Origin of the sequence: Micromonospora sp. GCM10011542, from assembly GCF_042650685.1 — a bacterium.
In the GTDB taxonomy this organism is placed as follows: domain Bacteria; phylum Actinomycetota; class Actinomycetes; order Mycobacteriales; family Micromonosporaceae; genus Micromonospora.
Window position 1 is genome coordinate 1 of sequence record NZ_JBHSBO010000031.1, and the last position, 57,295, is coordinate 57,295.

The window sequence follows — 57,295 nt, forward strand, 5'->3', positions numbered from 1 at the left end:
TTACCGCGTCCCATCGCAAACCTCCGTGATCAAGGTGTTGCGACGACCAGTTGAATCCGCCCAGGCAACGCCGGTCGCAATGGCGAACAGGAACGACGCGACGATGTCCCCGAGCCAGATCCCCGTGCCGACGGTGTGGCCGACTGCCGAGATGAGCAGCAAGTGGACCGGTCCAAGGAGTGGCCCGAGGTTCAAGATCGTGAGCACCCACAGGGCTCCACGAAGCAGCACCGATCCGACCAACCCGATCAGCAACCAGGTGCCGGCCGACTCGTTTTTGAACACGTTCAGATTCTGCCTCATCCCTTTGCCATGCATGCAGGCAGCCCGCCAGCGCTGGGGGCGCCAGCCACACAGGCCGTGTCCGGCCTGCTCAAGGCCCGTGTAACGCGTCAAGTGAAGCCCCCACGTAACGCATCAACGGAGTCGGAAAGGCCGGCTGCCGCGATGCCTGGTCTCGCCTGATGGTTGACGGAACGGCGTCGGAGGATGCTTGACGCCAGGTCGAGATCGATAGGTTCTGGTGCCTGGGTCGATGGTGGGGCGAGGCTGTCCCTGAGGGACGGTTCGCCTCTCTGGTTTCCGGCCGCCCGATGGCACGATGCGTGCTGTGGGTCGACACTTGCTGGTGACGCCCCTGCACACCGCAGCCGCAGACGGTGGACTCGAGGTCGTAGTGGACGACCGAGTCCTGCACGCTCAGGCCCGGCAGTGTGGGGTCAGTGGGCCGAGTGCCATCGATTCCAGCGGAATAGGATCGAGTCGTGGCATTGGCGGAGACCAGGCTGGTCTTGATTGGGTCACCTGGTGCGGACACGGCTGAGGTGGCCGATCATCTCGCCGCCCGGCTCGGGCTTCCCTCGATCTCCATTCGGGACGCGATTCAGTCAGCGGTGCGGGCGGGATCGGAGCTCGGCGACGATCTGCGTCGGTTCATGAACGCCGAGCAGCTGCCACCGCCCGAGCTCATCGCCGCGATCGTGCAGCGCCGGCTTGGCGAACCCGACGCGGTCGACGGCTTCGTGTACTGGACGGAGTTCCCAACGCTGGCGGTGATGCGGTCGATGGAGACGTTGGGGATTCAAGCGGTCGAGCTTGTCCTGGCCGATGCCGAGGCAACGCGGCGTTTGACTGGACGCCGCACGTGCCGGGGCTGCGGGAAGATCTGGCACATCAAGTCGTTACCGACGCTCGTCGAAGGTGTCTGCGACCGGTGCGGTAGCAAGTTGTTCCATCGTGACGACGACGCCCCTGCCGCCGTCGCCCATCAATTGAGCGTCTACCACAAGCACAGTGCCCCCGTCCTGGCCCATTACCGCGCCGCGGGTCTTTTGATCAGCGTCGACGCCACCCGCCCAACAGAAGAGATCGTGACCGAGCTGACCAGTCGACTTGAGCGGAGTTGAGCACACAAGTGGGTCCAACCGAGCCGGCGAACACCCGTCCGGGCGACTGGTGCCGACAGCATCGGTGACAGCAACGAGAACGGACTCGGGAGGCCGTGGCCAGCGAGCGACGGACAGCTCCCCGAGGACGCAGACGGAGACGGACCCGGGCGGGCAAGGCGCCCAGAACTTGCACGCGACGCGTCAGTGAACCGCCCCGGATCTTGTAGAGACTTCCCCGCTTGGGAAGGATCGAGAGATGGCAGGGACGAAGCCGTATCCGCAGGAGTTGCGTGATCGGGCGGTGCGGATGGTCGCGGAGGTGCGGCCGAACTACGAGTCGGACTGGGCGGCGATCACGGCGGTGGCGGGCCGGCTGGGGATCGGCACGGCCGAGACGTTGCGGAAGTGGGTCCGTCAGGCGCAGGTCGATGACGGGCAGCGGTCGGGGGTGACGTCGGATGAGTCGGCGGAGTTGAGGCGGCTGCGGCGGGAGAACGCCGAGTTGCGGCGGGCGAATGAGATCTTGAAGGCCGCGTCGGCTTTCTTCGCGGCCGAGCTCGACCGTGCGCCGCCAGGGGCATCCGACGGCCCGGTGGCACGGTCGAGCGGTTGATGTGTGACGCCGGCCTGACCGGCGTCGTGCGGGGCAAGAAGATCCGCACCACCACCGCTGATCCTGGACATGAACGGGCCGGCGACTTGCTCAACCGGGACTTCACCGCCGCCCGGCCGAATCGGTGCTGGGTCGCGGACTTCACCCATGTGGCCGCCTGGTCCGGCGTGGTTTACGTGGCGTTCGTCGTCGACGTCTACTCCAGGGCGATCGTGGGTTGGTCCGCGGCGACGAACAAACGAACCCGGCTGGTCCTGGCCGCCCTGGACATGGGGCTGTGGCGCCGTGATCGCGCCGGGCAGCCGGTCGGGGCGGGCCTCGTGCATCACAGCGATGCGGGCAGTACCCGTCGTTCCGGTTCACCACTCACCTGCTCGATGCCGGTATCGACACCTCGATCGGCAGCGTCGGCGATGCCCTGGACAACGCGTTGATGGAGTCCACCATCGGCCTCTACAAGACTGAGCTGATCAAGCCCCAAGGTCCGTGGCGCAGCCTCGCCCAGGTCGAACTGGCCACCGCGGAGTGGGTCGACTGGTACAACAACCAGCGTCTGCACTCCGCCATCGGACACATCCCACCCACCGAATACGAATCGATGTTCTACGCTCAACCCCAGCCCCGCGAGGTGGTTGGAGCCAACAGCTGAGGTCTCCACAGAACCCGGGGCGGTTCAACCGCTGCTAACGAGCGGCCGAGTCTACGACTGGTCGTTCACCGCACTGCCGCACGCCGCCGACAGCCACGGCGGGCATCACTGGCTGCTGATCCGCCGCCATCGCACCACCGGCCTGCTGGCCTACTACCGCTGCTGGTCGCCCGAACCCGTGCCGCTGAATCGTCTGATCACGGTGACTGGTCGCCGCTGGAAGATCGAAGAATCGTTCCAAGCTGCGAAGACCGGCCTCGGCCTGGACCAGCACCAGAACCGCCGCTGGACGTCCTGGCACCGCTGGACCACCCTGGTGATCCTTGCCCACGCCTTCCTCGCCGCGACCGCCAGCCACCGCCGCCGTCACCACCCGGCCGGGCTGATCCCGCTGACCGTCAACGAACTACGCCACCTGTTCAACATCCTGATCATCTAGCCCACCCGCCGTCACAGCGACCCGTTCCTCTGGTCCATCCGCCGACGCCGCCACCAAGCACACGCCATGATTAGCCACTACGCCCGACTAGCCCTCACCGAGCCATGATTACAACCCCCGGCTGGGTACGAGGGTGCGCGCCCGCACTGCATCTCAACTTGTGAAACGATCTGCCGGTGACCGACGCGGCGCGCCGAATCCTTGGAGACACCGACTGGTCGGGTCTGGAGCACGCCCACGGTCCGGCGTATCCGGAGACGCCGATCAAGCTCGCCGCGGCCTGGCGTCAGGCGACCCCGACGCGGTGAGAATCGCCCTCAACACCTTTGGGACGATCCTCGCCCTCCAAGCGCCGAAACGCACGCCATCCACGATGAGAATGGCTCACTTAGGGCTCTTTCTTATCCTCCGTCAGGGACGGCTTGCCGTCATCGCCGCGTTCCGGCCGCACCTGGATGCTCTCGGCCAGATGGCCGGTCTGCGGTAGCCCTGCCCGCCTGCGCTGGCGACGCCTCCGAGCCGCCGCGAAACTGCCTGGTTGGCCCCGGTGCGGCGGTGGCACCAGGAACTTTGGCCGACCCGTGGCCTCGACAAACCAGTTCAATGGCACGAGCACCACATTGGTCAGCAGCATCACCACACCAACAGCCAAAATGTGCCCTGGCCATCTAGCGCTCGTGATTCCTCCAAGCGTCAATGCGATGCCAATGCCACCCAAGGCGAAGCTCCCGGTCATCGCGCCGACGCACAGCAGAGCGCTCGGGTAGGTACGTGGTTTCACGGCGACGACCCACCCGAAATCCATCAGCGGCATTCGGGAGGTGTCTCCCCGCCAAATTCTCCCAGCCAACCTCACGTAGTCGAACAGAACCGCGATGGCCATACTCGCCACCGCGAGTCCTCCCACGAGGTACCGCATCACGTCCGGAGCGTATCTGCGCCGTCCTCCTCCCGCACCGCACGCGCCGACCGGCGCGATGCCCCGCCGGGTCAACCTGAGCATCTATTCCGGCCGTGACAAGACGTTTCGTCTGCAACGGGGTCTTGGATCTAACGGCACCTCTCTGTGTCAAGGCGTTGGCGCTGATCCTCGACGCGGTCGGCATGGCCATCCAGCACCGTCGGCCCGCCCGCGATCAGGTCATTCATCACTCGGATCGACCCAGTACACGTCGTTCGAGTTCGGCCGCGCCCTGCGCTTCTGCGGCGTCCTCGCCTCGATGAGCTCAGTCGCCGACTGCTACGACAACGCCCTCGCCGAGACGTTCTTCGCCACCCTCAAGACCGAGCTGGTCTACACCCATGCATGGCCAAGCCGGCACGAGCTGGGAGTGGAAGTCTTCTCCTACATCGAAGGCTTCTACAACCCTCGCCGACGGCACAGCCGTCTGGGTAACGTCAGCCCCGACACCTACGAGCCCGTCGCTGACGACTGCTGCGGATGGGGTTCGTTGAGCACTTCCGCCGCGGGCCCGTTGTCGAGGCCCATGATCTGCCGGGCACGAGTAGAGAACTCGGTGTCGGCGTAGTTAGGGGCGTAATGGTGGTACGTGCGCGTCAGTCCGGTACGGTCACCCGCTGCTCCGGGGTCGGCTTGCCGGCGCCCGGGAAGTGCACCTCGGTGTCGAAGGCGAGCACCCCGTAGTAACCGCCCGAGGTGTACCCGCTGAATCGGATCGTGTAAGCGTCGCTGCCCGTCGTCGGGGTGACCGCGTGCGGGACCAGCCGGCCGCAGGACGCGGTGTGCCCGGGCCCGTTCCCGCTCGGTGAGGTGGCGGTGAGGGAGTAGTCCTGTTCGCCGGCGTGGCTGACCCGGCAGGTGATGGTCAAGCTCAGCGGCTCACGCGAGTCCGGGGTCCATCGGCCGTCGTCGTAGAAGGGCTCGACGAAGACGTACGGGTTGAGGTGGTAGGCGCCTGTGTCGTTCTTGCGTAGCCGCTGGGTGCAGAAGCGGAAGTTTCCCTTCGTCTTGCCGCTGAGCGAGACGTACACTTGATTGCCGGCCTGAAGGGTGCAGGTCTGCGACAGCAGGGTGTAGCCGCGGGGGAATTCCGGGGCCGGGGTGGCCCTACCGGCGGGGGCCGGGGCGGCGGCCGAGCCGACCCGCGCTGTCGCCGACGTGCGCGGCTTGGGCGTTGGGGAGGCGCTCGCGGGCAGGTTGCTGGGCGTGGGGGTCACCGCCGTGGCGGCACTCGTCGTCGCCGCCGCGGTGGGCGCCGTCGCCACGACGGTGGGCGCCGTCGCCACGACGGTAGGCCCCGGGGTGGCCCAGACGGCTCCGGCAGCACCGGATTCGCCGCAGCCGGCAGCGCCCGTGGCGAGCAGCAGCGGCGCCAGTACGCCGTAGCGGAGGAGCGGACGGCGCCGCTGGACGGGTGCGCTCATCGCTGCAGCGTCGCGGTTGCGTAGCCGTCCGGGTAGAACTGCCAGTAGTCGCGGTACCGGACCGTGAAGGTGGTGGTGCCGCGTGGCAGCGAGTAGGTGAGGGTGTATTTGCCGCTGGCGTCCAGCTTGCTGCGCCAGAACTCCCGCTCGGCCCCGCCGTTGGTCGACGCGGTGATCCACCAGTAGTTGTCGTCACCGATGGGGGAGCTCCAGGTCACGGTGAGCTGCGCGGTCTGCTTGTCCTTGCCGGTCCCGACCTGGGCGGTGACGGCCAGGTCGGTGATCGGCGGCTTCGGCGGGTGCGCCGGCCCGAAGGAGTGCAGCAGCTGCGTTTCCTGGTAGGGGTCGGTCGAGCTGACCGCCCAGGCCCGGGTGCCGTCCCGGTTGACCAGCAGCGTGCCCTCCCAGAGGCTGTCGCCGTTGCGGAAGTCGACGGCGTACGTCGGGACCGTGCTGCCCTTGGCGTAGAGGTAGACGTCGGCGTCACCGGTGCCGGTCGAGGCGCGGCCGATGGCGACGGTGGAGCTGTCCCCGGACCAGGCGGCGTCCTGCGGATAGACGCCGCTGGGATAGACGGTGGCGTCGGCGAGATCCGGCAGCCGGTACGAGTGATGTTCGTACGGGTAGCCGACCGTCTCCACCACCTCGGTGCCGTCGGGGCTCACGGCGTAGTCGATGAGGTTGCTGCCGGTGTTGTCGCGCCGGGCGACGATCGTCGGGCTGTCGCCGGAGACGTCGATGACGTACGTGGTGGCGGGCGAATACCCGGTGTCGCCGGCGACGAGGAGGCCGGGCGCGCCAGGGCTGGCGTCAATGATCGGGTGGTAGTTGGGGCCCCCGGTGTAGACCACCGGCGGGGTGCCGGGCGCGGACCAAATCAGCAGACCGCCGGAGCCAATGCCGGCGTCGATGAACCCGCCGATGACCTTCTCGCCGCTCGGTTCGACCGTGTACAGGTGGGCGCCGGGGGGTGCGGGGTAGCTTGCGATGATGGTGAGCGTGGCGGCGTCCAACGCGATGATCCGGTTGAAGCCCTGGGCCACGTACAGGATGCGTCCGTCGTCGCTGAGGACGAGGTCGGAGATGTCAGCGACGGCGGTGATCCGGGACAGCAGCCGGCCGTCGAGGTCGGTCACCACCAGCGGCAGTCCGCCACCGACCCCCTGGGCGAGGTAGAGGCGGCCGCGCGCCTCGTCGAGCTCGATCGCCCGCAGGTCGTCCACCGGCAGCTGAACGCCGACGCTTCTCAGCGGGGCCGCCGCGGCGGCGGCCGGCGCTGCTCTCAGTAGCTCCCCGGCACTGAGCCCGATGGCCGCGGTTACCCCGGACGCCAGCAGTTGACGACGCCGCATGACACCTCCCCGTCTCGGCCAGCCGCGGTACCGACGGCCGGGCGAGATCCTAGTACCGGGCTCGCCACTGGCGCTGTACCCCACCGCCCGCCCCGCTCTTGATCTAAGTCCCGTCCACCCGCGGTGGACGATGGGGCGCACGAGCCTCCGCACCGCCTCGGCCGCCTGCCAGCTCCGCGGATTTCATCAGCGCGGCTTCGGCACCTGCCGGTTGAAGCGGGGATTGAGGGCCAGGACCAGGGCCTCCTTCGTACCCTCCGGGTTGTCGGTCTCCTGCCAGCGGACCTCGCAGCGACCCAGCCAGCCGGCGATGTCCTGCGCTGTCGCCACCGGGCCCTGCTCGTCGAGGAGCTGGCCGACCCCGGCAGCTGCTGCAGACCCGACACCGCGAGAACTGTCTGCCTGGCATGCGACCGCCAGGTAGCGGGTTGCAGGCGGGCCTGCGCCATGGTGGTCCGGCGAGCGATGGTCAGGTGAGGGTGCGGGCCCCAACCCAGTTGCCACCACGAGTCCTTCAGCAGCACAAAGACCGTCCCAGCCGGCGACAACCAACGCGCCGTTGATTGTGATCTTGATCGTGTAGTAGGTCGGGCGCCGGTCGAGCAGGCATGCCTGCACCCGGGTCAACACTTCGGCATGATCGCTGCCGCGACGGCGCTGCGCCCCTGGCCGCACTTGGGCGATGGTCGAATCGATGCTGCTCACGATTCGTCCCGGCACGCTCAGTACGCCGCCGGGGTCTGGAGCAAACGCTTTCCTCAGCCTACTCCGCCACGCGTACGGCATACCTGAACGGCGCGACCAAACGCCCGGCCGGACGGAGTAGGCGGACGACGGCTCCGAGAGCTCGGCCCTGGCGTGGTCATTTGGCAGAGGTCGGCTGCCGGCCGCGTTCCTGTGAGCGTCTGATCTCCGCCTCAGCTTCGGTCCGGCCGGCCCAGATCTCGCGTTCGATGTCGACGCTTTTGCCCGGCTCCAAGGCCTTGTACACCTCGAAGAAGTGTTGGATCTCCAGCTTGTGGAAGTGTTCCAGATCCGTGATGTCGCCGAGGTACGCAAGGCGGGGGTCAGCCGTGGGCACGCACAGCACCTTCGGGTCGGGCCCCTTCTCGTCCCGCATGCGGAACATGCCGATGGCCCGGCATCGGATGAGGCAGCCGGGAAAGGTCGGTTCCTGTACCAGTACCAGCGCGTCGAGGGGGTCGGTGTCTTCGCCGAGGGTGTCTTCGATGAATCCGTAGTCGGCCGGGTACTGGGTAGCGGTGAAAAGGGTGCGGTCCAGCCGGATCCGACCAGTCTGGCGATCCATCTCGTACTTGTTGCGTTTTCCCTTGGGGATCTCGATGGTGACGTCGAACTCCATGCGATTGCTCCGCTCTTCGGACCTTCAGTTGGTGCCCGGCTATCGGCCTGGTCGGTGAGAACACGGCGATCGCGCTGCCGGCCGAGGGTCAAACATCGACAACGACACGGGCCGGCAGCTGTAACGGCTGGTTCGGCGGCTCGGCGCTGTTGCGTTGAGGGATCGCCGAGATCACTTGTCGCAAGACTTCCTGCAAGATCGAACTTGGGGCCTGCAAGTCGGTCTACAGGACTGGGACAAAAGGTGTCCTATTGGCTGCCGTATCCAGCGACTCTTAGACGAGCAGGGGCTCGAAGAGTTCGCGGCCCAGCGTGATGGCCTGGTCCTGGTCGAGGACGATGGCGGTGCGGGTGGGATGGGCGGTGATCCACGCCTGGGCGTTTTCGGCTGAGGTGAAGAAGTTGATGGTGGAGCAGCAGGTGTCTACCGAGCGGCCGGCCGCACGGCTCGCCGCGTACACGACCACCGCTTCCGGCGGCTGGTAGGTGGCGGCGCCTTCGGCGACGGTGACCTGGATGGGTTTGCCGGTGTGCGGGTCTGCGGAGGTGATGAGCGCGTCGGTGTCGAGCATGAACGGCATGCCCAGCGCGTCGATGGCGCACATCGCGAACACGTCGACGTCACCGAGCGACACCGTATGCGGTGTCGGCACCGGGGAGAACGGGTAGGCGGCGATCAGCCGCCCGCCGTCGTCGACAGCGAGCAGATCCACGGCACTAAGTTGCCGTAGGGCGGCTGCCGCATCGAGGCCGACCGCGTCGGCGGCCGAGCTGATCTCGGTATGGCTGGGGGCGGTCCCGGTGGCGGCGAAATGGCGCAGGACCGCCCGATACACCTGACGCAAACCATCCGGCAGCTGCGCCGCGCGGCGGGGCCGGTCGACCCGGATAGCGTTGCCCGGCTGGGCGCAGTAATCCACCGCTTGCAGGCCCGCCCCAGCCGGGTCCGCCAATGGTTCCGACGTCATAGCCTGTTGCAGGGCTGTCCGAAGGTGCTCGGCGGTCGGGAGGTCGAGCCGGCACGCCGCCCCGTCGTCAACAACCCCGCCCATCACATCCACGTTGTTGACCAGCACCGAGGGCGACGGATAGTCCCCCACCACCTCGGTCACGTTGGCTGGAAGCCCGAGGGCGGCCAACGACGTGTACAGCGCCTCCCTGACCGGGGCGAGATTGGGGCAGTCCGGCACTGAGCGAAGTTCGACGATCACCCCACCAGTGTGAACCCCGTATCTGACTGGGGACCAGGTCGGTCAGTGTGCGCGTGCTCGGGGCAGGGATTGCAGGGTCAGGCCGATGCGGGCCAGGCTGACCGGAATCGCCACGAGCATGGGCCACACCAGGGTCGGGGCGACAAGCAGAACGGCGGCCACCATCGCCACGTCCAGGGCGACAAGGCCGAGACCGCCGGCGTCCCCCAGGCGAGCGCGCCGATAGCTACGCCGGCTGGTCGCCGCAGTGATCAACGCGGCGACGACGGCCACCAGCGTGAGCCCGAACACGGCTGCAGCCGGAGCGGGAACTGGCCAGCTCCAGACGTGGGCGGCGACGAGGGAGGTGCCCCAGCAGGCACCGACGAGGGGGCCGGTGGCCAGCAGCATCCGGGCGGTCCGTCGGCTCGGGGAGTGCACGACGAACGCGTCGGTGATCTGGTCGACGCTGCCGAATTCGGCGATTGCGGCGCGGGCCGCGTCCGCCGGCGGCAGCCCGGCGGCGAGGTGGTGGTGCCAGGTCTCGGTGAGCCCGTCGGCGAGTTCGTCGACCGCGTCGGCGGGCAGGCGGCGGGCCAGGACGCCGAGGTGGGCGTCGATCAGCTGGTGGCTGGCCACGGCTTGCTCCCCAGCAGTGTGGTGATGGCGGTGGCGAACTCGCGCCAGTTGTTGCGGTCGGCGTGCAGCCGCCGCTCGCCGGCCGGGGTGAGCTGGTAGGTGCGTCGGCGCCGGCCGTCCATGCTCGACCAGGACCCGGCGATCAGACCGGCGGTTTCCAGGCGGTGCAGGGCCGGGTAGATGGTGCCGGTGGGCAGGTCGAACCGGCCGCCGCTGCCTTCCCGCAGGGCTTCCTTGACCGCGTACCCGTGCCGCGGGCCGTCCTCCAACGCGGCGAGGAGCAGCACGTCCAGATGGCCCTTGAGCTCCTGCGCACCCACCTTCATGAGCGGAGCCTATCCCCTGCATAGGTAGTTATGCTACTGTCCGGCCCATAGGTAGTAATCCTAGCTATTGGCGGGGTGGTCCAGATGGCTGAACGGCCGGCGGTCGAGGCGCAGGGTCTGGTCAAACGGTTCGGTGAGGTGCCCGCCCTGGCCGGTGTGGACCTGCAGGTGCCGACCGGCGGGGTGCTCGGACTGCTCGGCCCGAACGGAGCGGGCAAAACCACTGCGGTGCGGATCCTGACCACGCTGCTGCCCCCGGACGCCGGGCGGGCCAGGGTGATGGGATTGGACGTCGTACGTCAGGCCGACGCGGTGCGACGAGTCATCGGCCTGTCCGGCCAGTACGCCGCCGTGGACCCCTACCTGACCGGTGGGGAGAACCTGCGGATGATAAGTCGGCTGTCCGGGCTGCGCCGGGCGGCGGCCCGTCATCGAGCCGATCACCTCCTGGAACTGTTCGACCTCTCCGACGCGGCCGGCCGCACCGCCCGGACCTACTCGGGCGGAATGCGCCGCCGCCTCGACGTGGCCGCGAGCCTGGTCGCCGCGCCTGCCGTGCTGTTCCTGGACGAGCCCACCACCGGTCTGGACCCGCGCGGGCGCCTCGGGCTGTGGCGACTGCTCGGTGAGCTGACCACGCAGGGCACCAGCATCGTCTTGACCACCCAGTACCTGGAGGAGGCCGACCGGCTCGCCGACACCATCGTGGTCCTCAACCATGGCCGGGTCATCGCCAGCGGCAGCGCCGACGAACTGAAGACCCAGGTTGGCGGTGACCGCCTCGAACTGCAGGTACTCCCTGGCACCAACCCGCACCCGCTCGCTGCGGCGATGGCCAGCCTGGGCTCGGCGCCACCCACCGTGGACGTCGAAACCGGCCGCGTCGTCGTTCCGGTCGCCGACGGGCCGGGCATCCTGCCGGAGGTCGCCTCTCGCCTCGCCACGGGTGGACTGCGGATCTCGGACCTCGCCCTGCGCCGGCCCACCCTCGACGACGTGTTCCTCGCCCTCACCGGGAAGCCCACGACCGCACGTGCGGTAGCAGACACCACTACGGCTGAGAGAGTCCGATGATCGCGAGCATCACGCCGGGCAGTGTGGTGCAAACCAGTGGGCCGGGCTGGCTGCTGTCGAACATTGCCACGGTCACCAATCGCAACCTGCACCGACTGGTGCGGGTACCGACGCTGATCGCGTTCGCCACCGTCCAGCCGGTGCTGTTCGTCCTGTTGTTCACCTACTCCTGGGGCGGCGCCATCCACCCGCCCGGCGTCACCCGCTACATCGACTACGCGCTGCCCGGCATCTGGGTCCTCGCCATCGCGTTCGGCGCCTCCCAGACCGGCGTCGCCCTCGCCGACGATCTGACCACCGGCATGATCGACCGGTTCCGGGCACTGCCGATGGCCCGCTCCGCCGTCCTGGCCGGCCGCGTCGCCGCAGACGCCACCCGCAACCTGTTCGTCCTCGCCCTGATGACCGGCGTCGGCTACGGGATCGGATTCCGGTTCCACGCCGGGCCAGCCGCCGCGCTGGCCGCGATCGGGCTCGCCCTCGCGGTCGGGATAGCCTTCTCGTGGATCTTCGCCCTGCTCGGAATGCTCGTCCGCGACCCCGAGTCGGCCGGTATCGGCGGACTCTTGGCCGTCATCCCGCTGATCTTCACCAGCTCCACGTTCGTCCCGGTGGCCACCTTCCCCGGCTGGCTACAAGCCTTCGCCAACGTCAACCCGATCACCGTCACCGTCGACGCGCTGCGGGCGCTGTGCCTGGGCGGCCCAACCACCACCCACGTGTGGCAAGCCCTGCTCTGGATCGGCGGGCTGCTCGCCGCGGCCATACCCGCAGCTGTCTTCCGCTACCGCCGCACCACCGCCACATGAACACCCAGCCGGCGCGGCAGCCAACCACACGAGGCAGATCACGACGGACCGCATGAGAGAGGTGCTCGTGGTCGGCGCCGAACCCACCGGGCTGACCCACGCCGCTTCACTGGCCTCCTTCGGTGTCGGGCCACGCCTCGTCGACCGCGGCCCCGACCAGGTTCACGAGTCCCGGGCCGTGGCTATCCAGCCGCGAACCCTGGAGGCCCTCGAGCGTCGTCGTCGAGAGAGCGTCAAACCTGTCAACTTGGACAACCGCGCCGAGTCCAGGTCGACGATCTCGCGAATGGGGTGAGAGCCGGCATGCCCAGCCGGCTGGCCCGACGATCGCTCCCAATCGGCCCGTTGATCGGTCCGTGTATCCGCCTCGGCCTGCGGAGGCTTCCGCTTGGCGTCATGCTCCGGCCGAACGACGGTTCTGATCATCGGTTGTCTATGCGACCGTCGAGGTTCGTCCGGTGCGGGGGTGTGGGGGCCGGACGCCGCAGCGGTAGGGAGAGGGCACATCGTGGTGTCTCCAAAACTCAGACGGGCGCTGGCTGCGACGGCGGTCGCGACTTTGGTGGGGTCGCTGACGCTGGTCAACCCGGCGCGGGCTGATCCCACCAACAACTCGGCGAAGAAGCTCACCAAGGCGGTGACGCTGCAGGGGGTGCTCCGCCACCTCGACGCGTTCCAGGCAATCGCCGACGACAACGGCGGCAACCGCGGGTCCGGCCTGCCGGGGTACGACGCGAGCGCTGGTTACGTGGCCGGGCTGCTGGAGGACGCGGGCTACCGCGTGACCCGGCAGCCGTTCGACTTCAACTTCTTTGAGGAGTTCGGGTCGAGTTTCGCCCGGATCTCCCCGCCTCCGGCGACCGCGTACGTGGCCGGCACCGACTACGACCTGATGGACTTCTCAGGAGCTGGGGACGTCACGGGTCTCGTCGTACCGGTCGACCTCGCCCTCACCCCGCCGCGGGCCTCCACGTCGGGCTGTGAGACGACGGACTTCTCGGCGGCCGTGGCCGGAAAGATCGCGCTCCTGCAGCGCGGGGGCTGTCCGTTCGGGCAGAAGGTGTCCAATGCCGAGGCCGCCGGGGCGATTGGCGCGATTTTGATGAACCAGGGTGACGGCGACCCGGTCACCAACGCGGACCGGTACGCGTTGTTCGCCGGCACGCTCGGCGCGCCGGTGGGCATCCCGGCGGTGTCGGTGTCGTATTTCCTCGGCGCGCAGTTCGCCGCCACGCCTGGCCTGACCGTAAGGATCACCGCCAACACGACCTCCGAGGTTCGTTCGACCGAGAACGTCATCGCGGAGAGCACCACGGGTCGCGGCGACAACGTGGTGATGGCTGGGGCGCACCTGGACTCCGAACCGGACACGGCGGGCATCAACGACAACGGCAGCGGCAGCGCCGCCCTCCTCGAGGTCGCGCTGCAGATGGCGAAGGTCAAGCCCAACAACCGGCTCCGGTTCGCGTGGTGGGGCGCCGAGGAGGCCAACCTGGTGGGGTCGACCTTCTACGTCAACAGCCTGGAAGACGAGCAGGTCGAGGACATCGGCCTTTACCTCAACTTCGACATGGTCGGCTCGCCCAACTACGTGTTCGGCGTCTACGACGGCGACGACTCCGCGCAGTCCGGCTCCGGCCCCGGCCCGGCCGGCTCCGCTCAGGTCGAGGACGTGTTCGAGGGGTTCTTTGCCAGCCGCGGGCTGCCCACCAACGCGGCCGACTTCACCGGCCGGTCCGACTACGGCCCGTTCATCGCCGTCGGCATCCCGGCGGGTGGTCTGTTCACCGGCGCCGAGGTGCTCAAGACCGCCGAGGACGTGGCCAAGTACGGCGGGGTGCAGGGCGCGCAATACGACCCGTGCTACCACGAGCCGTGTGACAGCCTGGACCCGGTCGCGGACGGCGGTAACGCCGCCCTCTACGCGCAACTGGAGGCGGAGTACGACCTCTATGGCAACGTCAATACGTACGCGCTCGACGTCAACGCCGACGCCATCGCCACCGCGTTGATCACGTTCGCGTACGACACCTCCATCGTGAACGGGATGCCGCGATCGCCCGGTAAGTCCCACGGCGCGGGCAGCAGCGAGGACGCCCACGGCAACGCTCTTCAGTAAGCACCGGCGAGCCCGGGCCAGTCTGCAGTGTCACTGACCCGGGCTCGCCTCTATCCCCGACGGAGCCACTCCGCCCTTCGGCGCCGCGCTCGGGTTTGGACCTGAGGGCGTCCGCCTGCTGCCGTGGATGTCAGCAGCAGATTCTGGATGGTCTTGACCCGCTCCGGAAGGCGCCGGGGCCACTCAGGCGTCGCACGCCTACCCACCGACTCGCTCCCACTCCGGCCCGCGCTGCCTGCACCGGAACGGCAACGTCAACATTGCCGGTGGCCGGTCGGCTTGCGAACTTACAGCCCAGTGGGGAATGCGTCGCTTGACGGCGGGTTGGCCTGTTGGGCCGGAGTGCCGTACACGAGCGCGATCTCGTCATGCGCCTGCAAGATCATGCCTGCGGGATCGTCCTGAGTGCCCATCTGGTCGACCCCGTCAACGTCCGCGCTCGCTGCCGGCTCGTGGCCCCTCGCCTGTAAGGCGGTTTCGGCAAGACCCGTAGCGTCCACCCACGTCCGTGCCGTCCGCGTTGCGCCTCTTTGCGGTGCGCTGGCGTTCGCCCGTGTCTGCGGCGGTTGATGTCAGGAACAGATCTCAGGCACGGCAACCGCGTGAGCTGGTCAAGGCCGTCGGCGTTCGTCGTCGCCGGCCGCCACCGCTTCGACGGCCCGGCGACCGGGGGGACGTGCAGGGAGAAGGAATGTTCGAGGTAGCGGGACCCGTAGCGACTGATGCTGGCATGCAGGTGCTCTGGAACCCCGAGCGCTTCGCCTCTGTCGTCGACTACGACTCATGGGAAGACTCGTTGCTCGAAGACGAGGACATCCTCCAGCACGTCCTGGCCGGCATGCTCGTGCCGATCAACCTGGGGGATTCAGCCTTCCAGTTCGTGGTCCGTGTCGGCGACTCCGACCAGACCGCAAACCTGACAGAGCGCGAGCGGGCGCGACTGGTCGTCACATCGGATCCCTACCTCATCACGTCAGCCGGAGTGCTGTACCTGAGCGGGCTGGAAGACGTGTCAGCGGACGCGGACGAAGAGGTCCTCCACGTGGCGGCACCCGCCGGCCGTTACTCGGTGACCGTCAACCTCATCGACTGGGAGAGCGAGCAGGGCTCACGGACACCGGCTGGAGATCCATCACCGAACGCGTTGCCGGACTTCGTCCTTCTATTGAACCGGACCACATGGCCGGAACCGGGCTTCCGCCAAAGCTTGCAGACGCTCCCTCCACCGCCGGAAGCTTCGGCCTAAAGCCGCGCGTGTGGTCGCCGCGGCCGTCGGCCATCCCGCCTGCCAATGCCGTTGGTCGCCCGTGTGGCTGCGGGTAGGTATCGGGAGTGGCGGCTACTTCGGTGTGAACGCCGTGCGCTGGCATCAACAGGTGTCAGCTCGTGTCAACTGGTGCTCGTCGTAGCACCCGGCCGCCCGTTCCGTGTCGTCCCTCGCCATCGGCTATTGGCGCGTTCGCTGCCTTCTGGCTGCTCTAGCTTCGCGGTGGCGACGGATCGCAGCCTCGACCGCGCTGGTATCTGACTCACTCAAAGTTCGACGGTGGAGGACGATACCGAGGTGCCCGGGCGCTGGAAAGAAGAACGCGTGAGGCGTGACCACCACGTCGTATATCGCAACCCACCGAACGAGGCGGCGGGACGCCGCCGTCTCCATCTCTACGCCGTCTTCCGAGATGCGGAAGGTGGTTGGACCGTAGGTCGAAGGCGGCAGCCTACGAACCTCCAGCTCGACGCGCCACCATCTGTAGGTCCAAGCGGTTACGACCCCGATGCAACAGATACCCGCAACGACCGGGAGTTCGGAGCAGAGTGCAAGTACGCCGGCCAGCGCCGCGACTGCCCCGGCCACACGCAACCAGGCGATCTTGCGCTGGTAGATGGCGCACAGCGTTCGACGAAAGTCCCGCCGGTTGGACTGAACCGTAACCTCAACGGTATTCAGCGGCTGCTGTTGCACCGGCGCAGTGTGTCAAGATCCCAAGACCTCGTCAATCCGCGCGTAAGCGCGCACGAACCCGACAAGACATGGCGCACTTGACCCCCGGCAACGATTCCGCTTCGTTGAGCTGGCGTTGCTGAGCCTCTGACCTGCGTGATCGGTGCGCCGACGTCCGTGGTTGTGCGGCCGTGTTCGCACCCGTAGTCACTCAGTTAGACACTCACCTTGACCGCCAGCCTGGCTGCCATCGCGAAAGTCTCGACCCCTCGTTTGTAAGTTCTGGGCAGCCTTCGGACCGGGTCCATCCCAGGCCGGCCAGTCCCCGTCCGACTCGCTAGGAGCACGTGATCGTGCGCCGTCGTCCGTCATCGTTGCTACAGGCGCTGCTACGCGGCATCCTGCGGACGAGCGGATCGAAGAGGACACCCGCTGCTCTTTGTTCAGCGGTCACCACCGCGTCCGACGGTTTCCGTACCGGTTATCCCCCAGTTCGTCACCCACTATCCGGCGGCTCGTACACCTCATAACCGGGTGTGACGGCGCGATCTAATGGGGCAGGATCATCGACCGTGACCCTCGTCCTACCGCCGCGCCTGACAGCCTCGGCCCAAAGACTGCGCGACGCTGCTCACCGACGCGGGCTCCGCACCATCCAGCTACCCACCTTCGAAGTACCCGCCGGCACGCACGCTGATCACCTCCATGCAGGGCCCAGCTTCGCCGACGCCGTCGCACCGCTGCTCGGGATCGCGCCACTGGAGGCTGGGCCCGACTGGCTGACCAGACTCCCCCGGGAACTTACGCGCCGCGAGGTCACCCTGGTCACGATCAGCGAAGCATACGAGCTCCGTCGCCCGGCCTTCATCAAGTCACCAAACGACAAGAGCATCCCGGCCATGATCTACACCGACGGCTCCCGCCTACCGGGGCCCGACGCGATCGACCGGCGGACTCCGGTGCTCGTCAGCGACATCGTCGACTTCACCGCCGAATACCGGTTACACCTGCTCGACGGTGCCGTCTGCGCAGGCAGTCAGTACGCCGAGCACAGCCAGCTGCGCCTCGGCCCCCCGTCGACCGACGCACTGGCCTTCGGCACCGACCTGCTCGCCGGATTCGGACACACGCTGCCCAGCGCCATCGTCGTAGACGTAGGCACCATCGACGGGCGCTGGGCCGTGATCGAGGCAAATGCCGCCTGGGCCAGCGGCGCCTACGTCGCGGATCCGGACATGGTGCTCGACGTCGTCCTCCTCGCGGCCGGCCCCGCAGCCTCAGTCAACGCCCGGGACCGCCAGTTCATCCGACGGTCTCAGCCACCCGTCCTTGCCCCTCAGAGCTCTTCGGTGTGAACGTCAATCTCGGCTGCCGCCACGGGTCAACCGATGCCATCCGATGCCACCACGTGCGGTGTGGCTACCTTCAAGGGCCGGCCAGAGGCGACCGACGCCGGATCTCTTGCTGACGACTTGCTGACGCCGCAATCCGACCGTGCCCGGGCACCGGACGGTCCGCCCAGTGCCGCGTTTCCCGCTGCAATGGGCAAGCGCCGAACCGTCAACGCGACGCAGGATTGCGTGTGCTGCCTGCACGAGCTGGGGGACGCGCTAAAGCACGCAACCGTGGACCTAGAGGAGGCGCTGAAGGTTGTTCGCAGGACGGCGGTCGCACTGGTGGACCTGCACCAAATCCTGAACCGGATCCAATGATGGCCCACCGGCCCCTGCTACCCACGAGGCGTGACTGGCCGTCGATGATGGAGTTTGCCACCGAGGTCGGCAACCTCATCGAGCCGATCAACCGCCTGTTCGACCCGTCGGACGACGGGGTTGAGGTCCTACGCTGACCGGCCGGGCGGGCGGGTAGGTCCAGCCCGCCCGGTGGTCATCGCGCTCTGATCCGCGCCAACCACAACCGCACCCGCGCCCACCAGCCAGCCTGCCGAAACGGCTCGGGTTCGTTCAGTCGCCACGACACGCGGCCAGCCTACGGCGAAGCGCCCGCACGCCGACCCGGATGCGGGCGCCTCTTCCTTGGCGTGTCAGAGGGGAATGACCGGGCCGCCGCCGGCGATCCCGCCGTACAGGCCGGGCTGGCCGGTGAGCACGCTGCAGGCCAGGTCGATCGCGGCGAGCACCGCGGTGGCGGCGTCGACCCGGCCGACCGTATCGAGGGTGACCGCGAGGGCCTCCCAGCTGTCCGGCGGCGGTGAGAGGATCTCGGCGATCGGGTGGTTGACGAGCAGCTGGAGGCGGTCCTTATCGACGAGGACCCTGGCGGCTTCGGCCACGCACAGCACGGGCAACCCGAACACGCAGTTCTCTTCGTCGGCGACCTCGGCGATCACCTCACCGACGTCGATCGACCCTCGTGCGAAGGCGATGATCGCGGAGGTGTCGAGGACGACCCGGACGGCCGGTTCGGTCACGCGGCGCGGGCCGGCAGGCCGAGCTGTGCACGCGCGGCCGCGTCGAGGTCCGGCGTCCACCGGGCCTGGGCCTCGTCAAGGCGGCGGCGGGCGCGGGCCTTCCCCTCGTCGGAGACGACGATGCCGGCGGCGGCGAGGACGTCCTCGCCGCGGGCGCCGGTGTCGGGGCTGCTGTCGGCCATGACCGCAGGATACCTCCTGGTAGGGGCGGGAGTCACCAGCAACGCGGTCGCCGCAGCCAGCGCAATGCATGACTGCCGGTGCTGGTGGGGCAGGTGAGGGCGTCGGACACTCTGCGTCATGGCGTTCACCGAGCGGTTCGCTGCCACCGCCGCTGCCGCGACTCCGGTCTTCGCCTTGGCCGTCGCCGTCGAGCAGAACACCCTGGGCCGCCGGTTCGAGACCGAAGGCCGGCGCGGGCTCCGCCTTCGGCCGGAGGGGTTCTCGCGAATGCCCGGCATCGATTGAGATCGGTGGCGCAACTGGCGCACATCATCATTTGATGATCATGGCGATGTTGAGCTGCGTTAGCGAGGTTCACTGCCTGCAGGTACTGGCGGGCGTCACGGCCGAGCGGATAGTCAACGAGCGTTTCGTAACCGTCCTGATCACCCTGCAGATGGCCTACCTGGCACTTCTACCCCTCTACGGAGATCGGCTCGTGTTGGTGGTTATCCAACTGCCGTGGCCCGCGACGGCAACGACGACCTGGATCTTGCCAACCCGCAACCGCTGACGTACAGCGCGCCATCGGAGCCGAGAATGACCTCGCTGACGCTGGCCTCCAGGCCCCTGCGACCGAGGCCGACGATGTTCGTCCAGACCCAAATGTTCAACAAGATCCGGTTGCTCGGTGCGCAATCCTCCGGCGGGACCTACCCCTTTCAGACGAGGAGGGTCTGGCCGATTGGTTGCTGTCTGACTGCCGGATCAGTCATTCGACTGTCCTGTCAGTCGACTGAGTGCGGGCTCAATTAGCGAAATTCGGTTCCGCGTTGGCCTTTTGCATCATGCCGGTCAGGGACCTCTGCTAGCTTCGTGAAGCCTTGTCGGTATTGCGGCATTCGTAGGCGTTTCAGCCACTGCTGTGATCTTCGCTCGTCCGACCCGTCGGCGTCACCTTCTGGATGACCGACCGGGGTCGAACGCGCTTGCCCGCATGGCACAGGTGGTTCGAGCTTGGTCGGCGCAGGAGGTTGCGTTTCCGTGGAGCAGGTCGGGTACATCAGCGTGTCCGCAGCACCCGTGCGATGGGAGCGCGGTGCAGAGGCGGATGCGGAGACGGGCATCGTCATCGGTGCGCCGGTCGCTGATTCGACGGGCGGGCCAGGCGACGAGGGTTACGTCACGAGAACTCGGCGTCTGCACCACGTGTTCGAGTCCGCCTGCGACAGAGATCCCTCTGCCATTGCACTCGAGTGCGGCGACGAGCGGCTGACCTACCGGGAGCTCGACGAGCGCGCGAACCGGCTGGCCCACCACCTGCGTTCCTTCGGCGTCGTGGGTGGCGCGCGGGTGGCCATCCTGCTGCAGCGTTCGGTCGACACGTACGTGGCGTTGCTCGGCGTGGGCAAGGCCGGGGCGGCCTTCGTGCCGATCGACCCCGAGTCCCCCGCCGACCGGGTGGCCTACATCGCCGAGGACTCCGACGTCGACCTGGTGCTGACCTGCGCGGCACTCGCCGCCCGGGTCGGTGACCAGCGCGCTGTCGTCATCGACGAGAGCGTCGTCGAACTCGCCGCGGCGCCGAGCGACCGACCGGACCTCGACCGTGACGGAGTGCCGGACCCCAGCGCCTACGTGATCTACACCTCCGGATCCAGCGGCCGCCCCAAGGGTGTCGAGGTCGCGCAGTCGAGCATCTGCAATTTCCTGGACGTGGTGCCCCGCTTGTACGACGTGCGCCCGAGCGACCGGGTGTACCAGGGCATGACGATCGCGTTCGACTTCGCGATCGAGGAGATCTGGCCGACCTGGTCGGTCGGCGCGACGCTGGTGGCCGGGCCGACAGACTCCCGCCGCCTCGGGGCGGAACTGGCGGACTTCCTGGACGAGGCCCGCGTCACCGTCTTCTACTGCGTGCCGACCCTGCTGGCCACCATTCCCCGCGATCTGCCTCGGATCCGAAATCTGCTCGTCGGCGGCGAGGCGTGCCCGGGTCAGCTGGTCGAGCGGTGGAGCCGGCCCGGCCGGCGGATCCTCAACACCTACGGGCCGACCGAGGCCACGGTCACCGCGACCTGGGCTGAGCTGCTCCCCGGGCGGATCGTCACCATCGGTCGACCCCTGCCGACGTACTCGGTGGTGCTGCTCGACGAGCAGCGCCAGCCGGTGGCCGACGGAGACATCGGCGAGATCTGCATCGGCGGACCGGGGGTGGCGCGCGGGTACGTCGGACGCCCCCAACTGACCGCCGACCGGTTCATCGAGCACCCGTTGGCGCCGCCCGGCAGTCGCCTGTACCGCACGGGGGACCTGGGCCGGCTCACCGAGGACGGCGAGATCGAGTACCTCGGCCGGGCGGACTCCGAGGTCAAGATCCGCGGGCACCGGGTGGACCTCGGCGAGATCGAGAGCGTGCTGCTCGAGGACGAGGACGTAGCCGAGGCAGTCGCGGCGCTCGTCGCCGTCGCCGACGGCCCGGACGCTCCTCGGGAGCTGGCCGCCTACGTCGTAGCACACGACGGCGCGCAGGAGCGCTCGGAGCAGTTGGTCGATCGGCTTTGCCAGAGCCTGCAGACCCGGCTTCCCGGCTACATGGTGCCCGCCTTCCTCGACGTCGTCACCACGCTGCCGACCATGCCCAGCGGAAAGGTCGACCGCAAGCGGCTGCCCGCGCCGAGGTGTCGGCTGACCCGCGCCACCGGCCCGCTCGTGGACGCCGAGAGCGTTCTGGAGGAGCAGGTGCGGGCGGCCTGGGCCGAGGCGTTCGGCATCGAGCCTGAGGGGCTTTCGGTCGAGGCGGACTTCTTCACCGACCTCGGTGGACATTCGCTGCTCGCGGCGCGGGTGGTGTCCCTGCTGCGCGCCCGCGAGGTCGGCGCCAGCCCCGCGGTCCGCGACCTTTACGCCCACCCCACGGTGCGCGGCATGGCCGCTCACCTTGGCACCGCAGGGCGGGTCGGACCGAGCGCTGCGCCCCGCCTGGCCCCGCTGCGGCACAGCAGCCGTCGGATCGCATTCGCCGGGTTCGGCCAGGCAGCGGTGATCTACCTGCTGTTGCTGGCCGTCACGCTGCCGGTCTCCTACGTCTACACCCGCAACGACGGCTTTGTTTCAGTTCGTGTCCTCGCGGAATTGTTGGTCGCGATCCTGCTGAGCTACCTCGGTGTGCGGTGGGTGCTGCCGGTGCTGCTGGCCCGGCCGCTGGCCGCCGGCATCCGACCCGGTCGTTACCGACTGTGGGGACTGACCTACGTCCGCCTCTGGGCGCTGAACACGCTGCTGGCGGTGGGACCGATGTCGGTGCTCAGCGGGTCTCCGCTGATGGCGACCTACCTGCGGCTGCTCGGTGCCCGGATCGGCCGTCGGACCACGATCGCGACCAGCGCGATCAGCCTTCCGACCCTGCTTTCCATCGGTCCGGAGGCCTCCATCGGGTACGGCGTGTCGCTGCGACCGTGGCGGGCGGAGGACGGTTGGGTCGTCGTCGGGCCGATCACCATCGGGGAGGGCGCCTTCGTCGGCGCGAACGGGGTTCTTGAGCCGGGCGCCTCGGTCGGCGCGTTCGCCGCCGTTGGCGAACAGTCCGTCCTGGTCGGTGGGGAGGCGGTGCCGCCCGGAGCGCGCTGGTCGGGTTCTCCGCCGACGGCGACCCGCCGGTTGAGCACCACCATTGAGGCAATGATCAGCTATCGACGGCTGCGGCGCGGCTGGCGCCTGCACCACGTCGCCGCGGCGCTGGTCGGCCTGATCGGCCTGGAACTCGGGGCGATCGCGATGGTCCTGCCCAGCGTGGCACTGGTCTGGTGGGTACTGCTGACCCAGGGGCTGGTAGCCGGGCTCGTCGCGACCATCCCCGCCGGTGTCGTGTACGTGCTCACCGTCTGCGCGATGGTCGCCATCGGCAAGCGCCTCGTGCTGCCGCGGGTACCCGTCGGTGTCCACCACCGGGTGCACTCGATGCTCGGCGTCCGAAAGTGGATCGCCGACAAACTCCTCGAGTTCAGCCTGACGTTCACCAACTCGCTCTACGCGACGCTCTACACCGGGCCCTGGCTGCGACTGCTCGGTGCCCGGGTGGGCCGCGGCGCCGAGGTGTCCACCGCCGCGCACCTGGACCCCGACCTGCTCACCCTGGGACCGGAGAGCTTCGTGGCCGACATGGCCAGCCTCGGCGCTGCGACGTTCGCCAATGGCCGCGTGGCATTCCTGCCCACCACGATCGGCAGTCGGGCGTTCGTCGGAAACGCCGCATTCGTACCGGCCGGCACGGTGTTGGGCAACGGCTGCCTGCTCGGCGTCGGCACACTGCCGCCCGACAAGCAGGTCCCGGAGGGCACCTCCTGGTTGGGATCACCAGCGATGCACCTGCCGGTACGCCAGAGCAGCGGCTCCTTCTCCGAGGAGCAGACCTTCCGCCCGCGGCGCGCGGTCGTGGCCCATCGGCTGTTCGTCGAGTTCTTTCGTGCCACCCTGCCCGCATCGGTGCTCGGCGCCAGCTTCTACCTCTACCTCCTGGCGCTGTCCTGGCTCGCCAACGGCCGGGATCTGCTCGTGCCGGCACTGGTCTCACCCTTCGTCGCGATCGCGTCGAGCATCGCGGTGATCCTGTTCTGCGCGGCGACCAAACGCAACATCATCGGCGCCTACCGACCTCGGGTGGAACCGCTGTGGAGCGGCTTCGTGCGCCGTACCGAGTTCGTGACCGGCCTCTACGAGGCTGCGGCGGTCCCTGTCGGCGTCGGGCTACTCGTCGGCACGCCGTTTCTGCCGCCGGTGCTGCGCTGGTTCGGGGTCCGCGTCGGCAGACGCACCTGGATCGGGACCACCTACCTCACCGAGTTCGATCTGGTTCGGATCGGAAACGACGCGACCGTGGGCACTGAGGTGTCGCTGCAGACCCACCTGTTCGAGGACCGAGTGATGAAGATGTCCGTCGTCACCGTCGGCGCGGGCGCCACCATCGGTACTCGCGCGATTGTGCTCTACGACGCCGTCGTCGGCGCCGGCGTCAGCCTGGATTCGCTCTCCCTGCTCATGAAGGGCGAACACCTCACCCCCGGGACCCGATGGCGCGGCATTCCCGCCCAGGGGGTGCTCACCCGCGATCCCGTCCAACAACGGGCGGCGTGACGCCGCTGCGTACTGCTGTGGCCGCCACGAGTCTGGCCGCAACCCAATCCCGTCGTTCTCCATCCACGAGAGGAAGAACCGCTCAATGAACAAGGCACTGCTGGTGTCCGACGCCGCCTACTTCCGGGTCGAGTATGAGATCAACCCGTACATGCACACCGAGGTGCAGCCCGATCATGCGACGGCGGTGGTCGAGCACCTGAACATCGTCGTCGCGCACCGAGCGGCGGGCCGGCGCATCGAGTACGTGCCGTCCTCACCAGAGTGCCCGGACATGGTCTTCACCGCCAACGCCGCACTGGTGCGGGGCAACCGGGCCGTCCTCGGCGCACCGCCACCGGAGCGCAAGGCCGAGATGCCGTACTTCCAGGACTGGCTGATCAACCACGATTTCGACGTTGTGGAGGCGCCGTACGCGTTCAGCGGCCAGGGCGACGCCCTGGCCTGCGGCGACCTGCTGCTCGCCGGGCACGGCCAGCGGACCGACCGGCGGATGCACGCAATCCTCGCGCGAGAGCTGGGCTACGAGGTGGTGCCGCTGCAGACGGTGAGCCCCCGGTGGTACGACCTTGACCTGGCGGTCGCGGTCGTCGAGCCCGGGCGGGCGCTCGCCTACTGCCCCGAGGCCCTCGATGAGCCGAGCTGCCGGCGGCTGAGCGGTCTCGGCATGGACCTGATCGAGGTCAACGTCGAGGAGGCGACCCGCTTCGCGCTCAACCTGATCAGCGACGGCGTCACCGTGACCATGACCAAGGGAGCCCCGCAGTTGGCCGCCGCGCTTCGCGCCCACGGCCTGCGAGTCGTCGAACTCGACACGACCGAACTCGCCAAGGGCGGGGGTGGAGTGCGCTGCACGGCGCTGACCCTCGACAACCCCCTCCCGTCGAAGTCGTAATGCTCACGGGAGCCTTCGGTCGCCTGCTCGCCGCCGGCGGGCAGGCGCTCACCGGCCATGGCCTGACGGCCCGTTCACCGAAGCCAACTAACGCACCGGTCGCGCTGGTCTACCGGGGACCGGCGACGCTGCCCGGCTGCCCGGAGGCCGTGAGGGCACTTCTCAAGTCCAGCCAGTGGGGTTTCGACATCCGCTACGTCGGGCCCGACGAGGACCTGCCGCTGAGCCAGCGGGCGCTGGCCGGGGCCGCGCTCTACATCCAACCCGGCGGCGGCAGCCTCAAGCGCGGCTACCGGCACCTGAAGGGCCACCGCGATGAAATACGGCAGTTCGTCCACTCCGGCGGGAGGTACCTGGGGATCTGCCTGGGCGGCTACCTCGCCGGGGCCACGCCCGGCTTCGCCCTCCTGCCGGGTGACACCGACCAGTACATCACCTCCTTGGGTGCCACCGTCGACTCGCAGAAGAGCACCGTCGCCCCGGTCTTGTGGCGCGGCCGGCGGCGAACGCTGTTCTTCCAGGACGGCCCGTACTTCTGGCTGCAGCCCAACGCCGAGGCCGACATCCTCGCGACCTACCTCAACGGCATGACCGCCGCGATGGTCACCGGCTTCGGTGCCGGCCGGGTCGCCGTGGTGGGCCCTCACCCCGAGGCCACCGACGACTGGTACATCGACGCCGGGTTGCCCGCCGCCGACCGGCTCGGCGCGGATCTCGGCCTGGACCTGATCGACGCGGTGATGAGGCCATGATTGAGACCGCGAAGCTCAGTTGGCAGGATCTCGACCGGGCCGCTGAGGCGAACAGACGCGCCGCCGAAGCCCGGCGAGCCGCCGTTGCACCTGCGAGAACGGACCCGCCGCTCGGGCGATCCCGGCTGCTCGGCGTGGACGCCGCCCGCGGAGCCGCGATGCTCGCCATGATCGCCGTGCATTCGTTGCCCCAATTCGATGCCTCGGGGCAACCCACCTGGTGGTTCACGGCCTTCGCCGGACGAGCGGCTGCGGCGTTCGCGGTCCTGGCCGGGGTCGGCATCGCGTTCCTGACGCAGCGACAGCGGGTCCGACCGGCCGCCAGCTCGGGGCTCGTCGCGGCGCTGATCGTCCGGGCCCTGGTCATCGGCGCGATCGGATTGGCACTGGGCTACACCGACGCGTCCCTGGCGGCGGTGATCCTGCCCTACTACGCGGTGATGTTCCTGTTGGCGACCCCGTTGGTGTTCCTGCCGACCTGGCTGGTGGCGTTCACTGGCGTGGTCGTGGCCGCCGGCGCTTCGGCTCTGCTTCACGTCCTGCCGCCACTGCCGCAGCCGAGTCTTGACAACGCCGCGTTCGCGCATCTCCTCGACAACCCGGTCGCGCTGCTCACCGAACTGTCGCTCACCGGGGAGTATCCGGCCGTGGCGTGGATGGCGTACCTGTGTGCCGGCCTGGTCATCGGGCGGCTGACCCTGACCCGGATGAGGACCATCCTCGGGATGCTCGTCGCCGGAATCACCCTCGCCGCCACGGCATCAGTGGCGTCGTCGGTCCTGCTCAACCGCTACGGGGGCCTGCAACAGATCACGCTCACCCAGCCGAAGAGCGGGCTGGACACGACCGCGACGACGGAGCTGCTCACGTTCGGCGGGGACGGCACCACGCCGACCTCGACGTGGTGGTGGCTCGCGGTCGACGCGCCACACACCAGCACACCGCTGGACCTGCTCGGCACCATCGGGAGCGCGATCGCCCTGATCGCCCTCATGCTGCTCGCCGGCCGAGTGACACCGACCTGGCCGCGGCGGGCGATCTCCGTGCTGCTGGTGCCCCTGGCTGCGGCCGGCGGCATGGCACTGACGGTCTACACCGGGCACATCATGTTCATCAACTCCGACCTCGATTCTTTCGCGCCCGCGACCGGATACCTCGCGCAGGTCGTGGTCATCCTGGTGTTCGCAGCCGCATGGTGGGCCACCGCGGGCCGTGGCCCGCTCGAAGGGGTCGTGACGGCAGCCTCCCGCGGCGCTCGTCGCCTGGCCACTTGGAACGGTCGGCGACGGCACGGCCGCATCGGAATGTCGATGTACACGGCAGCGGCCGCCCCCGCCCGCCCGTTAGAGGCCCCCGCGATGGGACTGCGCCGCGGCTGAGCGGGAGGAATCGACATGAGGCAGGACAGGTTGGGCCTGCTCATCGGCGAAGGGCCCAGGTTCAGCCGGCGACGTCTCCTGGTGGGCGTGGGCGCCGCCGGCACCCTGGCCGCGCTCGGCTGGGCCGGGGCCTCGGCGATCTCCGCAAACCGGCCCTTGGCACTGGTCTACCGGGGTCCAGCAGCCTGCTCCGGCTGCGCGGAGGCGGTGGCGGCACTCCTGGGCAGCGCACCGGCCGGGTTCCACACCGAGTACTGCGGCCCCGACGAAAAGCGGCAGATATCGCGCAGCACGCTGTCCGAAGCGGCGGTCTACGCCCAGCCCGGAGGCGGCAACGTCAACCCGGCCTGGCGCAGGATGCGTGACTATGCCGAGGAGATCCGGGGCTTCGTCCACGACGGCGGGCACTACCTCGGCTTCTGTCTGGGTGGGTACCTCGCCGCCGACAATCCGGGCTTCGGTCTGATCAACGCGAAGGTCGGCCAGTACATCAGCACCGACGGAGCGAGCGTCGACAGCACCGACGACGTGGTAATCGCGGTGCGGTGGCGTGGCCGCGTCCGGCACATGTACTTCCAGGACGGGCCGACGTTCGCGCTGCGATCCGGAGCGCCGGGCACCGTGCTCGCCACCTACGACACCGGCGCCGCCGCCGCCGTCGTCACCACCTTCGGCGCCGGACGGGTCGGCCTCGTCGGACCACACCCCGAGGCTGACCGCTCGTGGTACGCGGACGCTGGGCTGAGCAACCCCGACGGCATCCGCTTCGATCTGGGCCATGACCTCGTCGAGAGCACCACGGACGGAACCGGCCTGCACAGTGCGAGCTGAGCGGTGAATTCGCCGATGCTCCTCGGCCGGCGAAGGACAATCATCCAAACCAGCTTGCCACCCCGGGGCCTGCCAAACCGACGTGTAACTCGGGTCGCCCTCTGGGTGTGGCCCTACCGAGCACGAACCAGCCCACCGGGCCAGATCCCTGCCGGGCTCAGCATGTGCTCGGCGTGCCCCGCGACGTCGACGTATGCCTCGGCTCTGCTCCCAGGCATACCCGAACTGCCAGGGCACCTTCGTGCTCCGGGCTACGGGGGCTACGGGACCGAGCTCGATTCGCCATCATGTCCGCCGGCAAGCCCAGCCAGCAGGCAAGCACACCATCTCGTTCGTCGCCGTACGACCGCAGCCAGGTGTCGGTGCAGTCCCAGAGTGCCATCAGGCCGCGTAGGGCTGTTACAACCAGGAAGGCGTCTGATCCTTTCTGTTGAGAGTCCCTGTTTGGAGGAATACATGAGCGCTGAGCACGCACACCTGCCCCCAGGCGTTGAAGTAATCACGACCCTGCCGGAGGCGACGGCCCTGATCCCGGCTGGCGCCGAGGCCAGGACCATCCGAGTCACCCTGGCGCCCGGCGACCCCGGCGCGCCGCCGCACCGACACCCCGGGCCGCTCTTCGGCTACGTCACGCAGGGCGAGATCCTCTTCGAGCTGGAAGGGCAGCCGCCCCGGATACTCAAGGCCGGTGACGCCCTGTTCGAGCCCGGGGGCGACGTCATCCACTACCAGGGCGCCAACAACCTTCCGGACGCACAGTCGCAGCTGGTGGTGACCATGTTCGCGCCACCCGGAACTCCGATTCTGACCGTGGTCAGCGAAGAGGAACTGGCCGAACGACGACATCTGCGAGTCACCCAGCCATGATGACCACCAGCATTCCAGATCGTGGCCGTCGACCCCTCACTTGTAAGCTCTGAGCGCCTCGTCTGGTGGGGGTCCGTCCGCATCGTCGACCCGGCGACTGTCCTCGTCGCGGCCCGCTGCTGATAACAGTCGCCGGGTCGGTCGCGGCAGGCTCGGGTTCGGTAGCAGCTGGCGGGTGAGCACTCCCCGTTGCAGGACGCGTGGCAGTCCTAGTGCGCCGTCCATGAACGTTCACCGGGTCGGTGACACGCCGTGGCGTCCGCTCGCAGCGGCCGGTGGGGGCTCACTCTCGACGGCGGTGTGTTGGCTGCCGAGAATGGGGTTGGCGGGTTGGCCGAGCCGGTACGGGCACGGCGGTTGACGCAGGACGAGGGCCGCGGGCTGCAGCAACTGGTGCGGCGGGGCAAGCAGGTTTCGGTGCGGGTCCGCCGGGCGTTGATCATCATGGTCGGCGTCGGGGACGCCGGTGTCGGCGATCGCCAGGCTGGTCGCCGCGCACGAGGAAACGGTGCGCGATGTGATCCATGCGTTCAACGCGATAGGTCTTCAAACTTTCTCGGCCTATGGCACGAAGAACTCGGCGGTGAGGGCACTGCCAAACTGCCACTCGCACCAGTTGAGGAACGTGCCTCCGGCGGCCGAGCCGGTGGGCCGGTGCGCAACCAGGCCGAGCAGTTCCGCGTGGTGCTGCACCGGATACGGCAGCCACTGGTGGCGCACCAGGGCACTGACGCTGCGCTCGTGGAGGATCCAGCCACCGGGCGCCATCACCTCGTCGAGCGCCTGCCAGAATCGGGGCTCCCGGCTGAAGAAGACCTGCCCACCGTGCACGGCCGTCAGCCCGACCGGCGTGTTGACCTGCGAGGGCAGCGGCAAGGTCCTGAATCCTCATCCCCGGCAGCCAAGGCACCATGTCCAACCCACGCACGTCGGCATGTACCTCGGCGAAGGACTCATCATCCACGCTCCGAGAACCGGCGACGTCGTCAAGATCACCGAGTTGAGCGGTTGGATCGACGAGATCGCAGCGATTCGCCGCATCGAGGTTGGCTGATCGCGTGGGGGTCTGGCTCGTGCAGCCTCACCGCGCACGACGGCTCAGCCAGTCCATGTCGTCGGTGGTCGCGAACAGCGCCGGCCCGAAGACGCCGTATCCGATGCGCTGCTGTAGGAGCGGCCGCTGCGGTAGGCCTCGTCGGAGGCGACGAGGCTGGTGTCGAGGTCGCCGTTGCCGTCGCCGTCGGCCTGGCGCAGCCCGCCGCGCCAGGTGACGTCCTCGGTGGCGAGGTACTCGTCCCGCTCGCCCGGCAGGGCACGGCGAACAAAAGTCATGGGACCACAGGCGCGACCGTCGCAGAAACCGGTTACAGTGCTCGAACCTGACCACTCCACACCCCTGGAGGTGCCCCGGTGACGAGCACCAGCGACCACCAGCCGGCAGACGCACGATCCGACTGGGAGGCCCGCATCGCGCTGCGCAGCGATGAGGCGGGCACGACGAGCGGGATCCCACTGCTCGCCCCGCCCGGTGACCTGGCGGCCACCGCCGGGGTCGGCCACGTTCGACTGTCCTGGTCGCCCGTCTCCGGCGCCGTCGGCTACCTGGTGCACCGCGCACCGCTGCGCGACGGCGTACCCATCGGTGAACTCACCCCGGTCGACCACCTCGGCGGCGACGTCCTCTCGGTGCCCGACACCTGGTACGTCGACACCACCGGCGAGCCCGGCACGCCGTACGCCTACGCGGTGGCCGCCGTCCCCGAGGTCACCGTGACCGGTCCGCTCAGCGCCCCGATCCACGCCGCCGCGCTGCCGGCCGAGGGCAACGCCCCGACCGTCACGCTGCGGGTCGACGCCGCCGACGAGGGCGTGCCACTGCCCCGGCCGTGGCAACCGATGATCGGCAGCGAGCGGCTGTCCCAACTGCTCTGCACGGACACCTCCGGCGGCCGGGAGATCGGCCGTGAGCTGCTCGCCGCGCTGCGCCGCATCCGGGAGGAGATCGGCGTGGAGACGGTCCGCGCCCACTCGATCCTCCATGACGACCTGGGCGTCTACCGGGAGGTGGACGGCGCGCCGGTGATCGACTTCACCGGCGTCGACCGGGTCTACGACCTGGTGCTCTCCATCGGCCTGCGGCCGGTCGTCGAGATCGGCTTCATGCCCCGCGACCTGGCCAGCGACCCCGATCGGACGGTCTTCGAGTACCGCGGCGTCATCTCCCCGCCCAAGGACTGGGACCGCTGGGCCGAGCTGGTCCGGGCACTCGTCGCGCACCTGCTGGAGCGGTACGGCGAGACGGTGCTGAGCTGGGACTTCGAGGTGTGGAACGAGGCCAACCTGGAGGTGTTCTGGTCCGGCACCCGGGACGAGTGGATGCGGCTCTACGACGTCACCGCCAAGGCGGTCAAGGACGTCGACTCGCGGATCCCCGTCGGTGGGCCGTCGTCGGCCGCCGCCGGCTGGGTGGACGCGTTGCTGGAGCACGCCAACCGCTCGGGCGCGCCGGTCGACTTCGTCTCCACCCACACCTACGGCAGCCCGCCGCTGGACCTGCGCCCGACCCTGCACCGGCTGGGCTTTTCGGACGCGCGGATCCTGTGGACCGAGTGGGGCGTAACGCCCACCCACTTCCACCCGGTCAACGACGGCACCTCGGCGGCGACCTTCCTGCTCAGCGGGATGCGCTCGGCCGCCGGTCGGGTCGAGGCGCTCTCCTACTGGGTCGCCAGCGACCACTTCGAGGAGTTGGGCCGCCCGCCCCGGCTGCTGCACGGCGGCTTCGGTCTCATCACCGTCGGCGGCATCGCCAAGCCCCGCTACCACGCCCTGCGGATGCTCGCCCAGCTGGGCGAGACCGAGCTGAGCGTCCGGGCCTCCGGAGACGGCGCGGACGGGCTGGTGCAGAGCTGGGCCAGCCGGCGCGCCGACGGCAGCCTCGCCATCCTGCTCTGGGCCTCCACCCTCGACCAGTCCAAGCGCGATGGTGACCCGGCGCTGGCCCGGCAGATCCGGCTGGCCGTCGACGGGGCCGCCGGCCGGACGGTGACGGTGACCCGGCTCGACCGCGAGCACGGCGACGTCACCACGCTGGCCGAGCAGCTCGGCGTGGCCGACTGGCCCGTCGGGGAGCAGTGGGACGCGTTGCGCGCCGCCGACTCGCTGCCGGTCGAGAAGGTCGACACCCGCGCTCGGGGCGGGGCCGCGGTGGTGGAGCTACACCTGCCCCAGCCGGGGGCGGTGCTGATCGAGGTCGCCGGGAGCTGAGCGTGACCTTCCCCTCCGAGGCGTCCGCAGGCGACGGGTCACACGGACCGCGGGTGTGGGCCGGGCGCGGTCAGGTGAGCGTCGACTGGGACCGGCTGCCCGACGCCGTGGGCTACCTGGTGCACCGCGCCGACGGCGACGACCCGTACCAGGTGATCGATCATCGCGGCGGCGACCTGCTGGCGGTGCCCGGTCCGCCGTACGCGGACACCACAGTTGAGCCCGGGCGGACCGTGCGGTACGCGGTTCGCCCGGTGTTCGACGCGGACCGGCCCGGCGACGGCGCTCTCGGGCCGCCGTCGGTGCCGGTCGCCGCCCGGGCCGACGGCGACGGTGTGGTCGAGGTGACCGTCGACGCCGGTTGCCCGCTCGGGCCGGTGCACCGCCCGTGGCGGGACATGATCGGTTCCGAACATCTGAGCCTGCTGCTCAGCGCCGACCGGGTCGGCGGCGAGGAGATGGGCGCGGGGCTCGCCGCCGCGCTCGGGCGCGTGCACCGCGAGCTGGGGGTCGAGCGGGTCCGGGCGCACGGCATCCTCGGCGACGACCTCGGCGTCTACCGCGAGGTCGACGGCCGCCCGCTGCACGACTTCACCGGCATCGACGCGGTGCTCGACGCGCTGGCACCGACCGGGCTGCGGCCGGTGCTGGAGCTGTCGTTCACGCCCCGGGCGCTGGCCCGCGACCCGTCACGGGTGGTCACCGCCGCGGGCGTGTCCAGCCCACCGCGCGACTGGGACCGGTGGGCGGCGCTGGTCGGGAACCTGATCCGGCACCTGCGCGCCCGCGTCGGCGACGCCGAGCTGCGCCGCTGGGCGGTCGAGGTGTGGAACGAGCCCGACCTGGAGTGCTTCTGGACCGGCAGTCGGGAGGACTACCTGCGGATGTACGACGTCACCGCCCGCGCGGTGCGGGAGGCCTGTCCCGGCCTGCCGATCGGCGGGCCGGCGACCGCCGCGACGAAGTGGATCGAGCCGTTCCTCGACCACATCGACGCCTCCGGCGCCCCGCTGGACTTCCTCTCCACCCACGTCTACGGCAGCCCACCGTTGGACCTGCGCACGACGCTGGCCCGGCACGGCCGGGCCGGCACTCCGCTGCACTGGACCGAGTGGGGCCCCTCCCCCACCCACTTCGCCCCGATCAACGATTCGGTGCTCTCGGCTGCCTTCGTGGCCACCGGGATGCAGGAGGCGGCCGGCCGGGTGGCGTCACTCGCCTGCTGGGTGGCCAGCGACCACTTCGAGGAGCTGGGCCGACCGACCGCGCTGCTGCACGGCGGGTTCGGGCTGCTGTCGGTGGGCGGCCTGGCCAAGCCGCGCTACTGGGCGCTGTGGATGCTGGAGCAACTCGCCCCGGTACAGCTCGCCGCCCGGCTCGCCGGTGACGGCGCCGGCGCGCTGGTGCGGGCGTGGCCCTCGCTCGACCCCGACACCGGCCGGATCGCCGTCGTGCTCTGGAACGGCACCCTCGACCAGGGCGTGCTCGACCGGCCCGACCAACGCGCCCGGCTACAGCGGTCGGTGCGGTTGCGCATCGACGGGCTGCCGCACGGCGCGTACGAGGTGCGGCACCGGCGGCTCGACGATCAGACGTCCAACCTCTCCGCCACCGCGCGGCGCCTGGGCGTCGACGGGTGGCCGACCGACGCGCAGTGGGCCGCGCTGCGGGCCGCCGACCGGCTCGCCGACGCAACCCCACCCGTGACCCGCACGCCGGATCGCGGCACCCTCGAGCTGCCGGTGACCCTGCCCCTGCCGTCGATCTCCTTGCTGGAGCTGACCCCGCGATGACCGGCACCGGACCCTGGTGGCGCGAGGCCGTCACCTACGAGGTCTACCTGCGCTCCTTCGCCGACGCCGACGGCGACGGCCTCGGCGACCTGGCCGGCGCCCGGTCCCGACTGCCCTACCTGGCCGGCCTCGGCGTCGACGCGGTCTGGCTGACCCCGTTCTATCCCAGCCCGGACCACGACGGCGGCTACGACGTGTCCGACCACCGCGCCGTCGACCCCCGCATGGGAACGCTCGCCGAGCTCGACGGGCTGATCGCCGACGCCCACCGGCTCGGCCTGCGGGTGGTGGTCGACCTGGTCCTCAACCACGTCTCCAGCGCTCATCCGTGGTTCATCGCGGCCCGCGCGGCCGGGCCCGGCGCACCGGAGCGGGACCGGTTCCACGTCCGGCCCGGCCGGGGCGTCGCCGGGGAGCTGCCACCGAACGGCTGGCGGTCCATCTTCGGCGGGCCGGCGTGGGCGCCGTTCGGCGACGGCGAGTGGTACCTGCACCTGTTCGACGTGGAGCAGCCCGACCTGCGCCACGCGCATCCCGAGGTGGCCGCGGACGCGGCGGCCACGCTGCGGTTCTGGCTCGACCGCGGCGTCGACGGGGTGCGCTTCGACGCCGCGGGCTCGCTGGTGAAGGACCCGGCCTACCCGGAGCTGCCCGCCGGCTGGCGGGCCGGTGACCCGTCGCCGTACAGCGATCGCGACGAGGTGCACGAGATCTACCGCCGGTGGGCGCGGCAGCTCGCCGCCTATCCGGGTGACCGGCTCGGTGTGGCCGAGACCTGGGGCGGGCCGGAGGTGATCGGGCCGTACCTGCGCCCGGACGAGTTGGGACAGGCCTTCGCGATGGACCCGCTCTACTGGCCGCTGCGGCCGGAGCCCTGGCGGGCGGGGGTGGACGCGCTGCTCGCGGCCACCACCCGGCACGGCCGGCTGCCGGCCTGGGTGCACGGCAGTCACGACGTGAGCCGGGCGGCGCAGCGGTGGGGCCGCGACGGTGCCCGGGCCATGCTGTTGGTGATGCTCGCGTTGCCCGGCGCGGTGTACCTCTACGCCGGCGACGAGCTGGGCCTGCCCGAGGTGGCGCTGGCCGACGACGACATCCGCGACCCGGTGTTCCGCCGCTCCGGCGGCGCCGAGCGTGGCCGCGACGGCGCCCGGGTGCCGCTGCCGTGGACCGACGGGCCCGCGCCGTACGGCTTCGGGCCGGTCGGCTCGACGCCGTGGCTGCCGCAGCCGGCCGGCTGGGGTGGCTTCTCGGCGGCTCGGCAGGCCGATGATCCGACGTCGGCGCTGGCGCTGACCCGGGCGGCGCTGCGGCTGCGCGAGCGGTGCTGGCGGGGCCGGCCGGCGCAGGTGGTGTGGCTGGACGCGCCGCCGGGCTGCCTCGCGTTTCGCCGGGGCGCCGACGGTCCCACCTGCCTGGTCAACCTCGGTGACACGCCCGTCGACCATCGACCGTACGGGTCGGTGCTGCTCGCCAGCGCACCGGTGGACGGGCCGAGGCTGCCCGCCCGGTCGGCGGCCTGGCTGGGTTGACCCCTCCCGGCGTCGCTACGAGCGGGCGGCCTTGGCGAAGGGGTTGGGGATCGAGTCGAGCAGCAGCCGGGTGTAGTCGTCCTGGGCCGCCCCGATCACCTCCCGGGTGGGGCCACGCTCCACCAGCACGCCCTGGTTGAGCACCAGCACCTCGTCGGCGAGCAGCCGGGCGCTGAGCAGGTCGTGGGTGATGTAGAGCATCGCGAGCCGCCGGTTGCGGACCAGCTCGCCGAGCAGCTCCAGGATCTCGGCGCGGATCGAGACGTCCAGCATCGAGATGGGTTCGTCGGCGATCAGCACCCGCGGGTCGGGGGCGAGGGCCCGGGCGGTCACCACCCGCTGGCGCTGCCCGCCGGAGAGCTGGTGCGGCAGCTTGTCGAGGAACTGTCCGGCCGGGGAGAGTCCGACGCTCTCCAGCAGTTGCGCCGAGCGTTCCCGGATCGCGGGGCCGCGCAGGCCGGCGAAGTTGACCAGCGGGCGGGACAGCGCGTACGCCACCGTCCGGGTCGGGTTGAGGGCGCTGAACGGGTCCTGGAAGACCATCTGGACGTGCCGGCGGTAGTCGACCAGTCTCCGTCCGCGCAGCCGGTCCACGCGGACCTGCGCGCCCGGGCCTTCGCTGAAGCGCACCTCGCCGGCGGTGGGGCGTTCAACGCCGGTGATCAGTCGGGCGATCGTCGATTTGCCGCTGCCGCTCTGCCCGACCAGGGCGGTGACCCGGCCGGGGTGCAGGGTGAGCGACACGTCGCGAACGGCATCGACGCTGCTGGTGCGCAGCCCATGCCGGCTGGTGTAGCGCTTGCTGACCCGGTCGACGGACAGGACGGCCTCGGCCGCCGCGTCGGGGGTGTCGGCGGGGTCGGTCAGGGCGCCGGTGGCCGGGAAGTGGCTGCCGATCGTGGCGGCGGCGTCCGCCGCGCCGAGCTGCACCACGGGCAGCCGGTTCTCCTGGGCCACCAGACAGCGGACCAGCCCGCCGTGGTCGGGCAGCAACTCGGGATGGACCTGACGGCAGGCGTCCTCGGCGTGCGGGCAGCGTGGGGTGAACAGGCAGCCGACCTGCGGCCGGGACAGATCCGGTGGCCGGCCCGGGATGTAGGTGACCTGCACGTCGGGCAGGCGCGGGTCGGCGTACGAGCCGAGCAGGCCCCGGGTGTACGGGTGCCGCGGCTCGTGCAGCATGCCGGCCGCCGGGCGGTTCTCGACGATCTCGCCGCCGTACATCACCATCACCCGGTCGGCCATCTCCAGCACCGTGCCCAGGTCGTGGCTGATGAAGAGCACGGCGAAGCCCAGCTCGCGGCGCAGTTCGGCCAGTCGGGTGAGGATGCTGCGCTGCACGACCACGTCGAGTCCGGTGGTCGGCTCGTCGAGCAGCACGAGCTTGGGGCGCAGGGCGAGCGCCAGGGCCAGCGCCACGCGTTGCTTCATGCCGCCGGAGAGTTCGTGCGGGTACGCCTTGAGCACCCGGGAGTCCAGCGAGACCAGGTCGAGCAGCTCGGTGGCCCGCGCGGTGACGTCACCGGGAATCTTGTGCGCGGCGAAGGTGTCGGCGAACTGCGCCTGCACCCGGATCACCGGATTGAGCGAGTTCATGCTGCTCTGGAAGACCGTGGACAGGTTGGTCCAGCGCAGCTCGCGCAACTGGTCCTCGCCGGCGGTGGTCAGCTCGACGCCGTCGAAGGTGACCCGGCCGCCGCTGATGCGGGCCGGTGGGGAGAGCAGCCGCAGGACGGCGTTGCCCAGCGTCGACTTGCCGCAGCCGGACTCGCCCAGCAAGCCGACGAACTCGCCCTCGTCAATGCTGAACGAGACGTCGTGCACGGCGCGGTTGGCCGGCTGGTCGCGCGGCGTGTAGGTGACGGAGAGGTTCTCCACCTGGAGCAGGGCCATGTCATTCCTCCCGGAGGTGGGGGTTGCTCAGCGCGTCGATGCCGAAGTTGATCAGCGTGAACGAGGTGATCAGCAGCGACAGCGCCAGACCGGGGGCGATCAGCCAGGCCCACTGCCCGGTGAGCAGGGCGCCACCGAGGCTGGCCTGGTTGAGCATGGTGCCCCAGCTGACCGTCTGCGGGTCGCCGAGCCCCAGGAACGCCAGGCCCGCCTCGCCGCCGATCGCGCCGAGCGCCGCACCCATGAAGCCGACCACGATCAGCGAGGTCATGTTGGGCACGATCTCGCGGGCGATGATCCGGGCGGTGCCGTCTCCGGCGAAGCGGGCCGCGGTGATGTAGTCGCGGGTGCGCAGGGTGATGATCTGCGACCGTTTGATCCGGGCGCCGTACGCCCAGCCGGTCACACTGATCACGAAGATGATCAGCCATAGGCCACGGACCGGCGCGTACGCGGCCAGCGTCACCATCAGCGGCAGCGCCGGCACCACCAGGCCGAGGTTGATCAGGAAGGAGAGCACCTCGTCGACCCAGCCCTGCAGGTAACCGGCGGTCAGCCCGATGACCAGCCCGATCAGTGTGGAGAGCAGCCCGGCGGCGAGCCCGACGATCAGTGAGGTGCGCGCGCCGACGACGAGTTGGGAGAAGACGTCCTCGCCCTGGGCCGTGGTGCCGAGCCAGTGACCGCCGGTGGGGCCGAGCGAGGTGGGGAAGTCGTCGTCGCGCGGGCCGTACGGCGCGATCAGCGGGGCGAAGATCGCGACCACGATGAAGGCGCCGAGCATCAGCAGGCCGATGCGGCATTTTCGGTTGCGCCACAGGATGAGCAACCAGCCGGGCAGCCGGCTGCGCCGGGCCAGCTCGGTGGCGGTGACCTGGAGGCCCTCGGTGTCCGTGCCCCGGGCCGGTACGGCGGGAGCGGGTGTGCTCATGACAGCTCCTTGGTCCGCTCGGTCATGCCGTCTGCGCCTTTCGCACCCGCGGGTCGAGGAACCCGTACAGCAGATCGGCGAGGAAGTTGGCCACCAGTACGCCGACGGTGGTGAACAGGAAGATCGCCTGCATCAGCGGATAGTCCCGGCTGGACACCGATTCCAGCAGCAGCCGGCCCATGCCCGGATAGTTGAAGACCGTCTCGACCAGGACGGTGCCCCCCAGGACGCTGCCCAGCGCGATGGCGAAGCCGGTGACGTTGGGCAGGATCGCGATCCGGGCGCCGTAGGTGAGGGCGATGCGCCGCCGGGGCAGGCCGCGGGCGACGGCGAGGCGGGCGTGGTCCTCGCCGAGGCTCTGCACCATGTTGTTGCGCATGCCGATGATCCAGCCGATCGGGCCGGTGATCAGCAGCGCGACGGCGGGCAGCACGCTGTGTTGGAAGGCGTCGGAAATGAAGATCCAGCTCCAGCCGGGGCTGCTGCCGCCGCCGTAGCCACCGCGCTCGGGGAACCAGCGCAGAGTGATCGCGAAGACGTAGATGAGCAGCAGGGCGAGCCAGAAGAACGGCAGCGTGCCGAGGAACGTCGAGCCGAGGGTGATGATCGAGTCGACCCGGCTGTTGCGGCGGTACGCGGCCCAGGTGCCCAGCAGCGTGCCGACGATGAAGGAGATGATCTGGGTGACCCCGACCAGGATCACCGTCCACGGCAGCGCCTCACCGATCATGTGGGTGACGCTGTAGGGGAAGTAGGTGTACGACACCCCGAAGTCGCCCTGGACCACGGCGCCGAGGTATTGCAGGTACTGGTCGAAGAGGTTGCCGTCGGGAGCGCCGAGCATGGTCCGGATGGCCTCCAGCTGGGCCGGGTCGATGCTCTCGCTCTGCCCGGCCAGCCGGGAGACGATGGCTTCGGCCGGGTCGCCGGGTTGCAGTCGCGGGATCAGGAAGTTCAGCGTGACGGCGGCCCACAGGGTGCCGAGGAAGAAGACGAAGCGTCGGGCGAAGTAGGCCACCGGGACCCTCCCTTCCGGGGGACGGGCCGGCCGGCGTGCGGGGTGGCGCGCCGGCCGGCCATCGGCTTACTTGGCGTTGGTTCCGGCGGGCCGCAGGTTGGTGATGATGAGCAGGTTGTCGCTGGGCGCGGCGTAGGGGTTCTCCTCGCTGGGCCACCCGGTGGCCTTCGCGGTGCGGTACTGGAACCACTTGGCGCCGTACCAGAGCGGGATCATCGGCACCTGCTCGGTCATGACCCGGGTCAGGTCGGCGACGGCGGCCTTCTGGCCCGCCTCGTCGGTGGCGGTGCGCAGGGTGTCGATCAGCTGGTCGGTGCGGGGGTCGGTCCAGCGGACGAAGTTGCTGACCGCCTTCTTGCCGATCGGTGCGGACTGGTCGCTGGCCAGCGGCTCCTGGAAGTTGCGGAACATGTTGCAGCTTCCACCGTGCACGCCGAGCAGCATGTCGTAGTTGCCGATCGCCCGGTCGTTCTCGTAGGCCTCGGGGGTGGGCGTCTCGGCCCGGACGGTGAACCCGAGCGCGCTCAGGTTCGCCACGATGATGCGCTGCGCCTGTACCCAGTCGGTCCAGGCGCCGGGGACCCGGAAACTGAAGGCGATGGGCTTGCCGTCCTTGCCGACCCGCTTGCCGGCGCCGTTCTTCGGGTAGCCGGCGGCGGTCAGGTCGGCGTCGGCCCGGGCCGCGTCGTAGCCGGCCACGCCCTGGTTGGGGATGTCCTTGGGCAGCCACTCGGCCTGCCCGGGAACCACCAGGCCGGTCTGGCTGGCCGGCTTGACGTAGCCGAGCTGCGCCTTGTCGACGATCTCCTGCCGGTTGAACGCGGGCACCAGGGCCTTGCGGAAGGCGGTGTCGTTGAACGGCGCCTTGGTCAGGTTCATGTAGACGCTGATCGAGCCGCCGGAGGGGAACCAGTACTTGTTGTGCTCGGGGTCCCGGTCGACGTACGCCTTCTTGATGTCCGGCACGAACATGGCGTTGGTGTCGTACTCGCCGCGGCTGAGCTTGAGCTGGTCGATCTGGCCGCCGCCGTCGGCCTTGTGGAACCGCAGCTCGTCGACCTTGACCTTGTCGGCCTGCCAGTAGTCGGCGTTGCGGCCGAGCGTGAGCTGCTGGGGGTTGAAGGCCTTGACGGTGAAGGGTCCGGTGCCGACGGGCTTCTCGGCGTTGGGGAAGGTCACCGGGTCACCCACGGCCGACCAGACGTGCTTGGGCACGATCTTGATCTCGCCGAACAGCGTGAACGCCGCCGCGCCGGGCTGGGCGAAGCGCATCGTGACGGTCTGCGGGTCGGTCGCCTCGACCGCGCTCAGGTACCGCCAGATTCCCTTGGTGTCGAGCGCCTTGTGCTGCTTGAGCATGTCGTAGGTGAAGGCGACGTCGTCGGCCGAGAACGGCTTGCCGTCGTTCCACTTCACGCCCTGGCGCAGCTTCCAGACCAGCGTCTGCGGGTCGCTCCACGTCCATTCGGTGGCCAGCCAGGGCTTGGCCTGGCAGCCGTAGTTGTCGTAGGCGATCAACTGCTCGAAGACGTACTCGGTGGCGCCGAGCCGGCTGGCGTCCAGGTAGGGGTTGTAGTTGGCCTGCGGGTTGCTGCCGCCGCCGAAGTCGCCGTAGTCGAGGTAGGCGATTCGGCCGTCGGTGCCGGGGCCGGACTTCTGTTCCGTGCCGGTGCAGCCGCTGGCCGCCAAGGCGACGGCCGCAGCCACCGCGGCGAACCGGGCCAGTCTCGATCGTTTCACTTGCCGTTACCTCCAGTGGGGGATTCCGTCGGGCAGCCGCAGCTGCGGCGCACGACGAACTCGGTGGGGAGGACGATGCGCTGGGGTGCCGCCGCGTGGGAGTCGGCGGCGGCGCTGAGGATCTGCCGGGCGGCCTCGGCGGCCAAATCCCGGATCGGTTGCCGCACGGTGGTCAGCGACGGCGAGACGAGCGCGGCGATGGGTGCGTCGTCGAAGCCGGTGATGACGAGGTCGTCGGGTACGCGCAGCCCTCGGCCGAGGGCCCCGACGAGGACGCCGATGGCGATCTCGTCGTTGGCGCAGACCACCGCCTGCGGGGCGGTGCCGCCGACGAGCAGCCGCTCGGCGGCGAGTACGCCGTCCGGCTGCTGCATGGCGACCCGGACCGGTTCAGCGGGCGGGGTGAGGTCCAACTCCCGGTACGCCGCTCGGAAGCCGGCCCACCGCTCGCTGACGTCGGGCGACCCGTCCGGGTTGCCGACGAAGGCAAGGTGGCGCAGGCCGTGGTCGACCAGCAGGTGCCGGGTCAGCCGGGTCATGGCCGGGGCGTTGTCGACACTGACCGAGGAGACCGTGTCCGGGCCCTGGCCGGCAAGGACGACGACCGGGACCATCGTGGCAAGCCGGGAAAGCGCCGGCTCGGAGATGGTGCCGCCGATGACGGCGATGCCGTCGACCCGGCGGGCCATCTCCAGCACCTGGTTGTCGGAGTCCTCGCGCAGATGCGTGCAGAGGATGTGCACGCTGGCCCGGGCCGGGACGGCCTCCGACTCGAAGCCCTGGATCAGTTCGGTGAAGTACGGGCCGGACAGGCCGGGGAAGACCAGGCCGAGCGCGCCGTGCCGGCCTGCGGCGAGCGCTCGGCCGAGGTGGTCCGGCCGGTAGCCATGCTCCTCGATGGCCTCCAGGACACGGCGGCGCATCTCCTCCGACACCTGACCGGTGCCGTTGGAGACCCGGGACACCGTGGCGACCGAGACTCCGGCCAGCCGGGCGATCTCCCGAACCGTGACCCGACTATTGCCCATGACTTCCTCTATCCGTAACGTGCGTGACAGAAACCGGTTTCAGGGCACCATAGGCAGGGCGTCGGTCAGACCACAAGAGGGACCGCCGGAAGATCGGCCGAAAGGAAGAGTCAACGCATGTCGCGAGTTCTTCTCCAGGACCGCAGGATCGTCGTCGACGGTCGACCCCGGCTGCTGCTCGCCGGGGAAGTGCACTATTTCCGGCTGCCCCGGGCGCAGTGGGCGGACCGACTCGACCGGCTGCGTGACTGCGGCGGTGACACCGTGGCGACCTACGTGCCCTGGCTCTGGCACGAGTTGCCCGACGGCAGCGTGGACCTGACCGGTCGTACCCACGAGCAGCGCGATCTCGCCGGCTTCCTGGACCTTGCCCACGAGCGGGGCCTGCACGCGCTGGTCCGGCCCGGCCCGTTCATCATGGCCGAGGTCAAGAACGAGGGCATCCCCTACCGGTTGTACGACGAGCACCCCCACCTGCTGCCGACCACCTGGGACGGCCGGACCGTCGAGACCCGGACCATCGACTACCTGGCTCCGGAGTTCCTGGCCGCAGCCGAGGGCTGGTACGCCGAGGTGATGCCGGTCATCGCCGAGCGGCTCGCCGACCGCGGCGGGCCGGTGATCGGCGTCCAGCTGGACAACGAGATCGGGATGCTGTCCTGGGTGACCAACTCCCCCGACCTCACCGACGTCGTCTGCGAGGACCTGCGGCGCTGGGCCGTCGACCGGTACGGCAAGGACGTCGCGGCCGAGCGCGTCGGCGCCGACCCGAGCGACCCCGAGGCCTGGGCTGCGGCGCTGCGCACCCCGGCCGAGGCGCGGTCGCTGACGGTCCACTACGACCTGGGCCGCTACATGCGTGACCGGTTCCGGCGGTACGTGGTCACGCTGCGCGAGTCCGCCGAACGGCACGGAGTCACCGGGGTGCCACTCCTGATCAACGTGCACGGCACGGGAGGCGGGCGGGGCCGGACCTTCCCGATCGGCATCAGCCAGCTCTTCGAGGCCTACCGCGGTCAGCCGCAGCTCACCTCCGGCTCCGACTACTACCTCGGCGATCTCACCGTCACGAACGTCGCCGACCTGTACGTCAGCAACGCCTTCCTGGCCGCCGTGCACGACGCCCACCAGCCGCCGATGTCGCTGGAGTTCGAGGCGGGCAACGGCGACTACGGCCAGGACCTGTCCACGCTCTACCCACCGGAAGCCATCGAGCTGAAGGCTCGGCTCTGCGTGGCGCAGGGCAACCGGCTGATCAACCTCTACCTCTTCGCGGGCGGATACAACCCGCCGCTGGCCGAGCCGGTGGGCGACGGCAACGACCGGATCGCGTTCACCGGCGAACGGCACGGCTTCGCCGCCCCCGTCGACCCGGAAGGGCGGCTCAACCCGACCTACGCCGCGGCCCGACGCGCACTGCACGCCGTACGCGGGGTCGCCGACCTGCTCGCCGACTCCGACGAGGAGAACGACGGCCTGGCGCTCGGTTTCGTGCCCGACCACTACCTGACCGAATACCACCACCCTGCCTCGGCGTCGCGGGCCGCGCAGGTCGCCGACCTGGAACGATTCCGCGGGATGGGTCCGCGCGACGTGCTCGCCCGGGCGCTGCTGCTCGCCGGACACTCGTTCCCGGCCGTCGACCTCCAGTCGCCGCTGCCGGCGGACACGCCGCCGGTGATCGCACTGGCCAGCGCCGCCACGCTCGGGCGGGAGGTGCAGCAGCGCCTCGTCGAGCACCTGCACGGCGGCGGACGGCTGCTGCTGCACGGCGTCCTGCCGGAGCGCGACCACGACGGCACCCCGTGCACGCTGCTCGCCGACGCGCTCGGGCTGCGCGTCACCGGCCGCGTCGATGACGGGCCGCAGTCCTTTCCGTCGGTGGTCGGGCAGGGCTGGGCGGCGGGCCCGGCCGAGGTCCGGGTCGGCTACGCGCAGCGGTTGGCCGGCCCCGCCGCCGAGCCCGTGCTCGTCGAGATCGGCTCCGGCGAGCCGTGCGCGGTGGAGGTCGCCGTGGGCGCCGGGCGAGCGCTGGTGATCGCCGCCGACGTCCCCTGCGACCTGGACTTCTGGCACGCGGCGGCGGCGCGGCTCGGGGTGCGCCAGCGGCTGGCCGCGAACGCCGACGGGCCCGGTCTCGTGCTCACCTCCACCGTGGACCCGGCGGGACAGCGGCTGCTGCACCTGGTCAACGTGGCACCGTCCGCGGTGACCCTCACGCTCGCCTGGCAGGGCGTCCCGGTGCTGGCCGGCCGGCGGCTGCGAGTGCCCGCCCGCACCGGGCTGATCCTGCCGTACGGGATCCGGGTCGGCGCCGCCACGCTGGTGGAGACGACCTGCGAACTGGTTTCCCGCGAGCGGAACACGGTGCTGCTGCGCCCCACCCAGGGCGACGACGAGGTGGTCCTGGCTACCGATCGGCCGGTCACCGCGAGCCGCGGCAGCGTGCACGTCGAGCAGGGGCGGGTGACCGTGCGGCTTCCCGGCGGGCCCGACGACGACCCGGTGCGGATCAGCGTGGCCTGAGGGCGTGAGCCCCCGCGGCGGGTCTGCTGTCCCGGAACTGCCGCGGGGTCATGCCGGTGCGGGCGCGGAAGCGACGGATGAGGTGCCGCTCGTCGCTGAATCCCAGGACGGCGGCAATGTCTCTCGTGCTCATCGACGTGTGCCCCAGCAGTTCCGCTGCGGTTTCCAGCCGGTGCCGGTTCCGGTACTGCTGCGGACCGGTACCTGCACGGGCGCGGAAGGCTCGACGCCAGGTCTCGTACGGCATTCCGACCGCTCGGGCCACCTCCGGCATCCCGATGTGCGTTTCCAGGTCACTCTCGAGCAGTTCGACCGAGCGGGCGAACCAGCCGGCCTGTGCGCCTTCCCTCGTCCTGCCGGCGGCGCTAATTGCGTCCACGATGAGGCCCAACAGTTCCAACCCCTCGCTGTCACCGTCCCCCGGTGACGAGGCACGGGGGCGGCGTCGGAAGGCGTCGAAGCGTGCCTGCCACAGGGCCACCGGCAACGCCGTGTGCACCGGTTGGGCGGGATCGACGACGCCTGCGCGGTGGGCCAGCTCGAACAACGGCCCGTCGAAGACGAGGAACGTCTCGTCCCAGGTGGCGTCGCCTGCCGTGCCGTACCAGTGCGGCAGTCCGGGAAAGACGAGGATCAGCGTGCCGGGCGTCACGGGGACGTCATGCGTCGCGTCCCGGTACCGGCCGGCCCCGGCGGTGACATAGGTCAGGGCGTAGGACGGATAGCTGCGCGCTGCACGGCTCGGGATCCCGGTTCCACCCTCGATCCGCCCCGCGAGTCGGATGTGCCCCAGACGCGCGACGCCGCGTCGGGACACCACCTCCGCAGCGGGTGCCATCCCGAGACGGTAGACCAGAACGTACCCCTGCTGCCAGGTCGTTCCGGGAGTGGCCATCAGCCCTCTGGTGGGCTGTCGGCACCGCATCGCACGACCAGACAGCATCACCGAGCCAAGGGAGATCGCACCATGACCATCACCCACCTGCCGCCGTTGACCAGCCCGTACCCGGTGTCCGGCGCGGACCTGGCGTCGTACCGGCGCGACGGTCACGTCCGGCTGCGCGCCGTCGCGACCGCCGGCGAGGTCTCCGACTTCCGTGAGGTGATCGCGGCCGGCGTACGGCGGCTGAGCACCGAGGACACGCCGATCGACGAGCGTGACACCTACGGTCGCGCGTTCCTGCAGGTCGTAAATCTGTGGCGGCACGACCCTGCGGCGGCCCAGTTCAGCCTGGCCAGCCGATTCGCGGGCGTGGCCGCCGCACTACTGGGCGTCGAGCGGGTTCGGCTGTACCACGACCAGGCGCTGTTCAAGGAGCCGCAGGGCGGTCACACGCCCTGGCACCAGGACGCCATGTACTGGCCGCTGGACGGGCATCGGTGCATCACCATGTGGATGCCGCTGGTCGACGTCAGTCCCGAGGCGGGCGGCATGTGCTTCGCCAGTGGCAGCCACACCGCCGGTCCGCTCAGTGACGTCGTCATCTCCGACGCGTCCGAGGAGCACTTCGAACGGCTCGTCTCCGATCGGCGGTTCCCGATCGCCGCGCCGATCCCGATGGCGGCCGGAGACGCCACCTTCCACTCAGGCTGGACCGTGCACAAGGCCCTGCCCAACGCGTCGACGAGCATGCGGGAGGTGATGACCGTGATCTGGTTCGCCGACGGCCTGACCGTCACCCCGCCGGCCAACCCCGCGCAGGCCAACGACCTGGCCACCTGGCTGCCCGGCGCGAGGCCCGGCGATGTGGCCGCCACCGAACTGAACCCCCTCCTGCCCATGACCGGCTGAGCCCGGCCAGCGGCGGGTCACCGTCATCGGCCACGCACCGACGCGGTCGGGCCGACCGCAGCCGACCAGCCCGGTGTCCGCGCCCGGAGTGTCGCCGGGGGCGTCCGCGCGACCGGGCGCGGGAACCAGCGCACGACGCTGAGGAGGACGGCGTTCCCCGGCGCGCATCGCGACCGGCGTCGCCGTCTGCGACGTGCGTACGGCAAGGACCTCGGCCCCTACGTGTCCGGCCGTACCATCTCCCGGTGATCTCCCCCCGCCGACGGCTGGTCGCCGCGTCCACCCTGTTGGTGTTGGAGGCGGTGGCGTTCGCGCTGCTCGTCACCGAGTCCGTGACGGGTTGCGATCGCCGCCGTCGGCCTCACCTGCCTGTCGTTGTGGGTGCACATCGTCCTGCACGAATGCGGGCACCTCGTCGCGGCGAAGCTGCTGCGTCTGCCGATCGTCGCGGTCCGTATCGCACCCTTCACCGGATGGCGGAACGAAGTGTCCGTCCGGCCGGCGCCGTCGGCGACCGCGTTGCCGCTGCGGATGGTGCTGTTCCACCTCGGTGGCCCAGTGACGAACCCGTGCACCGCGATGGTGCTCGTCACCGCAACAGCGTTGACGAGCACACCGCTGACACGCCTCGCGCTGCTCGGCGCAGCACTTCTCGCGGCGCTGCTCGGGGTGGTCAATCTCGTTCCCGCGACGGCGCCCCACAGTGACGGCCGCAAGCTGCTTCGCTGGCTCTCGGCACCAACAGCCACCCGCGCCGCGCTACGGGCCGGCTACTACCAGCAGGAGGTGACCAGGACGTTGCGGACGATGGCCCGAGCAGAGGCCGACGACGATTGTCTCGGGGACCCGGTTCGCGACGGCAACGATCCGCGGCTCGCGCTCGCTGCCTTCCAACGGCGCTTGAGCACGGGACACGCCCAGTCCGCGGCGGAATTCCTCGCCGACGCCGAGCGGCTCGCGGCGTTGGCTCGCGCCGGCAGCACCGATCCCACGGCCGCCGCCGCGATCGGGCAGGTGCTTACCGTCCAGTTCGGGTTGTGGTACCTGTACGACGCAGTGGTGAACGGATCGCCGGTCGAACACCGAGAGGTGTTGGAGATTTCGGAACTGGCCCAGCTCGCCATCCACGTGCAGCCGCACATGTTGTCCGCTCGTGTCGCCATGAGCCTGGCCCACCTGCTCAACCAGCGGCCGGAGCATGCGCGGTCGCTGCTTCTCTACACTCGGCCGGGTGGTGATCCACCAGACCTGTGCAGCGTCGCGTTTCTCCTGCGGGCCATCGCCGAGTGTCACCTCGGCAACCGCGCCGACGCGGACACCCTCATCAGGGCGGCCGGCGGCGACTACCCGCAACTGACCCAGGTCGTTGCCGCGATCCAGGCAGCCGATCCGGTGCCGCCCCTGTTCGCGCCGGCACCGATGGCTGACACCTGAGCGGCGTGCTTGCGCCAGCAGACACGGCGGAGGTGTGCGGCTTCTCCTGCGCCTTGATCCCGCGACCTAGCGTGGCAGGATGGCAGCATCCCGCATGGCACCGCCGTCGGAGATGAGCCGCCGGCTGACGTTCCTGTTCGCGGTGGCGGCGGGAGCGGCCATTGGCAACCTGTACTGGACGCAGCCGCTACTCGGCTTCATCGCAGGCGATCTGGGCGCCGCGACCGCGACGGCCGGCTGGCTCGTCACCGCGACGCAGGTCGGGTACGCCGTCGGCGTGCTGCTGCTCGTGCCGCTCGGCGACGTCCTGGACCGCCGCCGGTTCGTCCCGGTGATGCTGCTGACCTCGGCCGCCGCACTGCTGCTGTGCGCGCTGGCGCCGTCGATCGGCGTACTCCTTCTCGCACTGGGCGTGCTCGGCATGACGACGATCTCCGGGCAGGTCCTCACACCGCTCGCCGGGGACCTGGCCGGCGACGCCCACCGCGGTCGGATCGTCGGCACTGTCGGCTCCGGTACCCTCACCGGCATCCTGGCCTCCCGCACGGTCAGCGGGTTCGTCGCCGACGCTGCCGGTTGGCGCACGATTTTCGCCCTCGCCGCGGTCGTCGCCGTCCTGCTCGCGGTCCTGCTCTACCGCGCGGTTCCACCGCTGGCACCGCGGACGCGCATGCCGTATCCGCAGCTCATCGCCTCGGTCGGCGCGGTGGTCCTGCGCGAACGGGCGGCCCGGTGGACGCTGGTCCTGGCCGCCACAGGGTTCGCCGTGTTCTCGCTGTTCTGGACGGCGCTGACGTTCCTGCTCAGCGGCCCACCGTTCCGGTACCCGGTAGCGGTGATCGGGTTGTTCGGGTTGGCCGGCCTCGCTGGTGTCCTCTCCGGCCTGCACGGCGGCCGCCTGCACGACCGCGGCTGGTCGCTTCCGGCCACCGGCGCGGCCTGGGTACTGGCCCTCGGCGCCTTCGTCGTCGCGGCGCACGCCGGCCGCTCCGTCGCACTTGTCGTCATCGCCATCATCATGATCGATGTCGCTCTCCAGACGCAGGCCCTTCTCAACCGGGCGCGGCTGTTCGCCCTCTCCCACGAGGCCCGCAGCCGACTCAACACCGCGCTAGGCACCGGCAACTTCATTGGCGCTGCTGTCGGTTCCGCCGCCGCGACCACGCTCTGGTCCGTGGGCGGCTGGACAGCGGTCACGATCACGGGAGCACCGCTCTGCTGCTTCGCGCTCATCGTGTGGGCGCTGGGACGTCGTGGTCCACTCGTGATCCGCCTCGCCGTGGCCGACGACGCTGTAACGGACCAAAGTGGAACGCCCCTCAACCGCGCGACGTTCGCACGTAGTTCCACGCGCCGATCAACCAGCAACTGCGAGGCGAGGCCTCAAGAGTGATCAGTGGATGGCCATGGCCGTAGGATCGCCGAAACGTCCCGTCATGCCGTCGGGTGCTGACCGAAGCCGGCCATCGGCACGCCAACCGCCTTCTCGTACAGCACCACATTGCTGAGACCCACCCGTCGCCCGTCGGCGAGGCTCCGGCACGACGGCCACATGATCGACCGCAGTGCCGGATGCTCGACGGCGCGGAGCGACTCACTCGACTCCAGCTCGACCCCGTTCTGGTCGCACCAAGCGACGACAGCGGCCCAGAACTGGTCCACCGTCTCCCAACCCTCCACCGTCCGGGGTCCGCGCAACAGCAGAAGCTCCTCCGTGGTGAACAGGCCCTCCGTCCCGTGCGACGCCGCGTTCTGAAGATCCTCGAGAAAGCTCAGCGCGACACGCGACGCGTCGCCCTCCTCAACCAGCAACTCCTCGACGACGGCGAGGGTTGCCCTGACCCGCCCGCTCCTACGCTGCACCACGTCCATGACGACGTCCCGCACCGGGATCTCGCCGCCCGCAGTGGGCAGCCCAGCGGCGGCCATGAGCCGCCCGACGGGAGTCAACGGTCGCCGTCTGAAAAGTCCCACTGCTTCACCTTCGGTAGCTGCGGCATCCGGCCGGTCGCCGTCCGGGTCGCATGATCATGCCAGTCACGGCCGCCCGCGCCAATCAGCTTCGCTTCTTCCCGGTTTGCTGTGGGCTCCCCCAGACCGCAGCACCCCCATGGCGTGGGGGCGGGCCGTCCGGCGGCCACGGCCGGTCAGGCCGCGCCCCGGTCGACTCCCCCGTCGCGGAAGAAGAGCAGTTGCTCGACGAACAGGTACAGCCGCTCGATCTCCGTGGCCAGACGTAGCTGGTCGTGCCAACCCAGGCCCTCAGGTGTGAAGGGGGACAACAGGTGCGCCGCCCGCCGAATGCCGCCCTCGGACACCTCCGCCAACGCGTCCAGTAGCAGGTCCGGGTGCCGGGTCAGGCCCGTGTCGTACAACTCGCCGACCGCGCCTCGGCCTTTCGCGGCATCCAGCACGAAGAGGATCGCCGGGTCGGTCTCGCCCCGCACGTTCCGCTCGACCTGCCCGACCACGCCCGGGTACGCAAGCCGACCCGGGCCCTCGGCCGCGGACGTCGTCGCGTTCTCGTCGGCGGTGTTCTCCGACCGTCCCACCCATCGGCGATCGAGATTCGCCAGGGCGATGAGCAGGCGTTCTGCCGGCGGTCGCCGGGCGATCTTCGACCAAGCGTCGGCCCGCTGATGCTGGATGCGGTACGGAAGCTGCACATCGGCCGGGTCGGCCGCGTCGTGGGGAACGGCCGGCAGGGGCGAAGGCTCCACGTCGACGAGGTCCGCGTCATGCTGACTCTGTTCGGTCATCTGACCGAGTGCGTTCATCATGGCGCGGCGGACCACTGCCACCCGCTCGACGACGAGCGCGGACCTGAGCGCCCTGCGATGGTCCGCACGGATCCGCGTCAGCACGAAGCCGTACCGGCGGTATGGATCACGGGAATCGAGATCGGTCCACGGCGGTAGTTGCCGCACCTCCAAGATCAGTTGCAGCGGCGCTCGCCACAGGGCGGGTCCGCGATGCCGGACGCGCTCCGCGGCGATGCGGTCGAGCTCCGCCCTTGACGCTGGCTCACCGGCTCTCGCCGTCCTGGTCCGGTTGCCGTGGACCAGCACGAGAAAGGCGAGGGCTAGTGCGAACATCGCCACCAGATAGAGCAGGTTGGCCGGCAGGCTTCCGCTAACTGCCAATGTGATGATCGCCGCTCCCGTCGACAGAAGCAGCGCCAGCGAAGCGAGGAACCAGACGCGCTGCCGGTGTGTCAGGTAGACCTTGTGGATCTCGGTCAGTTCCTCTCGCTCCCGCCGTGCCCGAACCGCCTCGATCCTGTCCGTCAACCGCCGCCGCTCGTCCGGCCAGCGCAGGGCCAGTTCGTCGAAGCGCCGCTCGATTTGGCTGTCGACCTGTCGCCGGTTCGCCCCGAGGATCGCCTGCCGCAGTGCATCGGCGTCACGGGAGCGGTCCAGCCCCAGGTCGGCGAGTTCGCCGTAGAGCTTGGGAAAGTCAACCTGTTCGTATCGCCTCGTGCCGTGCCGCTCGGCGCCCTCGATCAGTGCCGTCAGCGCCCTGGCGATGGAGTCAGCGTCACGGTAGACGAGCACCTCGTCGTAGACGTCGCGCAGCAGGTGCAGCACCTCGGTGCTGGCATAGCCGATCACGATCAAGACGTGTCTCGGCTGGATACCGACCGGTGGGGCGAGACGGCCCGTACGGTCCGCCACGCTGCGGGGCATGGTCAGCCGAACCGCCACGTCCTCCTCGGCGCGTTCGGTCTCGTCGGTATAGAACATCGCCTCGCTGAGCCGGATCAGCAAGCGGCCGTCGTGTGGAGTGTCCACGATGTAGTGAAAGCCCAGCTCTGGCTCGCCGCTGATCGGCCCAAGCCGCCGCAGGACCCGACGGATCGCGCGGTCCACGTCCTCGCGGTCGAGAACCGCGACATTGTCCGGCACTGCGCTCTCGTCGATCTCCTTCGCGTCTGTGTCGAGCGCGTCGAAGGACTGGAACGCCAACTGCAGCAGGATCCGCGGATTGCCGCCGCTGTTGCGTAGGAGTTTGCGCATAGCGGCGTCGATGAACGGCCAGGGGGCCTGGTAGTCCGGGGGCACCTGCGCGCCAAACGACGCGACGACGTACCGGCCGACCAGATCGCGCGCCTCGTCGGGCTGCAACGTCGAGCAGACGATGTCGTTCGCGCCGAAGCGTTGCCGCAGGTCCTGCGGGAGCGCGTCCCAGGCGCGGTCGTTGCTTGCGACGATCAGCATGCCCCTGAGGTCGGGAACCGCCTCGACCAGAGAGTGCAGCAGCCCCGCGCCTTCCGGGATCACCCGCTCCTGAGCATCGAGGAGAAGCTTCTCGCCCTGGTCGAGGATGAGCACGAGCGGCCGACCGGCCCGCTCGCAGATCAGCGTCAACAGTTGGAGCCCGTAACGGCACTGGTCCGGCGTGTCGAGCTGCCGCGATATGCCGACGCGGCGCAGCTCCGGCTCACTGACCTGCCGCCCCAGCAACCAGTCGTACGCGGCCTCCTGCAGGGCCGGTTCCAGCAGGTAGGTCAGGGCGCGCTGGAAGTTCTTCTCGTCGCGTACGGCGTCGCGCATCCGGTCCGCCTGCGCCTCCAGCAGCAGACCGCGCTCCAACAGGTGCTCGTCGAACATCTGCAGCAGCGCGGCGGGATCCCGGCGCAGGTCGTCCTGGATATCGGCGGTCGCGGGCGACGGGTCGGCCACGGCCGACAGGGAACCAAGGAACCGCAGCGCCAGCCCGGTGAGGTCGGAGAGGGAGAGCTGCGCCATCAGCCGGCGGTACGCCTGCACGAAGTCAGGGCCATCGAGCTTGACGTACAACGGAAGCACCTGTGTGTTGCCGGGATGGGTGGCGATCTGGCCTACGGCGGCCCGGATGGCGTGGGTCTTGCCAGCGCCGTGGGCACCGTAGACGTACGCCACCTGGCCGCTGGAGACACCGCCCAACTCATGCGACCGGCGAAACCTGCTCACCAGCAGGCTCAGCCGGCGGACCTGTTGCAGGGCCACCGTGGGCGTGGCGCCGGCCCACCGTTGGTACGACTCGGCGAAGGGCCCCTCTTCGATGGCGGTGGTGGCCTGCGCGGGGAAGGGGTTGAGCCGGGGCAGCTCAGCTATCACGACGGAAGCCTCCCTCCGCGCCGGGCGGGGCGCTCTCGGCCTGCTGCACCGATTCCTCGATCCAGTGCGCGGGGATGCGTAGGTTCCGCGCGGCGGGCCAGCACTCGTCCCCGCCGTACTTACGCAACCGCCACTCCAGCAACCATCCGAGCCAGTTCAGCGCGCGCCCGACCGGTGGGCGTCGCGCGCCGAATGTCTCCCGGACGCCCTTGAGCTCGAAGGGACATTCCAGCTCGGGCGCCTCGTGCTGCCAACGGTTCCGGGTCAGCAGGTCGACGTCGTCGCCGCTCAGCAGCGGCACCTGCACCGGCAGAGCCCACCGCCGCCAGCGATCGCGCTCGTTCATCCGGTCCGAATCTGCGGTGTCGGCCGTGCGGTAGTCGTCGCGGGTGACGACGACGAGGAGATCGACCCGTGCGAACACGACGGAGAGCGTGTCGAGGAAGTCGTGGTTCTGCATGCCCTCGATCAGCAGGCCGAGTGTCCAGGCCGGCTTCATCCGCTTGCGCATGTAGTTTGCCAGGAAACCCGCCTGGGCCTGCAGATCGAGGATCTCCGGCCGGTTCGGCCCGTTGGGGATCACCTCGAGCAGCCGATCTCGGTGCTCGCCCCAGCCCCCCAGATCCATCAGCTCGTTCCGGATCGCTTTCAGCACCTCCTGCGCGCGCCCGAGGCTGTCGTGATTCTTCTCGTCGTACACGACCAACCTGAAGTCATCGCCCAGTTGGTGCAGCTCCCGATACTGGTGCGCGATGAGCTTGGCCAGCGAGGTCCGACCGGTCGCCTGGCGGCCGGACAGCAGGAAGGCCGCGGCCCTACCCGTTGCGGCCGACGCTGCGAGTTGCTCCTCGATCTGGTCGAACGGCGCCCCGACGAAGTCCACCAGCAGGGCTCGGTCCCGATCATTGCGGGGATCGAGCTCACGGTGCCGGTACGGGTCGCCCTGGGTCAGGCCGTACCGCTTGAAGTCCACGTTCGCCTTGCGGCCCCGAGGGCCGACGCCGCCGCTCATGCCGCCCGCCCGCCGAAAAGAGTGAGGTAGTCGTGGATCCGGTCCTGCTCCTCCTCGAAGGTGGATGCGGCGAACAGGTGTCCCAGCTCGGGCTGGCGGCGGTAGTGCGGTGCGACGGCGCGGTACAGGAGGGCACCCGAGTCGTCCCCATATCGGCTGCGGAAACCATCCTCGGTGAACTCCAGGCGTTCCCGGTACAGGCACTCCAGGACCACGAGCACCCGGGGATCGGTCAGCACAGCCGAGAAGAGCCGGGGCACCTGCACCCGCAGCACGGCCAGCCGAACCACCAGGTCGTCGCGCAACTCGTCCAGGCCGGGAGTCCCGGCGACGATCGCGGTCGTCACGGTAAGGAAGTTCAACACCCGCTTGATCTTGCGCGGATTCGGCCGCAGCACCGCCTGCAACAGGTCGCCGTGGCGGGCCAGCAGATCCGGATGGGCGTACGCCTCGACCAGGCGCCGGACGCTGCGCCCGTCCAGCGGCAGCAGGTACAGCGGCAGTTGGATCATTTTCTCGAGGTACTCGTCCCCGATGTCCATCATCCCGTCCGGGTCGAAGCCGAAACCCTGATACTTGATGGCCACGCCCCGGTCGACCAGTTCCTTCGAGATGGCCATCAACACGAACACCCCGGGCACATCAAGGAAGAGCTTGACCGACTCGAGCAGATCCACGATCTGGTCCGGCTCGCACCGGTCGATGTCGTCGATGAAGAAGACGACCTGAGCGCCCTGCTCACGGATGCCAGCCACCTCGTCGCGTAGCAGGTTGCGCAGATTTCGCAGCTCGCTCTCGACCTGGCTGCGCTGCGCCACGTACCGATCCACGGCCTGGTCGTACTTGTCCATGCTCAGGAAGCCCGCGGTGAGGGTGGTCAGGACTGCGTCCGCGGCGAGAGTCCCGACGACCGTGGCGACCCGGATCACGGTCTGGGCGAACCGACTCTTCCGGTCCGCCAGGAGCGTTTCCTGAAACGCGTGCAACAGCGGCACGAGCATTGTCGGCTCGTTGCGGTGCACCCAGGGATTGAAGTGCACCCGGACGAAGGCATCCGGGCTCTCCGCGTCCAGCCGCTCGTCCACCATGCTGAGGACACTCGACTTCCCGCTGCCCCACTCGCCAAGCACGCCGACGGTGAAGGGGGTCGTGCTCGTGGGGCTGGTCAGCAACGAAAGGATCGGATCAACATATCGGTCGAACCGCAGTTGGTCCTCGTCGCATCGAACGGGTGCGTCGGACAAGACGGCGAGGCCGGTCATCGCTCTTCCGATCGTCGAGGGTGCGGCGGAGAAGACAAGCGAACCTGATCGGAGTACGTAGCGCGTCAGGACTGTCACTTTAAGACAGAGAGGCCCGGGGCCGGCTACCGCCGAACGGTCGAGGCGACTGACCGGATGTCGTACCCACGGGGCTGCGGCGTCACCGGCTGCCGGTAAGCAGGCTGGATCCCTGAGCGAGAACCACGAGTTGGGCGCGGTCCGGTGGTTGGCGCCCCCTCGCACGGCGTATTCGGCTGCCATCGTTGATGGCGCGTTGACGCCGCTCGACGGTGTCCTGTGCGCTCTGCGTGCCCCAGCCACCGGCACGGCGTGCTTAGCCGCCGGCCACTGGTACCTGACAGCGAGGGGGTTGACGTGGAGACGTTCCTCAACCCGCACGGCCTGCGGGTCCCCGGGAGGCTGCCTCCCGTGACCTGCGCCGGCATGGTCGATACGCCGGTCATGCTCCGGTCCGGGATCACATCATGGTGGCTAATTCCCGACGTCTCACGCTGTCTTGTGGCCTAACTGTGCCCCAGCCCGTCCTACACTCGGCCGGTGCCGGAGTCGCGCTTCGAAATGGTGATCGCGTGTCATCAGCATCACGGGCCGCCCGCTGATCGTTTCCGGGTTTTGTAGCCCGACCGGGCCGCGCCACGGCGACAGGGTCGAAGTTCTCTACGACGGCACCGTAGTGGCCACCACCCGCGCCTTCGTTGAGCTGCGCTCCCGTCCCGGCACCGCGTCCTTCGTACTGCCTGACGTAACAGCGTCTGACGTAAAGCCCGTCTACGTCCTTCGAGCGGCTGGACACTGAGGCCGGCAGCGATGGCCACGCCGACCGCTTCGGTGGAAGGACCCGTGGGGCCGGCTAGACCAGCTTTGAGCTGAGCTGTGGGGAGGGTCCGTAGGCGCGTCCAGGGTCGTCCGGCGACGTGCGTACCGGCCGTCACTCGGTCAGTCACTCAAATCCGCACGCTCAGGGTTTCTAGTGCCGTGACCACAAACGTTGCCAGTGTCATGGCGAGGTCATGCGGCCATCCCGGCATCGCTCAATGCCGCTGGTCGTCGCCTGGAGCCCGGCGAGGGGGCGAACGCTCTTGGGGCGTCGCGTTAGCATCGATGTGTCGGCGCGAGGGGCCACTGCCCGACCGAGGGGGATCATTGGCGGCGACACGGACATCGCTCCGGCGGTGGGCCGGTGTGCCCAGGTGGGTTCGGGTAGTGGTGATCGCCGCCGTTTGTGTCTTCGCGTACGGCGGGATTGTTCACTTGGGCGACGTGCTCGGTGTCCGGCCGCGGGGTCCAAGTCCGACCATGCCGGTGTGGCTGATGTGGTACTTCACCTCGCTGACCGTGTTCGACCCGCTTGCGGTGCTGTTGCTGGCGCTGCGTCGGCTTGAAGGGCTGTTGCTCGGCTGTGTCGTGCTCGCCAGCGACGCGGTGGCGAACGGGTATGCCAACTACGTGCTGGACACCGCTCCTGGGATCACGCCCGGCCGGATCGGGCAAGCGTTCATCACGGTGCTCGCGGTCGCCCTTATCGCGGCGGCGCCCAGGGCCGCGCCCTGGCTGCATCGGCCGGGACGTGCCGGCTAATGCCGTGACCGCGAAACGTTGACGGGGTCAGGCTGCGCGGGTGGTGGGTTGGCCCCAGCGTCGTTGTCGTTCGCCGCGGATGCGGGCGCGTTCGCGGCGCTGGGCGGCCAGGATGTCGGGGTGGCGGGCGTTGGCGTTGCGCCAGCACAGGTAGGCCTGCAGTTTCCGGCTCAGGGCGGGGTGGTTGGGTGGTTCGAGCCGGCGATGACGAAGGTGCGCGGCGGCCCGAACTGCGCCTCGATCGGGTTGGCCCAAGAGGGCGCAGGTCGGGGTGAAGCACAGCTCGACCGCGCGTCTGGAACGCCGACCGCCACGTAGCGAGTCGGGCTCCGCGTTATTCAAACAGTTCTACCGGCCGATCGGCTTCAACGCGTCCATCGCGAACGCCTCCCCTGCACGGGCCACCTCGGCGACCATCAAACAGGTACCGAGCCAGTCTCCACCAGATGCGCCTCACGGACGACGACCAGCCCCGAGTCAGCCATGCGGGCCTCCGCTGACGTAGAGGACCTGGCCGGTGATGAAGTCCGCGTCCTCGGCGATGAAGAACTGGACGGCTCTGGCTACATCATGGGGCGATCCCACCCGTCCGCGTGGGATCTGTGCCGCTTGGACGGCTAGGTGCTCGTCCA

General features: G+C 69.6%; 51 protein-coding genes and 4 pseudogenes (1 of these 55 cut by a window edge). 29 read left to right on the forward strand and 26 right to left on the reverse strand.

Translation table 11 applies throughout. The annotated features are described in order from the left end of the window. Positions 1-285 carry a hypothetical protein gene (locus tag ACFOW4_RS10530; RefSeq protein WP_377526632.1) on the reverse strand — a complete coding sequence of 95 codons (285 nt, stop codon included), beginning with the start codon at positions 283-285 and terminating at the stop codon, positions 1-3. A 479-nt stretch (positions 286-764) separates the two neighbouring features. Between ACFOW4_RS10530 and ACFOW4_RS10535 the strand changes: the two genes are divergently transcribed. The 4 genes and pseudogenes from ACFOW4_RS10535 to ACFOW4_RS10550 all read left to right on the forward strand — a co-directional run bounded on the left by ACFOW4_RS10535 (position 765) and on the right by ACFOW4_RS10550 (position 3,397). After that, positions 765-1,406: an adenylate kinase family protein gene (locus ACFOW4_RS10535; protein ID WP_377526633.1), complete on the forward strand. Its 642-nt coding sequence runs from the start codon at positions 765-767 to the stop codon at positions 1,404-1,406. Positions 1,407-1,644: 238 nt separating this feature from the next. Beyond that, positions 1,645-2,650, forward strand: a pseudogene (locus ACFOW4_RS10540) (IS3 family transposase). Positions 2,651-2,696: 46 nt separating this feature from the next. After that, positions 2,697-3,197: pseudogene (locus ACFOW4_RS10545) on the forward strand (IS701 family transposase); the annotation flags it as partial. A 68-nt stretch (positions 3,198-3,265) separates the two neighbouring features. After that, complete coding sequence (locus ACFOW4_RS10550) at positions 3,266-3,397, forward strand: hypothetical protein (protein ID WP_377526635.1); 132 nt, start codon at positions 3,266-3,268, stop codon at positions 3,395-3,397. 80 nt (positions 3,398-3,477) lie between these two features. Here the strand turns inward: ACFOW4_RS10550 and ACFOW4_RS10555 are convergent, their stop codons facing one another. After that, entirely contained in the window at positions 3,478-4,011 is a 534-nt protein-coding gene (locus tag ACFOW4_RS10555) for a hypothetical protein (RefSeq protein WP_377526636.1), read from the reverse strand. Positions 4,012-4,309: 298 nt separating this feature from the next. On the opposite strand from ACFOW4_RS10555, the gene ACFOW4_RS10560 reads away from it, so the two are divergent. Continuing rightward, positions 4,310-4,618 (forward strand): IS3 family transposase, encoded by a 309-nt coding sequence (locus ACFOW4_RS10560; RefSeq protein ID WP_377526638.1) that lies wholly within the window; start codon positions 4,310-4,312, stop codon positions 4,616-4,618. A gap of 28 nt (positions 4,619-4,646) precedes the next feature. Here ACFOW4_RS10560 and ACFOW4_RS10565 read toward each other — a convergent pair whose 3' ends face one another. From ACFOW4_RS10565 to ACFOW4_RS10595, 7 genes are all read right to left on the reverse strand, one after another. Further along, positions 4,647-5,474, reverse strand: coding sequence for a hypothetical protein (locus tag ACFOW4_RS10565; RefSeq protein WP_377526639.1), 828 nt, complete (start codon positions 5,472-5,474; stop codon positions 4,647-4,649). Next, positions 5,471-6,826, reverse strand: coding sequence for a YncE family protein (locus tag ACFOW4_RS10570; RefSeq protein WP_377526640.1), 1,356 nt, complete (start codon positions 6,824-6,826; stop codon positions 5,471-5,473). The genes ACFOW4_RS10565 and ACFOW4_RS10570 overlap by 4 nt, the downstream gene beginning before the upstream one ends. Positions 6,827-7,012: 186 nt before the next feature. Continuing rightward, positions 7,013-7,531: a hypothetical protein gene (locus ACFOW4_RS10575; RefSeq protein ID WP_377526642.1), complete on the reverse strand. Its 519-nt coding sequence runs from the start codon at positions 7,529-7,531 to the stop codon at positions 7,013-7,015. Between the two features lie 157 nt (positions 7,532-7,688). After that, positions 7,689-8,189 (reverse strand): inorganic diphosphatase, encoded by a 501-nt coding sequence (locus ACFOW4_RS10580; RefSeq protein WP_377526643.1) that lies wholly within the window; start codon positions 8,187-8,189, stop codon positions 7,689-7,691. Positions 8,190-8,463: 274 nt separating this feature from the next. Continuing rightward, on the reverse strand, positions 8,464-9,399 hold the full coding sequence (locus ACFOW4_RS10585) for an alkylmercury lyase family protein (RefSeq protein ID WP_377526646.1): 936 nt from the start codon (positions 9,397-9,399) through the stop codon (positions 8,464-8,466). 42 nt (positions 9,400-9,441) lie between these two features. Next, a complete protein-coding gene (locus ACFOW4_RS10590) occupies positions 9,442-10,017 on the reverse strand; it encodes a permease prefix domain 1-containing protein (protein ID WP_377526647.1) in 576 nt (191 codons plus the stop codon). After that, positions 9,999-10,343, reverse strand: a complete 345-nt coding sequence (locus tag ACFOW4_RS10595; protein WP_377526650.1) for a PadR family transcriptional regulator — start codon at positions 10,341-10,343, stop codon at positions 9,999-10,001. Before ACFOW4_RS10595 ends, ACFOW4_RS10590 begins: the two co-directional genes overlap by 19 nt. Positions 10,344-10,427: 84 nt before the next feature. Between ACFOW4_RS10595 and ACFOW4_RS10600 the strand changes: the two genes are divergently transcribed. The 5 genes from ACFOW4_RS10600 to ACFOW4_RS10620 all read left to right on the forward strand — a co-directional run bounded on the left by ACFOW4_RS10600 (position 10,428) and on the right by ACFOW4_RS10620 (position 15,591). Further along, complete coding sequence (locus tag ACFOW4_RS10600) at positions 10,428-11,417, forward strand: ATP-binding cassette domain-containing protein (protein ID WP_377526651.1); 990 nt, start codon at positions 10,428-10,430, stop codon at positions 11,415-11,417. Next, a complete protein-coding gene (locus ACFOW4_RS10605) occupies positions 11,414-12,226 on the forward strand; it encodes an ABC transporter permease (RefSeq protein ID WP_377526653.1) in 813 nt (270 codons plus the stop codon). Before ACFOW4_RS10600 ends, ACFOW4_RS10605 begins: the two co-directional genes overlap by 4 nt. Before the next feature lie 52 nt (positions 12,227-12,278). Beyond that, positions 12,279-12,521 carry an FAD-dependent monooxygenase gene (locus ACFOW4_RS10610; RefSeq protein WP_377526654.1) on the forward strand — a complete coding sequence of 81 codons (243 nt, stop codon included), beginning with the start codon at positions 12,279-12,281 and terminating at the stop codon, positions 12,519-12,521. Positions 12,522-12,788: 267 nt separating this feature from the next. Next, positions 12,789-14,345, forward strand: a complete 1,557-nt coding sequence (locus ACFOW4_RS10615; protein ID WP_377526655.1) for a M28 family peptidase — start codon at positions 12,789-12,791, stop codon at positions 14,343-14,345. A 691-nt stretch (positions 14,346-15,036) separates the two neighbouring features. After that, positions 15,037-15,591 (forward strand): hypothetical protein, encoded by a 555-nt coding sequence (locus tag ACFOW4_RS10620; protein ID WP_377526658.1) that lies wholly within the window; start codon positions 15,037-15,039, stop codon positions 15,589-15,591. Between the two features lie 201 nt (positions 15,592-15,792). On the opposite strand, the gene ACFOW4_RS10625 is transcribed toward ACFOW4_RS10620, so the two are convergent. Then, positions 15,793-16,308, reverse strand: a complete 516-nt coding sequence (locus ACFOW4_RS10625) for a YcxB family protein (protein WP_377526659.1) — start codon at positions 16,306-16,308, stop codon at positions 15,793-15,795. Positions 16,309-16,859: 551 nt separating this feature from the next. On the opposite strand from ACFOW4_RS10625, the gene ACFOW4_RS10630 reads away from it, so the two are divergent. Both ACFOW4_RS10630 and ACFOW4_RS10635 read left to right on the forward strand, forming a co-directional pair. Further along, positions 16,860-17,642 carry an ATP-grasp domain-containing protein gene (locus tag ACFOW4_RS10630; protein ID WP_377526660.1) on the forward strand — a complete coding sequence of 261 codons (783 nt, stop codon included), beginning with the start codon at positions 16,860-16,862 and terminating at the stop codon, positions 17,640-17,642. A 60-nt stretch (positions 17,643-17,702) separates the two neighbouring features. Continuing rightward, entirely contained in the window at positions 17,703-17,999 is a 297-nt protein-coding gene (locus ACFOW4_RS10635; RefSeq protein WP_377526661.1) for a hypothetical protein, read from the forward strand. A 332-nt stretch (positions 18,000-18,331) separates the two neighbouring features. On the opposite strand, the gene ACFOW4_RS10640 is transcribed toward ACFOW4_RS10635, so the two are convergent. Together ACFOW4_RS10640 and ACFOW4_RS10645 are read right to left on the reverse strand one after the other, a co-directional pair. Then, positions 18,332-18,718: a hypothetical protein gene (locus ACFOW4_RS10640; protein WP_377526662.1), complete on the reverse strand. Its 387-nt coding sequence runs from the start codon at positions 18,716-18,718 to the stop codon at positions 18,332-18,334. Continuing rightward, complete coding sequence (locus ACFOW4_RS10645) at positions 18,715-18,900, reverse strand: hypothetical protein (RefSeq protein WP_377526664.1); 186 nt, start codon at positions 18,898-18,900, stop codon at positions 18,715-18,717. The genes ACFOW4_RS10640 and ACFOW4_RS10645 overlap by 4 nt, the downstream gene beginning before the upstream one ends. Positions 18,901-19,018: 118 nt before the next feature. Here ACFOW4_RS10645 and ACFOW4_RS10650 point away from each other — a divergent pair, with 118 nt between their 5' ends. From ACFOW4_RS10650 to ACFOW4_RS10690, 9 genes and pseudogenes are all read left to right on the forward strand, one after another. Next, positions 19,019-19,186 carry a hypothetical protein gene (locus tag ACFOW4_RS10650; protein ID WP_377526665.1) on the forward strand — a complete coding sequence of 56 codons (168 nt, stop codon included), beginning with the start codon at positions 19,019-19,021 and terminating at the stop codon, positions 19,184-19,186. 34 nt (positions 19,187-19,220) lie between these two features. Continuing rightward, on the forward strand, positions 19,221-19,454 hold the full coding sequence (locus tag ACFOW4_RS10655; RefSeq protein ID WP_377526667.1) for a hypothetical protein: 234 nt from the start codon (positions 19,221-19,223) through the stop codon (positions 19,452-19,454). A gap of 635 nt (positions 19,455-20,089) precedes the next feature. Then, a complete protein-coding gene (locus ACFOW4_RS10660; RefSeq protein WP_377526668.1) occupies positions 20,090-24,013 on the forward strand; it encodes a Pls/PosA family non-ribosomal peptide synthetase in 3,924 nt (1,307 codons plus the stop codon). 85 nt (positions 24,014-24,098) lie between these two features. Next, a complete protein-coding gene (locus ACFOW4_RS10665; RefSeq protein ID WP_377526670.1) occupies positions 24,099-24,908 on the forward strand; it encodes a dimethylarginine dimethylaminohydrolase family protein in 810 nt (269 codons plus the stop codon). Beyond that, positions 24,908-25,660, forward strand: coding sequence for a BPL-N domain-containing protein (locus ACFOW4_RS10670; protein ID WP_377526671.1), 753 nt, complete (start codon positions 24,908-24,910; stop codon positions 25,658-25,660). Before ACFOW4_RS10665 ends, ACFOW4_RS10670 begins: the two co-directional genes overlap by 1 nt. Further along, positions 25,657-27,039 (forward strand): heparan-alpha-glucosaminide N-acetyltransferase domain-containing protein, encoded by a 1,383-nt coding sequence (locus ACFOW4_RS10675; protein WP_377526673.1) that lies wholly within the window; start codon positions 25,657-25,659, stop codon positions 27,037-27,039. Before ACFOW4_RS10670 ends, ACFOW4_RS10675 begins: the two co-directional genes overlap by 4 nt. A 15-nt stretch (positions 27,040-27,054) precedes the next feature. Further along, entirely contained in the window at positions 27,055-27,870 is an 816-nt protein-coding gene (locus ACFOW4_RS10680) for a BPL-N domain-containing protein (RefSeq protein WP_377526674.1), read from the forward strand. Positions 27,871-28,326: 456 nt separating this feature from the next. Continuing rightward, entirely contained in the window at positions 28,327-28,737 is a 411-nt protein-coding gene (locus ACFOW4_RS10685) for a cupin domain-containing protein (RefSeq protein ID WP_377526676.1), read from the forward strand. 330 nt (positions 28,738-29,067) lie between these two features. Then, positions 29,068-29,287: pseudogene (locus ACFOW4_RS10690) on the forward strand (helix-turn-helix domain-containing protein); the annotation flags it as partial. Between the two features lie 11 nt (positions 29,288-29,298). On the opposite strand, the gene ACFOW4_RS10695 reads toward ACFOW4_RS10690, so the two are convergent. Both ACFOW4_RS10695 and ACFOW4_RS10700 read right to left on the reverse strand, forming a co-directional pair. Next, positions 29,299-29,613 carry a hypothetical protein gene (locus tag ACFOW4_RS10695; RefSeq protein WP_377526822.1) on the reverse strand — a complete coding sequence of 105 codons (315 nt, stop codon included), beginning with the start codon at positions 29,611-29,613 and terminating at the stop codon, positions 29,299-29,301. Positions 29,614-29,835: 222 nt separating this feature from the next. Next, complete coding sequence (locus ACFOW4_RS10700; protein WP_377526677.1) at positions 29,836-30,069, reverse strand: hypothetical protein; 234 nt, start codon at positions 30,067-30,069, stop codon at positions 29,836-29,838. Positions 30,070-30,147: 78 nt separating this feature from the next. Here ACFOW4_RS10700 and ACFOW4_RS10705 point away from each other — a divergent pair, with 78 nt between their 5' ends. Genes ACFOW4_RS10705 through ACFOW4_RS10715 form a run of 3 tightly spaced genes read left to right on the forward strand, consistent with a single transcriptional unit; the run spans position 30,148 to position 35,329 of the window. Further along, positions 30,148-32,004 (forward strand): xylan 1,4-beta-xylosidase, encoded by a 1,857-nt coding sequence (locus ACFOW4_RS10705; RefSeq protein ID WP_377526679.1) that lies wholly within the window; start codon positions 30,148-30,150, stop codon positions 32,002-32,004. Positions 32,005-32,006: 2 nt separating this feature from the next. Beyond that, complete coding sequence (locus ACFOW4_RS10710) at positions 32,007-33,797, forward strand: xylan 1,4-beta-xylosidase (protein ID WP_377526680.1); 1,791 nt, start codon at positions 32,007-32,009, stop codon at positions 33,795-33,797. After that, a complete protein-coding gene (locus ACFOW4_RS10715) occupies positions 33,794-35,329 on the forward strand; it encodes an alpha-amylase family glycosyl hydrolase (RefSeq protein ID WP_377526681.1) in 1,536 nt (511 codons plus the stop codon). The genes ACFOW4_RS10710 and ACFOW4_RS10715 overlap by 4 nt, the downstream gene beginning before the upstream one ends. A gap of 15 nt (positions 35,330-35,344) precedes the next feature. Here the strand turns inward: ACFOW4_RS10715 and ACFOW4_RS10720 are convergent, their stop codons facing one another. From ACFOW4_RS10720 to ACFOW4_RS10740, 5 genes are all read right to left on the reverse strand, one after another. Then, complete coding sequence (locus ACFOW4_RS10720) at positions 35,345-37,222, reverse strand: ABC transporter ATP-binding protein (protein ID WP_377526683.1); 1,878 nt, start codon at positions 37,220-37,222, stop codon at positions 35,345-35,347. Between the two features lies 1 nt (position 37,223). Beyond that, positions 37,224-38,153: an ABC transporter permease gene (locus tag ACFOW4_RS10725; protein WP_377526684.1), complete on the reverse strand. Its 930-nt coding sequence runs from the start codon at positions 38,151-38,153 to the stop codon at positions 37,224-37,226. A gap of 22 nt (positions 38,154-38,175) precedes the next feature. Beyond that, entirely contained in the window at positions 38,176-39,171 is a 996-nt protein-coding gene (locus tag ACFOW4_RS10730) for an ABC transporter permease (protein ID WP_377526686.1), read from the reverse strand. Positions 39,172-39,237: 66 nt separating this feature from the next. Next, entirely contained in the window at positions 39,238-40,911 is a 1,674-nt protein-coding gene (locus tag ACFOW4_RS10735; RefSeq protein ID WP_377526687.1) for an ABC transporter substrate-binding protein, read from the reverse strand. Next, positions 40,908-41,939, reverse strand: a complete 1,032-nt coding sequence (locus tag ACFOW4_RS10740) for a LacI family DNA-binding transcriptional regulator (RefSeq protein WP_377526689.1) — start codon at positions 41,937-41,939, stop codon at positions 40,908-40,910. Before ACFOW4_RS10740 ends, ACFOW4_RS10735 begins: the two co-directional genes overlap by 4 nt. Positions 41,940-42,056: 117 nt before the next feature. On the opposite strand from ACFOW4_RS10740, the gene ACFOW4_RS10745 reads away from it, so the two are divergent. After that, positions 42,057-44,465 (forward strand): beta-galactosidase, encoded by a 2,409-nt coding sequence (locus ACFOW4_RS10745; RefSeq protein WP_377526690.1) that lies wholly within the window; start codon positions 42,057-42,059, stop codon positions 44,463-44,465. Here the strand turns inward: ACFOW4_RS10745 and ACFOW4_RS10750 are convergent. After that, complete coding sequence (locus tag ACFOW4_RS10750) at positions 44,452-45,303, reverse strand: AraC family transcriptional regulator (RefSeq protein ID WP_377526692.1); 852 nt, start codon at positions 45,301-45,303, stop codon at positions 44,452-44,454. The two genes, ACFOW4_RS10745 and ACFOW4_RS10750, sit on opposite strands and share 14 nt — an antisense overlap. A gap of 129 nt (positions 45,304-45,432) precedes the next feature. On the opposite strand from ACFOW4_RS10750, the gene ACFOW4_RS10755 reads away from it, so the two are divergent. The 3 genes from ACFOW4_RS10755 (at position 45,433) to ACFOW4_RS10765 (ending at position 49,084) form a co-directional block, all read left to right on the forward strand. Then, entirely contained in the window at positions 45,433-46,257 is an 825-nt protein-coding gene (locus ACFOW4_RS10755) for a phytanoyl-CoA dioxygenase family protein (protein WP_377526693.1), read from the forward strand. 381 nt (positions 46,258-46,638) lie between these two features. After that, positions 46,639-47,691, forward strand: a complete 1,053-nt coding sequence (locus tag ACFOW4_RS10760; protein ID WP_377526695.1) for a hypothetical protein — start codon at positions 46,639-46,641, stop codon at positions 47,689-47,691. Positions 47,692-47,770: 79 nt separating this feature from the next. Beyond that, complete coding sequence (locus tag ACFOW4_RS10765) at positions 47,771-49,084, forward strand: MFS transporter (protein WP_377526697.1); 1,314 nt, start codon at positions 47,771-47,773, stop codon at positions 49,082-49,084. 41 nt (positions 49,085-49,125) lie between these two features. Here ACFOW4_RS10765 and ACFOW4_RS10770 read toward each other — a convergent pair whose 3' ends face one another. From ACFOW4_RS10770 to ACFOW4_RS10785, 4 genes are all read right to left on the reverse strand, one after another. After that, positions 49,126-49,620 (reverse strand): hypothetical protein, encoded by a 495-nt coding sequence (locus ACFOW4_RS10770; RefSeq protein ID WP_377526700.1) that lies wholly within the window; start codon positions 49,618-49,620, stop codon positions 49,126-49,128. 218 nt (positions 49,621-49,838) lie between these two features. After that, positions 49,839-52,790 carry a hypothetical protein gene (locus ACFOW4_RS10775; protein ID WP_377526702.1) on the reverse strand — a complete coding sequence of 984 codons (2,952 nt, stop codon included), beginning with the start codon at positions 52,788-52,790 and terminating at the stop codon, positions 49,839-49,841. Further along, positions 52,780-53,802, reverse strand: coding sequence for a hypothetical protein (locus ACFOW4_RS10780; protein WP_377526704.1), 1,023 nt, complete (start codon positions 53,800-53,802; stop codon positions 52,780-52,782). The genes ACFOW4_RS10775 and ACFOW4_RS10780 overlap by 11 nt, the downstream gene beginning before the upstream one ends. Continuing rightward, entirely contained in the window at positions 53,799-55,325 is a 1,527-nt protein-coding gene (locus ACFOW4_RS10785) for a P-loop NTPase fold protein (protein WP_377526705.1), read from the reverse strand. Before ACFOW4_RS10785 ends, ACFOW4_RS10780 begins: the two co-directional genes overlap by 4 nt. 963 nt (positions 55,326-56,288) lie before the next feature. On the opposite strand from ACFOW4_RS10785, the gene ACFOW4_RS10790 reads away from it, so the two are divergent. Then, positions 56,289-56,663 carry a hypothetical protein gene (locus ACFOW4_RS10790; protein WP_377526707.1) on the forward strand — a complete coding sequence of 125 codons (375 nt, stop codon included), beginning with the start codon at positions 56,289-56,291 and terminating at the stop codon, positions 56,661-56,663. 27 nt (positions 56,664-56,690) lie between these two features. Here ACFOW4_RS10790 and ACFOW4_RS10795 read toward each other — a convergent pair. Both ACFOW4_RS10795 and ACFOW4_RS10800 read right to left on the reverse strand, forming a co-directional pair. Next, positions 56,691-56,963: pseudogene (locus tag ACFOW4_RS10795) on the reverse strand (hypothetical protein); the annotation flags it as partial. Positions 56,964-57,140: 177 nt separating this feature from the next. Next, positions 57,141-57,295, reverse strand: the 3' portion of a protein-coding gene (locus ACFOW4_RS10800; RefSeq protein WP_377526708.1) for an SDR family NAD(P)-dependent oxidoreductase. Its footprint extends 667 nt past the window's final position; the window shows 155 of its 822 coding nt (coding positions 668-822); the start codon falls outside the window, past its right edge; the stop codon is at positions 57,141-57,143.

Coding starts and splice junctions, on each gene's coding strand:
- ACFOW4_RS10560 (WP_377526638.1), top strand. CDS start 4,310: ATGAGCTCAGTCGCCGACTGCTACGACAACGCCCTCGCCGAGACGTTC.
- ACFOW4_RS10565 (WP_377526639.1), bottom strand. CDS start 5,474: ATGAGCGCACCCGTCCAGCGGCGCCGTCCGCTCCTCCGCTACGGCGTA.
- ACFOW4_RS10570 (WP_377526640.1), bottom strand. CDS start 6,826: ATGCGGCGTCGTCAACTGCTGGCGTCCGGGGTAACCGCGGCCATCGGG.
- ACFOW4_RS10580 (WP_377526643.1), bottom strand. CDS start 8,189: ATGGAGTTCGACGTCACCATCGAGATCCCCAAGGGAAAACGCAACAAG.
- ACFOW4_RS10595 (WP_377526650.1), bottom strand. CDS start 10,343: ATGAAGGTGGGTGCGCAGGAGCTCAAGGGCCATCTGGACGTGCTGCTC.
- ACFOW4_RS10600 (WP_377526651.1), top strand. CDS start 10,428: ATGGCTGAACGGCCGGCGGTCGAGGCGCAGGGTCTGGTCAAACGGTTC.
- ACFOW4_RS10605 (WP_377526653.1), top strand. CDS start 11,414: ATGATCGCGAGCATCACGCCGGGCAGTGTGGTGCAAACCAGTGGGCCG.
- ACFOW4_RS10610 (WP_377526654.1), top strand. CDS start 12,279: ATGAGAGAGGTGCTCGTGGTCGGCGCCGAACCCACCGGGCTGACCCAC.
- ACFOW4_RS10620 (WP_377526658.1), top strand. CDS start 15,037: ATGTTCGAGGTAGCGGGACCCGTAGCGACTGATGCTGGCATGCAGGTG.
- ACFOW4_RS10645 (WP_377526664.1), bottom strand. CDS start 18,900: ATGGCCGACAGCAGCCCCGACACCGGCGCCCGCGGCGAGGACGTCCTC.
- ACFOW4_RS10650 (WP_377526665.1), top strand. CDS start 19,019: ATGGCGTTCACCGAGCGGTTCGCTGCCACCGCCGCTGCCGCGACTCCG.
- ACFOW4_RS10655 (WP_377526667.1), top strand. CDS start 19,221: ATGATCATGGCGATGTTGAGCTGCGTTAGCGAGGTTCACTGCCTGCAG.
- ACFOW4_RS10665 (WP_377526670.1), top strand. CDS start 24,099: ATGAACAAGGCACTGCTGGTGTCCGACGCCGCCTACTTCCGGGTCGAG.
- ACFOW4_RS10670 (WP_377526671.1), top strand. CDS start 24,908: ATGCTCACGGGAGCCTTCGGTCGCCTGCTCGCCGCCGGCGGGCAGGCG.
- ACFOW4_RS10675 (WP_377526673.1), top strand. CDS start 25,657: ATGATTGAGACCGCGAAGCTCAGTTGGCAGGATCTCGACCGGGCCGCT.
- ACFOW4_RS10680 (WP_377526674.1), top strand. CDS start 27,055: ATGAGGCAGGACAGGTTGGGCCTGCTCATCGGCGAAGGGCCCAGGTTC.
- ACFOW4_RS10685 (WP_377526676.1), top strand. CDS start 28,327: ATGAGCGCTGAGCACGCACACCTGCCCCCAGGCGTTGAAGTAATCACG.
- ACFOW4_RS10700 (WP_377526677.1), bottom strand. CDS start 30,069: ATGACTTTTGTTCGCCGTGCCCTGCCGGGCGAGCGGGACGAGTACCTC.
- ACFOW4_RS10715 (WP_377526681.1), top strand. CDS start 33,794: ATGACCGGCACCGGACCCTGGTGGCGCGAGGCCGTCACCTACGAGGTC.
- ACFOW4_RS10720 (WP_377526683.1), bottom strand. CDS start 37,222: ATGGCCCTGCTCCAGGTGGAGAACCTCTCCGTCACCTACACGCCGCGC.
- ACFOW4_RS10725 (WP_377526684.1), bottom strand. CDS start 38,153: ATGAGCACACCCGCTCCCGCCGTACCGGCCCGGGGCACGGACACCGAG.
- ACFOW4_RS10740 (WP_377526689.1), bottom strand. CDS start 41,939: ATGGGCAATAGTCGGGTCACGGTTCGGGAGATCGCCCGGCTGGCCGGA.
- ACFOW4_RS10745 (WP_377526690.1), top strand. CDS start 42,057: ATGTCGCGAGTTCTTCTCCAGGACCGCAGGATCGTCGTCGACGGTCGA.
- ACFOW4_RS10750 (WP_377526692.1), bottom strand. CDS start 45,303: ATGGCACCCGCTGCGGAGGTGGTGTCCCGACGCGGCGTCGCGCGTCTG.
- ACFOW4_RS10755 (WP_377526693.1), top strand. CDS start 45,433: ATGACCATCACCCACCTGCCGCCGTTGACCAGCCCGTACCCGGTGTCC.
- ACFOW4_RS10765 (WP_377526697.1), top strand. CDS start 47,771: ATGGCAGCATCCCGCATGGCACCGCCGTCGGAGATGAGCCGCCGGCTG.
- ACFOW4_RS10770 (WP_377526700.1), bottom strand. CDS start 49,620: ATGGCCGCCGCTGGGCTGCCCACTGCGGGCGGCGAGATCCCGGTGCGG.
- ACFOW4_RS10780 (WP_377526704.1), bottom strand. CDS start 53,802: ATGAGCGGCGGCGTCGGCCCTCGGGGCCGCAAGGCGAACGTGGACTTC.
- ACFOW4_RS10785 (WP_377526705.1), bottom strand. CDS start 55,325: ATGGCAGCCGAATACGCCGTGCGAGGGGGCGCCAACCACCGGACCGCG.